We start from the raw sequence: 56,753 nt of genomic DNA on the forward strand, positions 1-56,753 counted from the left end.
CGGTAGGGCCACTCGGACTTGAACCGAGGACCTAAGGATTATGAGTCCCGCGCTCTAACCAGCTGAGCTATGGCCCCATGCAAGGCGCCTGCCCTTGTCACGGCATCTATTTGCATTACAGCAAAATGCGGCTCAAGGAAAAGCACTCCCACAATCCTAAGGGGTCAACCTCTAAACCGCGTGATCCTCGTAGCTCCCGCCACGATAAATGTCTTCAAAGGTGTCCAGGGTCTTCTTCAATCCATGGCGGGCGACCATGGCGTGGCTTGCAGCACCCATTGCCTCGCGGTCCTCAGTGGACAGCCGCATGATGGTCGTGATCTTTTCGGCCAGGTCATCGCTGTCGTTGGGTTCGAACAAGTAGCCATTGACACCGGGATCCACCAGGTGCGGCAGGGCCATGGCATCTGCCAGCACCACGGGGGTGGAGGCGCTCATGGCTTCCAACGTCACAAGGGACTGCAGCTCGGCCGTGCCGGGCATGACGAACAAATCCGCCTTGAGGTAAACCTCGCGCAACTCCTCGTCGCTGATCAATCCGGTGAACGTCACCCGGGAAGACAGCCCCAGCTTCTCAGCCTGGACCTTAAGTGCACCCTTGACCTCGCCGCCGCCAACCACCACGAGGTGCAGATTGAGGTCTGCCGGAGTCTTTGCAATGGCGTCGATCAGGACGTCAATATGCTTCTCCTCGGCAAGGCGGCCCACAAACGCAACGGTCGGGTACGGGTTGTGCGGCGCCGCTTCACCCGAGGCCAGTTCGTAGTTGCCTGACTCAATGCCATTGGAGAGCGGCAAAACCTTGCGCAGGAACGCGTGTTCGTGCATGGCCTTCGCGGCCAGCGGCGTGGGTGTTGTCACAACGTCCGCCCGGCTCATGACCTTGCCCATGTCGCGCCAGGAGACCCGGGCGATGATGTTCTTGAACCATTGCGGGAACGGCAGGAACGGGTTCAGGTTTGCGGGCATGAAATGGTTGGTTGCCACAATCCGGATGCCGCGGCGGGCGGCCTCATAAACGACGTGTTCGCCAATCATGTAGTGGCTTTGCACATGCACCACGTCCGGCTTGATCACGTCGAAGAGAGCCGCAATGTCCTTCTTGATCTCCCACGGCAGGCAAATCCTGAAGTACTCGTGGGTCGGGACTGGCCGTGACCGCAATCGGTGCACAGTGGCTTCGGCGCGATGTTCGGTGAACATGGGGCCGCCGTCTTCCCGGCACGCCATGACGTGCACGTTCTGACCCCTGGCCGTCATTCCTGTTGCCAACCGGAAACAGAACTGTGCCGCCCCATTGATGTGCGGCGGATAGGTGTCGGCAGCAATCAAGATGGTAAGCGGCTTTTGGGCGCTTTCGGTCGGGCTGGATGTCACGGGAAAATCTCCTGGTGGCTGGTTGAACAGCCCGCGGGCCGACTCATTGCTTACGTTGTTCCTTTTTTGCAGCTTTGCGCCGCTTAACCACATCCGGATGGTGCCTGGACAACGCAATAACCCCAACGATAGCAAGTAACGCGGCCCCGGCCATGGCAATCGCCACCACTGGTGGCACGTCGTCGCGAAGCTCACCCAAAATGACTATGCCGATGGCGACACCCACCATCGGATCAATCACTGTCAGCCCGGCAATTACCAGATCGGGGGGCCCGCTGGCGTAGGCGCTTTGCACAAACCAGCTGCCCAGTCCTCCCGCCGCGGCGATGGCAATCACTGAATACCACTGGACGTTGAGCAGAAACAAGCCGTTGGGGTCGAAGATCTGCTTGGAGATGATACGGGTCAAAACGGCAACGAAGCCAAACAAGACACCCGAGCCGAGAATGTAAAAGAAGGCCTTCAGCCGGTGCTTGAACATGACAAGGGCCCCGCCAAAAATGGTGACGACGACGGCCAGCAGCAGCACCACCGTCAGCTCCTGGGTGGAACTGACGTGAGTATTTTCACGCACCACATTCACCGCCATGAGCACAAACAATGCGCTGCCGGCGACGCAGGCGGTGATGGAAACGACGGTTGCACGGTTGAGCCTGATGCCCTGGTCCCGGGAGTTCACAACGGTGGTGATCACCAGTGCTATGGCCCCGATCGGCTGCACCACCGTCAAGGTGCCCAAGGTCAGAGCGACAACATTCAACACCATCCCGGCACCGAGCAGCGTCAGCCCAAGCACCCAGCGCGGGTTGCGCAGCAGGCGCAGGAACCCCGATCCGCCCAGTGCCAGGCCGCCGGTGTTGTTTTGCACTGCACTGCCCTGGCGTTGTGCACCAAAGGCAAGGAAGAAGGCCCCTGCCACGGCGCACGCCACGGCAAGCCACATCATGGGCGGCCCTGCGCTGGATTGCTCGGAAGGTGGAGTTCGCGGTGTTTAGCCAGAACCGCCACAAAGTACTGGCTGAAGGCAATCACGTGCATGATCATGCCGGCACCCAGGAAGATCCAGGCGAGCGTGAACGTAAAGTCCGATTCGAGCGCCTTGGCCAACAGGAGCATCGGTGTGCCGATCATGAGCGCAGCCGTGCGGGTCTTGCCCAACATGGTGACCTTGAGGTCTGCGTCTCCGCGAAAGAAGTACAGCGTGACGCTCAGCAGGACGACGTCGGGAATCACCAGGAGCAGTAGCAGCCACAAGGGCAGGATGTGGGCAATCACCAAGGTGATGCTGACAGCCACCAAAGCCACCCTGTCGGCCAGGGGGTCCATGATCCTGCCCAGCTGGGAGGATTGGTTGAGCTTGCGCGCGGCATAGCCGTCGATCCAGTCGGTGCAGCCCATCATGGCCAGGACGAAGACACCCCACCCGTATTCGTGTCGGGCCAGGACAAGCCAAACAAACAGTGGGGTTCCCAGAAACCTGACAACTGTGATGATGTTGGGGATCGTGACGATGGCGTTGGAATTTTCCATGTTGATGCCGGAACGCCCGGACATGTCAGTCACCTCCCCTGGTGTTTATGCTGCGGCCCGCAACAGGGCTCCCGCAGATCATGGCAACGATGCTTGGTGGAATTATTTCTTCAACAACTTTCGCAACAACAGCACGCATGCGCTGGCCGACACGGCAAACACGGCCAACGGCTTCCAGCGTTCCTTGACAGTGTCAAGTGCCTCTCCCGCTGCACCGGCGGCTGCTTGGTTGGCAGATTCCCTGGCCCTGTGCTTGGCGGTGTCAAGCAGGTGCGTGGTTTGCTTCTTGACGTCGGCTTCGGCCACGAGTTCTTCACGCAGGACCAGCAGATGCTCGCGGCGTGCAGTGGTGCGTTTGATGAGCTCGGTGGTGTTGGCCTTGGGACCCTGTTCGGCTTCCTTGGCTGCGCGCTCCGCGGCGGCCTTCGACTTGGCTTCCTCCGCCTCGGCCTTGGCCTCCTTCTTCTGCTCACGAGTCAATGGCTCGGGATCGAGGGTGGCCGGATCAAAGTCACGGCCCTCCTTGGCAATGCCCAGGTCGTGGCGAAGTCCCCGCCATGCGTGTTCAGGCAGCAGTGGCAGCAAGCTCTTGAATTTCCTGTATCCGACCAGTCCGCTGATGCCAATGAGCAGGAGCAGTGCGGCGCTGACAATCAATGCCGACAGCCACAAAGGCATGATCGTGCCCAGTCCGGCAATGGCGGCCACCACGAGTGCAATGACCAGCAGAACCACGAACACCAGGGCCAGTGCGGCAAAGATTGCCACACCGCTCACACGGGATTTTTTGTGTTCGAGTTCGAGCTTGGCCAACGCAATTTCATCGTTGATCTGGCGCGGGACCAGGCGCGAAACAGTTTTTACCGCTTCCACCAGAACCGATCCATGGGCCTTCGGGTGTTCATCCGCCGCAACATGCACGTCCTTTTGCCCGTCTGTCACTGAGACCGCCTCCAAAATGAGGGCCCGTGCAGTCTCTGAAAGTACCGCGCGAACCCGAAATCTTTGTAGTGCCTCCTTGCGGCGGCACTACCGTAATGTCAAAATTACCATCCATCCTGCCCTCTGCGGGCCCTGCCTTGCCGGGGCATTGTTGCGGAATAGTAAAGCAGGCAGTGGTGTTGTTCCGCTGGGGCAGCGAAACTAAGTTACGGCGTCGTCAATCCCATGCTGAAAAAACACATAGCATGAACCATTGAGCGGTCCTTTTCTGCGGCTGGCTCGTACCTGCGCGCACTACCATTCTTGAGGATTCCTGTCTTGACCACCACCGCTCACCCAGGCGATGCCCTGTCCCGTCGACAAAAGCTGATCTACGTTTTGGTGCTGGGCCTGCTGACGGCCCTGGGGCCGTTCACCATTGACCTGTATCTGCCGGCCTTCCCCATTATTGGGCACGAGCTGGGCGTCAGCGCCACCGCCGTCCAGCTCACCCTTACCGCCACCACCATCGGCTTCGCGGCCGGGCAGCTGGTGATTGGCCCCTTCAGCGACAAGTTCGGGCGCCGGATGCCGCTGATTCTGGCGACCGCCCTGCACGTGGGCGCGTCCGTCGGTGCGGCCATGTCAACGGACATCACCATGCTGGGCGTGTTCCGTGTGCTGCAGGGCGTTGGTGCGGCAGGCGGCGGCGTGGTGGCAATGGCCATGGTCCGCGACCTTTTTGGCGGCTACCAGTTGGTCAAGATGCTCTCGCGCATGGCGCTGGTGAACGGCATGGCCCCGATCCTGGCCCCGGTGATCGGCTCACAGCTGTTGGGCATCATGGACTGGCCCGGCATTTTCTGGTTCCTCGCCGCCTACGGTGCGCTGGTTGTCGTCGCCGCCTTTGTTTTCATCGTCGAGACCCTGCCCCCTGAACGGCGCAAGTTCGACGGCGAGAGCGTCGCCGACAGGTATCGGGCAGTCTTTAGCGACAGGATATTTGTCGGCACCCTGTTGGTGGGCGGACTGAACTTTGCCGCACTGTTCACCTACCTCTCGGCGTCCACATTCCTGTTTCAAACCACTTATGGCTTCACGCCGCAGGAGTACGGCTACTTGTTCGCGGTGAACTCCTTGGGTGTGGTGACGGGTGTCCAGTTGGCGGCGCGCATCATGCGCCGCACAGGGCCGCAGTGGGTCATCGCGTGGGCCACGGTTGTGCAGGTTGCCGCGGCCGCGACGATGATTATTTTCGACCAGCTGGGCTTTGGCTTGTGGGGCGTGATCATCCCGCTGTGGTTCTTCATCTGCGCCACCGGATTCCTGTTCCCCTCAGTGCAGGTCCTGGGCTTGGCCCGCAACGGCCGGCAGGCAGGAACGGCAGCGTCCCTACTTGGCGCGACCACCTTTGGGTTTGCCGGTCTCATTACGCCCGTGGTGGGCATCATCGGCGTGAAAACGGCGACCCCCATGGCACTGATCATGGGTTGCTCAATACTGCTGGCCATGGCGGCACTCTGGCTCATCGTCCGCCCCAAGACAGTCCCCAAGCTCTAAGGCGGCTGTCCTCCTACAGGGTTCCGCCCGGGCCACTCCGGTGCCCCGCCTGGTGGGCCCGCCCGCCAGGAAGGCCCGGGTCGCCCTGGTGGCCGAAAACCCTGCTGCAGCCGTCGCTTCGCATTAAATGCCGCAATCCCCGCCGAAACGGGGATTGCGGCATTTATTTGTCCGGGACCAGTCGGCTAGTAGCCGGTGGACGTGCCGCCCTGCAGGACTGCTTCCGTGCCCGACAGGCCCAGCCGGGTGGCACCGGCATCAACCATGGCCTGGGCCGTGGCCCAGTCACGGATGCCGCCGGAGGCCTTGACGCCTACCCGCGGGCCAACTGTTTTGGCCATGAGTCCGACGGCGTGGACGGTCGCGCCGCCTGCCGGGTGAAATCCAGTGGAGGTCTTGACGAAATCTGCGCCGCAGCTTTCGGCAATCTCACAGCACCGCACGATTTGTTCGTCGGTCAGTGCGGCCGTCTCCAAAATGACTTTCAGGACGGTGGGTGCCGGCACGGCAGCGCGAACGGCTGCAATGTCGGCGTGCACGGCATCATAGTTGCCGGCAATTGCTGCGCCAACATCGATGACCATGTCGATCTCATCAGCACCATCCTGCACAGCAGCGCCCGCTTCGGCGGCCTTGATTCGGCTGTGGTGCTTGCCGCTGGGGAACCCGCACACGGCAGCAACTTTTACTGTGGGTGTGGACAGCGGCAGCATCGACGGCGAGACGCACACCGAATAGGCGCCGAGCCGCGCAGCAGCTGCCGCGGCCGACTCGGCGTCGGCCTGAGTTCCAGTGGACTGCAGGAACGTGTGGTCAACCATCGTGGCCAGCAATTCCGGGGTCAGTTTCGTCATGTTCATCCTTGTGTTCGAGGGTGTTTAAGTTGTGTGTGGAACAGGGGGGCCGGCCTGGCTACTTGCAGGTGGCCTGATCGCCGAGTCCGCGGAGGTAGTCGCAGAATTCCCCAACCGTGGCACCGGTGACAAGCTGCCCGTCCAAGACAGTGGATTCTTCGACGGTTTCCCCGGCGGCCACGGTGTGGCTGATCTTGATGACTTCCTGGCCCAGGGCAAACGGTGACTCTGCGTTCGTTGCATACATTTCACCGTTCCGAACGGCGTCCAGCGCGTCCCCGATGCCGTCGTTTCCGACGATCTTGATCGAATCCAGCAACCCGCTGGACTTTGCCGCCGCCACGGCTCCGAGTGCCATTTCATCGTTGGCGCCGTAGATGCCTGTAATGGCCGGATTTGCCTGGAGCATGTTGGTGGTTACGTCCAGGGACTTGCCCCGGTCAAAGTCTCCGGACTGGACTGTAACGAGCTCGACGCCGGGGCAGGCCTTCATGCCTTCCTGGAAGCCGGCAGAACGGTCGCGGGCGACACTGGTCCCCGAGATGCCCTGTAGTTCAGCTGCCTTGCCGGACCCGCCCATGGCTTCGCACAACGCCTTGGCCCCGTTGCGGCCTGCCTGGATGGCATCGTAGCCAATGAAAGCTGCCAAGGTGCCCTGGTCCGGCACCCGGTCGAAGGCGACCACAGGAACATTGGCCTGGTTGGCCTGGATGGTGATTGAGCCGCCGGCCTCGCTGGAGGTGGGGTCCAGGACCAGCACGCTGGGTTTCTTCACCAGGGCCGTGGTGGCCTGGTTCAACGACTGGGTGTCATCGTTGTTGGCGTTTTGGACGTCCATGGACAGGCCCAGCTTGGCGGCCTCGCTCTTGGCCCCGTCGGCCACCGAAACAAAGAAGGGGTTGTTCAGGGTGGAGATGACAAGGGTTGCCGATTTATCGGAGTCCGCAGCGCCGTCATCGTTGGCACGAACCGCTGTTGTCACTCCGGCGCCAGCCACCAACAAGGCCAATATCGTGACGGCGGCAATTTGTGGTGTGCGCGCCCTCGCGCCCAGTTCCAAGGCGCCGGCAGCCTTGGAACTGCCGGCAGGCTTGCTTCCCGATGGTGGCGGCTGGCGGAAGATCCGCATGAGCACCCCGGAGTTCCTGTCGATGTAGACGGCGAACAAGATGACGGCGCCCTTGACGACGCCCTGCAGGAACGGGGAGACGTTGAGCAGGTTCAGTCCGTTGTCGATCATGGACAGCAGGACGGCGCCGACGACGGTGCCCAGCAGGGCCCCGCGGCCACCGGCAAGGCTTGTGCCGCCGATGATGACTGCTGCAATGGCGGAGAGCTCAAGGCCGCTGCCGGCCGTGGGCTGGGCGGTGCCGAGGCGGGCGGTCAGGATGAAGCCTGCCACGGCCGCCAGTACGCCGGAGATCATGAACGCCATGATCTTCACCTTGGTGGTGTTGATGCCGGCGAGGCGGGCAGCGTCTTCATTGTCGCCTGTGGCGTACAGTTCACGGCCGTAACGCGTACGGGCCAGGATGAAGCCAAAGAGCACTGTGGCTCCGAGCATGATCCAAATCGGGGTGGGAATGCCCAACAGGTTTCCCTGGCCAAGTGCCAGGAATGCCTCGCTGGTGACCTTGATCGGATTGCCCTGGGAAAATTGCAGGGTCAATCCGGCAAAAATGGACATGGTGGCCAAGGTGGCAATAAACGACGGCATCCTGGTCTTGGTGACCAACAGTCCGTTGATGGCACCGGCCAGGGCGCCCACGAGCAGGCCGGCCGCAAGACCGGCCACGGGGCCGTGGTCGCTCATCACCGACGCGGTGATGATGGCGCTGAAGCCCAGCACAGCGCCGACGGAAAGGTCGATTTCAGCCAGGATGATGACGTAGGTCTGTCCTGCGGCGACGAGGGCAACGACTGCCGCCGTCAGCAGGATATTGAGCATGTTGGCGGACTGCAGGAACAGTGGCGTGGCGAAAACCAATGCGATGGCAACCAGCGCCAACATCCACACAGCACGCAGCTGATCGTTGAAAAGGGATATTTTTTTCATCGGGCTAGGGTCTCCATTGCGTGTTCAAGGACGGCCTGTTGGGTCAAGTCGGGGGCTGACAGTTCGGCGTTGATGCTGCCCTCCCGCATGACCAGGACGCGGTCTGACATTTCAACTAGTTCGGGAAGGTCGGAGGAAACAAGGACAACGGCCACCCCATGGGCAGCGACGTCGTTGATGATCGAATAGATTTCTGCCTTGGCACCCACGTCCACCCCGCGGGTGGGCTCCTCCATCAACAAGATGGCGGGGTTGCTCAAGAGGCACCGGGCCAGCAGGACTTTCTGCTGGTTGCCGCCGGAGAGGGTTCCCACCGCGTCATCGATGCTGTTGCACTTGATGCTCAGCCGGGTGGATATTTCCTGGCTTCGTTCCCGTTCCTGTTTGCGGGACACCACCCCGCTTTGCGTGATGCCTGCGAGGGTGGCCAGCGATTCGTTGTGCGAGATGGGCTGGGCAAGTGTCAGCCCTTCCGCCTGCCGGTCCGGGGTGAGGTAGGCGATGCCGGCGGCAATGGCCTGCTTGGGTGAGTTCAGGGTGATTTCCTTGCCGTCAAGCTGCACGGTGCCGCTGGAATCGTGCAGACCGTACAGGGCACGGAGGACGTCCCCCTTTCCGCTTCCCATGACGCCGCCGATGCCCAGCACCTCGCCGGCATGGACCTGAAAGGAGACGCCGTTGACGCCAGGTCCGCGCAGTTCCTGCACATCCAGTCGGACCCGGTCGGTGGTGTGGTGTTCCTTCGGGTAGAAGTTCTCCACTTCGCCTCCCACCATGGCCGCGACGACGCTTTGTTCGGTCAGCTCCGCCGGCTTCCCGCTCAGCGAGACCAGGCCGTCGCGCATGACCACAATCCTGTCGGAGAGCGCAAACACCTCGGGCAGGCGGTGGCTGATGTAGATGATGGACACACCGGCAGCCTGCAGCTTGCGCACCTGTGTGAACAGCAGCTCCGATTCCCGCTCGTCCAGGGCGGCCGTCGGCTCATCCAGGATCAGCAGGCGCACCGAGTGGTTCAGGCAGCGGGCAATCTGGACCAGCTGCTGTTCCCCGAAACTGAGCCGGCCCACCGGAAGGCGGGTGTCGACGTCGATCCCCACCTGGGTGAGCAGCTCGGCAGCGCGCCGGTGCATCTTGTCCTTGTTGACGAAGAAGCGGCCAAATTCGCTGGTGCCGTCGTGGGCGAAGATGTTTGAGGCGACGTCCAGCTGTGGGAAGAGGTTGTTGCGCAGTTCCTGGTAGATGACTTGGATGCCGTCGGCCATGGCGTCCTGGGGGACGTGGTAGTTGCGGACCGCGCCGTCAATCATGATTTGGCCGGCATCCGGCCGGTACGCGCCGGCGATGATGCGTGTCAGGGTTGACTTGCCGGCGCCGTTTTCGCCCACCAGTGAGACAATCTCGCCCGGTTCAATGCTCAGCTCGATGCCGCGCAGGACACGGTTGGGCCCAAAGGACTTGGTGATGCCGCTCAGTGAAATGGCCATGTCAGTACACCACCCCGGCAACGAGAATCACGTTGGCGTAGGAGGTGAATTCTCCGGAGCGGACAGCGGCCTTGGCGTTTCTGGTGCGCGCCTTGAAGTCAGTGTGGGGCACCAGTTCGAGGGGGATGTTGTGCCGGTCGAGGCGGTCGCGCAATGCGGTGTAGAGCTCGGGGCTGTGTGTGGCGATTTCGCTGGCCGCCACGGCCCCTTCCACGTGTGCCTCGGCCAAGACTACGTCAAGGCATTGGAGAAATTCGGGCACATTGGCGGTCAGGGCCAAGTCGATGCGTTCCACTCCGTCGGGGATGGGCAGGCCGGCATCGGTGACCACAAGTTCATCTGTGTGGCCGAGTTCGGAGATCACCCGGGACAGTGCCGGGTTGAGGGTGCCGTTGTTTTTTCGCATTATTGCTCCACTGCTTTGTAGAGGGATGGGTGGTTGGATGCCGGTGGGCTTATTTGTGGGCCAGGAATTGGTCGACGGTGTCGCGGTGCGGAAGGCTGGGACTGGCTCCTGCCACCGTGACGGCCAGGGCGCCCCCCGCCATGGCACGGCGCAGGGCCACGTCCCAGTCGAGCCCCTCGGCCAGGGCGCTGCCCAGGGTGCCGGCAAAGGCATCCCCGGCGGCAGTGGTGTCGACAGCTGTCACCTGGAACGGCTTGCAGAGGGTCATCTGGGTCGTTTTGTCGTTCTTGCCGCCGAGACGTTCGACGACGACTGCGCCCGACCCGGCGAGGGTCACCACGGCGCGGGTGACACCGCGGTCGGTGAACCAGCGCCCGGCCTCGGCCGCCGATTCCTCGTCCGTGACACTGATCCCGGTCATGAGCCGGGCTTCAGTCTCGTTGGGTGTGACGATGTCCACGTGCGCCCAGAATTCCTCGCTGAGGGGAACCTCAGGGGCGGGCGCCGGATCCAGGACAACTGTGATGCCACGGGCTTTGCAGCCCTTGGCCGCTTCGAGCGCGGCGTCGTGCGGGATTTCAAGCTGGATCAAGGCCACGGCCGCGTCCAGTCCCGGCGTTGCCAGTGATTCCCGTACATGTTCGGGGCTGAGCAGGGTGTTGGCGAGCGGGATCATGACAATGTCGTTTTCCGCAGAGGCGTCCACCCTGATGTGGGCAATCCCGGTCGGCCCCTCGCCGCGAAGCACATGGTCGGTATTGATGTGTTCCTCGGCCAGGGTGCCGAGCACCAGTTCGCTGAACGAGTCATTTCCGACGCTGCCAATCAGTGAAACGTCGCTGCCGGCGCGTGCTGCAGCGAGTGCCTGGTTGGCACCCTTGCCGCCAAGCACCATTGTGAAGCTGTTGCCGAGCACGGTTTCACCCGGCTGCGGCAGCCGTTCGCTAAAGCTTGTGAGGTCGCAGGTGATGCTGCCGATTACCAGGACGCTCCCGGTTCTGGGCACAGCGGTTTTGGGCACAATGATCGTCATGGGGGTTCCTTAAGTCTTTGGAATGTGTTCGTAAAGTCTGTGGTTTGGGTCAGGGAACTGCGGGGGCGGAGCAGGATTGGCGGACTGTCAGCTCCACCGGCAGCACCATGTGCCGGAATGCCTCAGGTGCGCTGGTGTCTGTCTCCCCGATGCGCACCAGCAGCAGGTCGGCTGCCGCGTGGCCCTCCGCGATGGCAGGACGCGAGATGACGGTGACGGGCGCAGGCAGGAGCTCCGCGAGATCGAAATCGTCAAAGCAGAGGAAGGACAGCTGTTCCGGAATGGACACCCCGCCCTCGTGGAAGGACAGCAGGGCGCCTTGGGCCATCGTGTTGTTGCCGACAAACAACGCGGTGATCTGGGTGCCCGACTCCATGAGTTCGCAGGCGGCACGTCTGCCAAATTCCCTCGTGAACTCACCGATCTTGATGTCCTCGGCGTTGATTTCAACACCCGCGGCGGCAAGTGCTTCCACAAACGCCGTGTGCCTGACCTGGCCCGGAAGTGTTTCCTGCCGGCCGCTGATGATGCCGATGCGGCGGTGTCCCAGTGAGAGGAGGTATTCCGCCGCCATGCGTGCACCGCCGGCATTGTCCACGTGGACAAGGTCGAATTCCGGATTCTCGCCCACGGTGCGGTCGATGAGCACCACCGGCTTGCCGAGCGCGGCCAGCATTCGGTGGGTGCGCCCGCTCGACTCGGCCGGCACAATGGCGACCGCGTCGACGGCGTCAATGAGCCCGCCCAACACTTCGGTTTCAGCGGCGAACTGCTCGTCGCTGCTGGCGACGATGATCCGGAAGCCCTTGGTCATCACCCTTTCCTCAATGCCGCGAACCAGTGTGGCGAAATAGGGGTTGGCAATGTCCGGGACAACCACGGCGATGGTGTGGTGGCGGCCCAGGCGGAGTCCTCGGGCGCTGGCGTTCGGCCGGTAGCCGAGTTCGGCGATGGCTTGCTCCACGGCGCTGCGGTTGCGGATGTTTTCGCCCGACAACATGCGTGAAACGGTGGCGATCGAGACGCCTGCGAGTTGCGCAACATCGTGGATGTTTGCCATGTCGTGCGCTCTCCTTTGAGTCGGGTGGGGCGTCGTCGCTGCCGGGAACTTTCGTGGGTTCCCGATTTCATTCGTGAGCACCATCACGTGCCACTTGAATTACTGTAAACGTTTTCAGTTGGAATCGCAACCACCAGTTGTGGGTCAGGCGGGGGTTGGCAATGCGGGCGCAATGCAAAGAACCCCACACTCATGGTGAGTGTGGGGTTCTTTTATTGAAAAGCTCCCCCACCTGGACTTGAACCAGGAACCTTTCGATTAACAGTCGAACGCTCTGCCAATTGAGCTATAGGGGAATGAGGCAAACTAAATCCTATCAGGAAATAGTGGCAGGATTTCACGGCAGCCAAGACAACCGATTGTTCCTGCACACCCAACACAATAATTGTCTCCGGCCCACAACTGGACCGGAGACAATTTTGTCTTGGCTCCCCCACCTGGACTTGAACCAGGAACCTTTCGATTAACAGTCGAACGCTCTGCCAATTGAGCTATAGGGGATCGTGCAGGAACAACAATAACAAAGCCTTGCCCGGTTGTGAAATCGGGCCGTTCCTGCCCCGCTAACCGTCTCCGCGAAGCTGCCTGCGGGCCGTTTCCAACTCCATCAGCTCGCGCTGCAAAAGCTGGTAGCTCTCCGGATCCACAGCCGGATCCATGCGCTGCAACGCCCCCAGCCGTTCTTCCTTGAGCCGCGTGATCTGCAGTTCAAAAAGTCGGTTCAGGATGTCACGGCAATAGCGCGTCAAGGTGTCTTCCCGTGTTGCCGGCAGGGGGCTCAGGGCCAGCTCCGCAACCAGCGACTCCAGCTCCTGTGGCACATTGGCCCGCACAGCCTCAAGCCACTGCGACGACGCCACCGCCGACTCCCCCGCCAGTGCAAGGCCCTGCTGGACAGCCCGGTACGCCGGCACGACAAATTCGGTGGCACCAAAGTGCTGCCAGTTGCCTGCCGTCAAAAACCCCGGATGCTGCAAAACCACTTCCAGCGCCTCGCGTTCCATGCGCCCCTTGGGGTCACGCGGGTCGGGCCGGGCAATCGTCGGGCGTACTTCCGGGTGCTGTGCCGCCCCGCCCTGCTCCGGAATCGGTTCAGCCCGCGGAGAAGCGTGGGCCGGGGAGCCCTGCTGGCGCCCGGCAGTATTTCCGGCGTGCAGCCCGGATTGCTGGCCTCCCTGGTGGCCGCCCTGATGCCCGACGCCGGAACGCCCCTGTCCGTGCTGCTGGCCGTTGGCTTCGGGTTGACTGCGCAGGCGCCGCTCGGCGGTTCTCACCGCACGCAGCACCTCGTCCGGATCGGCCATCCCGAGCCAGCCGGCAAGCTCCTGGCTGTACCCCATCCGGGTCGACCCGTCGCGAATGGCGGCCACCACCGGGGCCGAGGCCCGCAGCCCGCTGACCCGCCCCTCCACAGTGCTCAAGTCAAACTTGGCAAGGGTGGAGCGGATGGCAAATTCAAACAGTGGCCGGCGGGAACGGATCAATGCATGGACGGCCTCGTCACCCTTGCGCTGGCGCAGTTCGCAGGGGTCGGCCCCTGACGGCTCCACGGACACAAACGTCTGCGCCGTAAAGCGCTGGTCCTCGTCGAAGGCCTTCAGCGCCGCCTTTTGCCCGGCTGCGTCGCCGTCGAAGGTAAACACGACTTCGCCGCCAGTGCCGTCGTCGGACAGCAGCCGCCTGGCGACCTTGATGTGCTCGGCGCCGAACGCTGTGCCGCAGGTGGCCACTGCCGTGTCAACACCGGCAAGGTGGCAGGCCATGACGTCGGTATAGCCCTCGACCACCACAAGCTGGCGCTTCGAGGCGATGTTTCGCTTGGCCAGGTCGATGCCGTAAAGGACCTGGGATTTCTTGTAGAGAGTGGTTTCCGGGGTGTTGAGGTATTTGGGCCCCTGGTCGTCCTCAAAGAGCTTCCGGGCACCAAAACCCACGGTGTCCCCGGCAATGTCACGGATCGGCCACATAAGCCGGCCGCGAAAGCGGTCGTAGATCCCACGGTTGCCTTCGGAGAACATGCCCGTCAGTTTCAGTTCTTCTTGGGGGAAGCCCTTGCCCGTAAGGTGCTTGAGCAGTGCATCCCAGCCCTGGGGGGCGAAGCCAACACCAAACCGCTCCGCCGCCTCACGGTCAAAGCCGCGCTCGGACAGGAACTGGCGACCGGTGGCACCGGCCGGCGTGAGCAGCTGCTCACGGAAAAACTCGCCGGCAATCTTGTGTGCGTCCAGGAGTCGCTGGCGCCGGCCGATGTCTTCGCGGCGCGGGCCTGTCCCGCCATCTTCGTAACGCAATTCATAGCCGATGCGTCCGGCCAGTTTCTCCACAGCTTCGGAAAATGAAATGTGATCCATTTTCTGGATGAACGAGATCACATCGCCGCTCTCCTGGCAGCCGAAACAATGGAAGTAGCCCATTTGGGGGCGGACGTGGAATGAGGGGCTGCGCTCGTCATGGAAGGGGCAAAGTCCTTTGTAGGAGCCGATTCCGGCTGATTTCAAGGTGACGTAGGCGTCAACAATTTCCTTGAGATCGGTGCGCGTGCGCACCTCGTCAATGTCTTCTCGTTTAATTAGCCCGGCCACACGGCCAGTTTACGTGACATATTTTTCTCCGGAGCCACTCGTGCCCCTATCTGTGGAGAACTCACTGGTGGCAGGAATCACTGTCGCAATCGCTGCCGGCAAGGGCTCCTGAATGCGCTTGAGAGGTAGGCTTCAAGTGCCCCCAATGGCGCGGACACACCTGCACAAACACAGTCGCAAAGACCGTACGGGTGAACCCAATTCATAATTTCGCGCACTGCCGGGAGGCCCCCATGACAACCACCACGCCCAATTCAATCAGCACTGACATCCCGACAGTCCGCCGCCCGTGGATCAGCGACGACACCAAGTTGATCGCCGTCGTTTGTGCCGCCACGGTGGGTATCACCGCCGTATTGACCGGCGCAACCGCCGTTTTCTACAACGTGGCCAGTCCCGAGCAGCTGGAAATGCTCACGACAATGATGCAGGGCTACGGCTCGGGCATGTAGCACCCCGCGGCCGCCCTTCCCTGCGGCAGCCATGGCCTGGTAATGCGCACGGTGGTAGTCTCGGCGGCATGATCGGGCGCCTGCACCACCTCGTGATTGACTGCCCGGACCCGTTGTCCCTGGCAGGGTTTTATTCGTCCCCGCTGGGCGGCGCAGACCGGACCGCAGTGAGGGCGGCGTCCGGCTACAACAGCGTGCGCTCGGTCCCCACCAGGCGTTCGTGCAGCGCAAGTGCCGATACATCGGTGAGCGAGGCAATCTGGTCGATGACCACGCGAAGCCGGGCGTCGTCGTCGTCCGCGTCCCGCCAATCCGCGGCAAACATGGTCTCCAGGTGGGCGTCTCCGGTGGCGCTGAGCACGGCGACCAGCTCACTGAGCACGTCCTGCTGGCGCTGGTAGATGGGCTGGCGGTGGTCGGTGGTCATGACAAAGGTGGTGGCCAGGCCCTTCATGACGGCGATTTCCAGCATGGTTTCGTGCGGCACGACGACGTCGGCGGCGTACCGTGCCAGCCGGCCAGTGCCGGAGACGGCCTGGGTTGCTCCGACTGCACTCTGGCAAAAGCGGCCGATCAGCTGGCTGGTCATGTCCTTCAGGGCCGCCATGGAACGCCGGCTGCCGTCGGCGTGGCGCACCCACACGTCGGCGGCCTCGAGCCGGTGCAGGGCAGCATCGATCTCGGCGGTGTCAACCGTGGGCAAATACCACTGCCGGGTGTAGCCCAGGACGCGCTTGCGCTGGTCCTGGTTGGCCAGCCACTTCAGCTGCACATGGCCGGCAACGATGGCGTCCTCCACGTCATGGACCGAATACGAAATGTCGTCGGCCAGATCCATCACCTGCGCCTCGATGCAGGTCTTGCCGGCAGGGGCGCCTTCACGCAGCCACTCGAACACGGGGAGGTCATCTGTGTAGGCGCCAAACTTGCTGGTCCGCAACCCGTCAATCAAGGGCGCATCCTGGGCCAGCCACGGGTATTTCGACGACGCGTCAAGGGAGGCCCGGGTCAGGTTCAGCCCGGCTGATCCGCCGTCGGCCGTCAGCACCTTGGATTCCAGCCGGGTCAGCAGCCGCAGCGTCTGGGCATTGCCCTCGAACCCGCCGATGGTGTGGGAGAGGTCATTGAGGACGGATTCGCCGTTGTGGCCAAAGGGCGGGTGGCCGAGGTCGTGGGCCAGGCAGGCCGTGTCCACGACGTCGGGGTCGCAGCCCAGCGTCCGCCCCAGTTCGCGGCCAATCTGCGCCACTTCCAGGCTGTGGGTCAGGCGGGTCCGGACGAAGTCGTCGGTGTCGGGGGCAACAACCTGGGTCTTGGCGCCCAGTCGGCGCAGCGCCGACGAATGCAGCACCCTGGCCCTGTCACGTTCAAACACGCTGCGGAAGCTGGTCTTGGGCGCTTCCTGCACCCACCGCTGCTGGTCATGGGGCAAGTACACTGGCTGCATTTCGGTGGACATAACCCCTAGTTTAGGGCCAATTCGGCGAGGGCCGATGCAGGCTGTCCACAACCACGACGCCCCACCCCCGCGAGAGCGCGGGACGGGAGCCGTTAGCCTCCGGAGACGTCCAGTTCCGCGCCGACCAATTCAACTTTTTGCGATCCGCTCAGGGTGCGGTGCTCCAGCCAGCCTGCGGGCAGGGCCGTGCGCTTGGGCGTACCGGCGCGGCCGCGGGGCCCCTCGGCGTCGACTCCGGGATACTCCCCCGACAAGTCGAGCTGGTCAAGGAGTCCGCGCAACACCTCAAGGGTGGGGACGGAGGCGAGCTGGGCGCGCAATTCCCCGCCCACCACGTAACCCTTGAAGTACCAGGCCATGTGCTTGCGAATGTCGCGCAGGGCCTTGTTTTCGTCGTCAAAGGTGTCAACCAGAAGCTCCGCGTGGCGGTACACGGCGGCCGAAACCTCGGCCATGCCGGGCTTGTGGCGCTCATCGCTGCCCTCAAAGGCAGCCATCAGGTCGGCGAAAAGCCACGGCCGGCCCTGGCAGCCACGGCCCACAACCACGCCGTCGACGCCGGTCTGGCGCACCATTGCGATGGCGTCCTCGGCGCTCCAGATGTCGCCGTTACCCAGCACGGGCACGTCCGGCAGAACCTCACGGAGCCGGGCGATGGCGTCCCAGTCGGCCTTGCCCGAGTAAAACTGGCTGGCCGTGCGGCCATGCAGCGCAACCGCAGCCACTCCGGCGTCGCGCGCAATGCGCCCTGCCTCAAGATAGGTGAGGTGGTCCTCGTCAATGCCCTTGCGCATCTTGATGGTCAGTGGCAGCCCGCCCTTGGAGGCCTCACGGACGGCCGTCTGCACAATCGAGGTGAACAGGTCCAGCTTCCAGGGCAGGGCCGCGCCGCCGCCGCGGCGGGTCACCTTGGCCACGGGGCAGCCGAAGTTCAGGTCGATGTGGTCGGCGTGATCTTCCTCCACCAGCATGCGAACGGCCTTGCCCACAGTCTCAGGGTCGACGCCATAGAGCTGGACGGAACGGATCTTCTCATCCTCGTCATGGCTGATCAGGCGCATGGACTCCGGGGTCCGCTCAACGAGGGCACGGGACGTCACCATCTCGGAGACGAAGACACCGCCGCCGTGCTCGCGGCACAGCCTGCGGAATGCCGTGTTTGTAATGCCGGCCATGGGGGCAAGCACCACAGGGGTTTCCACTGTGATGTTGCCAAGCTTCAGGGGCGGGAGGTCCAGTTTGGTGTCGCTGGTGGGGATGTCAATAACAGTCACCAGACAATTCTCTCAAATCCAGCCAAATTAAGCTCCCGCTCCCCCAGACACCTCCCGGCAGCGACCCTCCCCCTCCCGAAAAAAGGGTCCCACCCCAGGGCCCGCCGAGGCTGATCCGAGGCTGATCCAGCCTGTTCCGGGGCTGTTCCGGGCCCCTCCGGGACAGATCCGGACGAAGCCCGCAACTGCCGCAGTGAAAAAAGTCACAGCAAACAACTCCCCGTGAGCATGCAGTGGATGGTCAAAACATTGCTAAACTGACTGGTCAGTACAAAGAATTTGTTGTGGCTGGATCCCGTCCCGGACGAGACATGAACTGTGTCCAGGCCGGCCCGGCCACCAGACCACCACCATCACCACCAGAGAAGGAACCACTGTGCAGATCGATGCCAACAACCTTGCGCTGTCAGCAGGGCGGGGCCCTGTTTACGGACCGCTGACCTTTGAATTGGGCGGCGGGCTGAGCGTGCTGCGGGGCGACGCCGGCAGCGGCCGAACCTCCCTGCTGCTCACCCTGGCCGGCCGCATGAGGCACGACGCCGGCACCCTCACCGTCGGCGGGAACGAACTCCCCCGCGGCCTCCGCGCCGTGCAAAAGCTCAGCGCCGTCGCCGGTTTCGCCGGCATCGACGACCTCGAAGAGTCAGTCACCGTTGGCGCCGCGCTGCGCGAACGCCGCGCCTGGCTCTCACCGTGGTGGTCCATTGTGCGCAAGCTCAGCGATACCGATGTGGCCGACGTTTGCGCCCCCGTCTTTGGCGCCGAGCCGATCCCGAAGGCAACCACCGTCATCTGGGACCTGAGCGACACACAAATGTTCCTGCTCCGCATTGCACTGGCCATGATGGCCAACCCGCAAACGCTGTTTGTCGACGACGTGGAACAGGTCCGCAGCACCGATTCCCGCGCCGTCATTTGGGACCGCCTGGCCTGGCTTGCCGCCGGGGAAACAAGCGTGGTGGTTTCGGCGTCGTCGCTGGACACCGGCTTGTGGGAGGGCCTGGGCATCGAGCCCCGCACGATCGAACTCGGCACCCATGCGGGCACCGGCGCCCCGGATCGGACCGAAGGTTCGGACGGCCCCGAAGCACCGGCCGGGACGGAACCAGAGGCGGCACAGACAGCAACAGCACAGCACGAATTGATCGAGGAGACCGTTTAATGTTTGCCTTTTTATCCTCCGGCACCGAACTGAGCCGCTTCAAGCGCGGCAAGCTGCCCAAGATCGCCGTCGCGGTGATGTTGTTCATCCCGCTGATTTACGGCGCCCTGTACCTCTGGGCGTTCCAGGCCCCGGACAAGCACATGAACGAGCTGCCGGTCGCCCTCGTCAACGAGGATGCGGGCGCTGTCAACGGCGGCGAACAGGTGCATGCCGGCGATGAACTGGCCTCCAAGCTGATGGCCGGCATGGACATGAAGTGGGAGCAGACCGGCGCCGCAGCCGCGGCAGAAGGCGTGGCCGACGGGACCTACTATTTCGCCATGACCATCCCGGACAATTTCTCGAAAAACGCCGTCTCGGTCGGCACCGACGCCCCGGCGCAAACCATGCTTGACGTCCAGTTCAACGATTCAAACAACTTCCTCTCCAGCGTGTTGGGCAAGCAGGCCATGGCCCAGGTCCGCGACGCTGTCTCCAGCCAGCTCGGTGAACAGGCCTCCTCGGCCCTTCTCGTTGGCTTGCACGACGCCGGAGACGGACTCCGCGCCGCAGCGGACGGTTCCGCCAAGGTCACCTCGGGCATCGACAGCGCCAAGGACGGCGCCGGCCAACTTGTCGTTGGCATGCAGGACCTTGCCTCCGGCTCCGTGACCCTCAAGGACGGCGCGTTCCAGCTGGCCGACGGCGCAACAAGCCTGTCCACGGGTGTCACCACCCTGGCCGGCGGGGCGGCAAGCCTCAACGACGGCGCCTCAACTCTGTCCACCGGCGCCGGCTCCCTGGCCGGGGGCGTGGCTGAACTCAACACCGGCGCAGCATCCCTCGCCGCCGGCACCAGCACCCTTGCCGACGGCAGCTCCGAGTTGGCAACCTCCCTCGCCAATTCGATCCCCGACGCTCAAAAGCTTGACGAGGGCGCCGCCGCATTGTCCACCAGCGCAGGCACCCTCGCGGAGAGCGCATCAACGATTTCAGGCTCCGCAGCCACACTGGCCGGCAGTGCCGGGGACGTGGCCGCCGGCGCCAGCCAAACAGAGGCCCAGCTGGCCAAGCTCATTGCCGGCGCCGAAAGCCTGCCGGCAGGAACACCTGCCAGCGCCCTCGTTGACAGCTTGAAGCAGCTCCAGCAGGAGGCAGTGACCCCTCTGGCAACAGGAGCAGGCCAGCTTGCCGCCGGCGCTCAGCAGCTCTCCGCCGACGGCACCACCCCGCTTGCCGCCGGTGCGGCACAGCTCTCAACTGGCGCCGCCAACGTTTCCACCGGTGTCAGCACGCTCGCCACAGGCGTCGGCGATGCAGCCGCCGGGGCAGGAAAGCTCTCCGCGGGAGCGGACGCCCTGAACACCGGCGCAGCAGCCCTGGCCCAGGGCGCCCAAAGCGCAACTGTGGGTGCTGACGGCGTCGCCGCAGGGGCGGCACAGCTCTCCGGCGGGGCGGCACAGCTGTCCGCCGGTGCCGACACCGCCAAGGACGGCGCCGCGGCCCTGGCCACCGGCGCCACCACCCTCAGCGGCGGCAGCTCTGACCTCGCGGACGGCACGGGCAAGCTGCTCGCGGGCGGCACCGAACTCTCCACGGGGGCCGACAAGCTCTCCACCGGCAGCCATGAGCTCACCGACAAGCTGAACGACGGCGGCCAGGCGGTCCCCAACGACTCCTCAGCCCTGCTTGACCAAAAGTCGCAGGTGCTGGCAGCCCCCGTGGCCGTCAACCAGCAATGGTCCAATGAGTCAAAGAGCTTCGGTGAGGGCTTCGCCCCGTTCTTCATCGCCCTGGCAACATTTGTTGGCGCCTTGATCTCCTGGCTGCTGCTGCGCGCACTGCCCACCCGTGCACTTGCTGCCGGTGCCGGCGGCCTGCGCTCCGTCATGACAGGGCTGCTCCCGGCCCTGGCCATTGGTCTGGGCCAGGTGGTCATCATGGTGGCCGTCCTCCTGTGGGGCCTTGACCTGCAGCCCGTGTACCCGGTGGCCATGGCCGCGTTCATCTATCTGACAACCGTGGCGTTCCTGGCGTTGCAGCAAATGTTCATCATTGTGTTTGGCACGGCGGCGGGGCGTGTTGTCAGCCTTGTCCTGCTGATGCTGCAGCTGAGCTCCTCCGGCGGCACCTACCCGGTGGAAACCACGCCGGCCTTCTTCCAGGCGCTGCACCCGTACATGCCCGCCACTTACGTTGTGAATGGACTTAGGGAGTTGATGACTGGTGGAATAGACTCCCGGATGTGGGTCTCGGTGGCATTCCTGGCACTGCTGGCCGTGGGCTCCGTGGCCGTCAGCGCCTTCTGCGCCGGCCGCCAGCGGGTCTTCTCCATCAAGAGGCTGCATCCCGAGCTGGAGATGTAGCCCGCAGCGCAAGGCCCCCGTCCCGCCGTCGTCCCCGTCTTTGCCCGGATCCACCGTCACAAGAGAAACCTGAGGAACACCGTGCCCCGCATCTCAGCCACCAAACAAGCCATTCTGGCCGCCGCGCTGGAGCTCGGTGCGCTGCACGGGATTTCGGGCACGACCATGGACGAGGTGGCGGAGCGGGCCGGCGTGGCCAAGGGCAGCGTGTACTACAACTTCACCTCCAAGGACAAGTTGTTCGGCGAACTGCTGACGACGGGCGTCAGTTCGCTCGCCGAGACGCTGCGCACGGCCCGGCAGTCGGCCGCGGGCTTTGGCGCCATCGAGGCCATGGTCACCGAGATGCTGACGTTGATTGCCGGCAACCAGCCGCTGGCGAAAATGATGGCGGCTGAGATTTTCCGCACCGACAGGGCCTGGCAGGATGCGGTGTCGGTGCTGCGCCGGGAGGCCGTGACGGAAATTGGCGCCGCGCTGCTTCCACTGGTCCCGTCAGGCACCTCCGAGGGCAGCCGGCTGCTGATGGCCGGCGGCATTTTCGGGGCGACGCTCGTCGGCGGGCTGGAATGGCTGCTTTTCAGCCCCGAGACCCCTGTCACCGAGGTGTCGGCCGCCATCTTGTTCACGTTCTCGGGCAAGCTCGCCGCCGGCGCCTAGCCCCGGCCCTGCCCCCGGTTCCCCACTCCCCCGATTTCCGGGGCGGACTAGACGACGGCGGGACGGCACCTTCATTGCGAATGTGCCGTCCCGCCGTCGAACTTTTAACTTTGGGTCAGAGGCCCAGAATGCTGGTGGCGATCAGGAAGTAGATGATCAGCCCGGCAGCATCGACAAACGTTGAGATGAACGGGTTGGAAAACACTGCCGGATCCGCCCTGACGGCCTTGCCCAGCAGCGGCATGAGCCCGCCGATGCTGGCCGCCATGGTGCAGACCCCCAACAGGGTCAGGCCAATGACCAGGCCGATGGGCACGCTGAAGGCCAGGGATGCGATGACGAACCCGAGGGTGCCGAGCAGCAGGCCCAGGAAAGCGCCCACCCGGATTTCGCGGGCAAAGACCTTGAACACGTCGCGCGGGCGGACGTCGCCAAGGGCCAGGGCGCGGGTGATCGTGGTGGCTGCCTGGTTGCCGGTGTTTCCGCCCGTGCCGATCAGCAGCGGGATGAACAATGAGAGCACCACCTGCTGTTCCAGCGTGGCCTCAAAGGCGCCAATCACCTGGACCGTCAGGGTGGCCCCCAGCGCCAGCACCAGCAGCCACACCACCCTGGCCCGGACGATGCTGCCAACGGGGGTGGCCAGGTAGGGGCGGCGCAGGGGCTCGGTGCCGCCGGAGCGTGCCGCATCCTCGGTTTCGGCATCCTCCAGGATCTGCAGGGCATCGTCAACTGTCAAGATGCCGACGAGCCGGTCCTCGGCGTCGACGATGGGCAGCACCAAAATCTTCGCATCGGCACAGTACCGGGCAGCCTCCTCCGCATCCTGCGTCGCGGAGAAACTCAACGGCTTCTTCATGATGTCCACAACCAGCGCGGAATCGTCCGCCCGCAGGACATCGCGCAGGGACACCACTCCCACCAGGTGCCGGCCGGTGTCGGTGACGGGAATCGTGTACACGCTTTCAGCATCATCCAAATGCAGCTGCACCCTGGCGAATGTCTCCCGCACGCTCAGCTGGGGATGGGTGGTGACAAATTCGGGGCTCATGTAGCGTCCCACAGCACCTTGCGGGTAGCCCAGCACGGTGCTTGTGAGCGCCCGTTCCTTCTCGTCAAGGCCCAAAATCAAGCGGTTCGCGACGGAAGCCGGCAGCTCATCGAGCAGGGCGACACGGTCATCCGGGCTCAACTCCGCGAAGACCTCGGCAACGTCGGCCTCCTGCAGGCCCGACACCAGGTCTGCCTGCAGTGCGGCGTCCAGGCCTTCAAAGACCTCAATGGCACGGCCCTTGGGCAGGGTGCGGTATGCCACGGCCCGTTCAATGGTGCTCAGTCGTTCCAATTGTTCAAGCGTCTCGGAGACGTTCAGCGGCAGCAGGGCACGTGAAACGCCTGCAAGGTCGTGGGTGCCGAGTGCTCGGCCGAGAAGTTCGGCGCTGTCCTCAAACGTCTGGACGGGGTATTTGATCATGGTCCGGTTCCCTCCGGTGAAAGCACACGGGCGCGCCGCGGCGGGAACCGTGGTGCATGCAGTCAAGGTGTGCGGAAAATGGGTGTGTGGTGTGGTGCTGCAAAAACCGCAACCGCACGACCCTGATGCCGGATGGGAACTGCCCCCCGAACCCTGAACAGACATTCAGGCTTCTCATCCAAGGCGCGGAGACCACGAGGGACGCATAAGCGTTCCGTGGGTCACCACGAGTGTTGGGAACTAAAGGAGGGGTGTTTCCCGCTGCCACAGGCGAGGCTCGCGCGGTGCGGTAGATCGACTATGTCCGTCATCCATGTGCGGCCCACCTCCATCCAGCTACGGCCCAAACGGGCGTATTTACAACCCTTGGGAAGGATTCACAAGGAATCCGGGCGTCCCTTTCATCCTAGGCCACAGGGCGGGCCAACCACGAATCAACCGATGCTCCACTGCCGGCGACCCATTGTGTTCTTTGCCCGCTGGCCCTAAGAATGGACTATGACGGTCACACTGAGGTCCTTGGAAACCGCTGTTCCGCCCACGATCCTTGTTCAGGAACAGGCCCGGGACGTCTTTGCCGGCCAGCCCGGGCTGACCCGGCTGGGGCAGCGGCTGGTGCGCACCTGCTTCGATTCGGCCGCCATCGACACCCGGCACACGGCTGTCGCCGAAATGAGCCTCGACTTCCACGGCCCCAACCCGATGTTTTACGACGGCGGGACGGGACTGCTGCTGAACCCCGGCACCAAGGCGCGCAACGACCTCTTTGCCGTCCAGGCCACCACCTTGTTCATCGAGGCCGCGGCCAAGGCCCTTGCCGCCTGCGACGGGCTGGCAGCCGCCGACATCACGCATGTCGTGACAGTCTCCTGCACGGGATTTTTCAACCCCGGCCCCGACTACAAGATCGTCCGCGCCTTGGGGCTCAACCCTTCGGTGCAGCGCTACCATTTGGGCTTCATGGGCTGCTACGCGGCATTCCCGGCCCTTCGGGCGGCCAAGGCGTTTTGCGAAGCGGACCCGGAGGCTGTGGTGCTGGTGGTCTCGGTGGAGTTGTGTTCGCTGCATGTGCGCACCTCAAACGACCCGGACACCATCATGGGATCCTCCCTTTTCGCCGACGGCGCCGCGGCAGCACTGGTGACGGCCCGCGAGCTGCCCGGGTCCGGACCCGTCATCGAACTCGACCACTTCGAGACGGTCCTGACCCCTGTTGGCGAAGATTCCATGGCCTGGAACATTGGCGACCACGGCTTTGAAATGGTCCTTGACAGCTATGTTCCCAAGATCATCGATGAGCACATTGTGGGTGCGCTGGCGCCGCTGCTCGCCCGCTCACCAGCACTGCGCGGCCTGCCCTACGGAGCGCTCCGGCATTGGGCGATCCACCCCGGCGGCAGGAGCATTTTGGACAAGGTCCAGGCGAAACTGGAACTCAGCGCCGAGCAGCTCGTCCCCTCCCGGGAAACGCTGCGCAACTTTGGGAACATGAGCAGCGCCACGGTGTTGTTTGTCCTCAAGCACATCCTGGAGCAGCCCGCCACGGACGTGCGCGAGGGCATCTGCGGGATGGCTTTCGGCCCCGGTTTGACGGTGGAGACAGGGCTGTTCACGAAATTCAGTCCGGCCCTTGCCGGGGTGGCCGCGGCGGGCGGCCGGGATGCGGCCACCGGGGTGGCGGATGCCGGGGTGGCCGCGGCCGACGATGCTGCGGGCGTGCCGGGCGCCGTTGCCGCGGGCCATGCCTGAGACATCCCCCGGCCCGCGCCGGCGTTTCTTGGCCGACAGGGACGAACATGCCGTGGAGCAAATGGACAGGGCCGATTGCGACCCGGCCGTCCTGGCCCGCACCTACGCCCAGTTTCCACTCGTCAACAGGGTGGTTTCGCGCTGGCACGGTGTCTACAAACAGCTCATCAAGCCGCTGCTCTCCCCCACACGCAACACCACGCTGCTGGACATTGGCTGCGGCGGCGGCGACATTGCGGCGGGCCTGGCCCGGTGGGCCGCCCGCGACGGACTGCGGCTGGCCATCACCGCCATCGACCCCGATGCCCGCGCCATCGGCTTCGCCCAGGCGACTGTCGCCCAGACCACCATGAATCAGTCCGGCCCAGGCAGACAACCGGTGGAATTCCGCCGCGCCCGCAGCAGCGAGCTGCTCGCGGAAGGTGCCGGCTTCGACGTCGTCATTTCCAACCACATGCTGCACCATCTGAGCCCCGACGACCTGCAGGGGTTGTTCGCTGATTCCGCGGCCCTCGCCGGAGAGACGGTGATTCACAGCGACATCGCCCGCAGCCGCGTCGGCTATGCCTTGTTTTCGGCAGGGACGCTGCCGTTCTTTCCGGGATCCTTCATCCGGAGCGACGGCCTGACCTCCATCAGGCGCAGCTACACGGCCGCCGAAATGCGTGCCGTGCTGCCGCCGGGCTGGCACGTCAGAACTGCGCACCCCTACCGCAATTTGGTGATTTTCACCCCGGAGGCAGGGCATGCTTGACGTCGCCATTGTCGGCGCCGGACCAGTGGGTCTGTACCTTGGCGCGCTGCTGTTGCAGGAGGGACTGTCCGTGCGCATCCTGGAACAGCGCACCACGCCCAACCCGCAGTCGCGCGCCATCGGCATTCATCCGCCAGCCCTGACCGCCCTGGGACTGGCTGGCGTCGCGGCCGGCATGGCGGACGAGGGTGTGCAGATCAGTCGCGGAATCGCCCGCAGCGCCGGCCGGGAGGTGGCCCGGTTGTCCTTCACGGACCTTTCGGCGCAACACCCGTTCGTGCTCACACTCCCCCAGGTCCGCACGGAAGCCCTGTTGGAGGCCCGTGTGCGGGAGCTTGACCCTGCCGCCGTCGTGCGCGGCTTCTGCCTGCAATCCATGCACGACGCCGGACAGTTCGTGACACTCTCGGGCCGCCTTGCCGCTGCGGAACGACAGGAGGTCTGCCAGGCCAGGCTGGTGGTCGGCGCCGACGGGGCGCACTCGGTCCTGCGACGGCTGTTGGGCATTCCCACAAGCGGGCGCGATTACCCCGACAGCTACCTGATGGGCGATTTTCCGGACACTGGAACCGATGGCCCGGCGGCGGTGCTTTATCTGGAGCCCGGCGGCATCGTGGAGTCGTTTCCGCTGTCCGGCGGGCTGCGCCGGTGGGTGGTTCACACCGACTCGCTGCTCGACCAGGCCACGGCCGGGGACCTGGCAGGCATCGTCGGGGGCCGCACCGGCGTCGTTTTGGATGCTGGCGCAAACAGCATGCTCAGCGCTTTTGGGGTCCGTGTCAGGATGGCCAGGAGCATGGTGCAGGGCCGGGCGGCGCTGGTGGGTGATGCTGCCCATGAAATCAGCCCCATTGGCGGGCAGGGCATGAATCTGGGCTGGCTGGACGCAGCAGCCCTTGCCCCCGTCATCGCCGCGGCGCTGCAGGGAAAACCCACAGGGCTGCGGCTGAAGGGTTTCGAGCGCACCCGGATGGCTGCCGCCCGCGCGGCTTCGAGGCAGGCGTGGCTGAACATGGCGCTGGGACGGGCGGTGCCGCCGTCGTTCTTGGCAGTGCGGCACGCCGTGCTCAGGCCGGTGTTCCGGTTGGGCGCCGTCCAGAAAGTTGCCGCCCGCCGCTTCACCATGCAGTAAGGGCCGTCAGGCGGGCGCTGCCGAGGTCGCCAGGGCGCCGGTCCTGTCCGTGGCCCGCCCTCCCGCCATGCCGGCCAGCACGAAGATGGCGAAGGCGACGAGCCCGGCCGCGGCAAGCCAGCTGGTGGTGCGTGAGCGGGATATCAGGGCCAGGACCAGCAATATGACGGAAGGTGCGGGGATGACTTGCATGCCCAAGACGGCGTGGAGGGCGACAAGGAGCGCCATCAACCAGGCAGCGTCAACGGGCAGTTTCGGTCCCAGCGGTGGCGCCGGCAGTGCCCTCTGAACGGGGCACTGACGCGGCACCTGCGGCCGCCGGCAATTCGGACTCCACACCGGTTTTCTTCCCTGCCCTGGCTGGATGGCCGCCCGTGGCCTTCACCACTGCCACGGCAACCGCCGTCGTGACGGGGATGGCCAGGACCAGGCCGATGGAACCGACGAGAATCCGCACTATCTCCTCGGCCAATTCCACGCCCGTGAGCGCACCGAGCAGGGGCTGGTCGAACAGCGAGACCATGAGCAGCACCGGCAGGGCGCCTCCGGCATAGGCGAAGGCGATGGTGTAGACGGTGGAAGCGATGTGGTCCCGGCCGACACGCATGGCCGAGGTGAACAATTCCTTCGTGCTGGTGTGCGGGGCAAGTTCATACATTTCCCACACCGCCGAGGACTGCGTGATGGTCACGTCGTTGAGTACGCCGAGACCGGAAATGACCAGTCCGCACAGGATCATGCCGGACAGCGACATGCCCTGGGTCATGTTCAGCAGCTGGTAGGCATTGTGGCCCGAGGTTCCCGTCAAGGCGGCGGAATCCACAGCCCAGGCAGCGAGCCCGGCCGTCACCCCCAGCCCAAACAACGTCCCCAGCAGCGCCGTGGAGGTTCGCGCCGAGAAGCCGTGGGCAAAATACAACACCCCAAACATGATGGCGGAGGAACCAACCAACGCCACCCAAAGCGGCGACTGGCCTTGGGCCAGGGCCGGCAAAATAAACCACGCCAGCACACCAAACGCCCCGACGAGTCCCACCATGGCGCGCAGCCCGCGCCACCTGGCGACAGCAACGACCACCAGGGCGTACAGCGCGGCCAGCAGACCCATGGGCATGGTGCGCACAAAATCCATGAACACATAGGTGGGCCCGGCATGGTCCGCGCCCGTGATGGCGGCAAGTCCCGACAGGTTCAGGTAGCTGATCGTGTCCCCGGCTTCGACGCCGCCGGCTTGGACAATGTCGGGGCTGATGAGGACAGGTACCTCGGGAAGGCCCTTGACTTCCGTAAAGGCGATGAAACAGCTCATGCCCGCGCCGCCGCTGTCGGTCAGGGCGCAGTCTTCGGTCGACGTGCGCTGCACTGTTCCGGTGTCAATGCTCGCCCCTGGCGCAGCGGAGTAGGGATTGCCGGCGGGCTCCGGTGCCGTGTCGGCCCCGGGCCACATGACCACCATGGCAACAACTGTGAGCACCGCAAGGGGCGCCAGGATCCAGCTCAGCAGCACCACGGCCCGGCGGCGTGCCTCCTTGCGGCGGCGCAGCTCCGGACGGCTCAGGGTGGATTCATCAACGCGGGAATGTGAATGGCCCATGGGCGAAAGTGGGTCCTTTGCTTGTGTTCAATGGCGGCGGCCGGCTGATCCGGACAGCCACCACGGGATTTGGCGAGGCGGCGGACTCAGACCCCGGAGCGAGGATGGATTTCTGAGGTCGCCCAGCGACCGAAGAAATCTTACTGCTCGCGAGGGGCCTGAGTCCGCCGCCGGTGGAGCTACTCGCCGAGGACGAGTGTTTCGGCGCCGCGCACCTTGGCTGCGCCCACGGCGATCATGGGGTTGACCACGGCCGAAAGTGCTTCCATGGAGTCGTCCAGTTCGATGAGCACCGGGTACTGGTGGGTGATCAGGGCGAGCAGGTCGTACACGGCCTGCACCGCCTCGTCGCGTCCCAGCGCCGGCTCGACACCGAGGAACACCTCGGAGGCAGCGGCAACAACCTCTTCCGAGGTGTCGATGCTGCCCTGCGAGTAGCTCAGTGCAAAGGCCTGGATCCTGCCCTTCTTGCTCGGCTGCACTGCTGCCCCAAAGGCGCTGGCCGGCTCGGCCCGCAGCACCAGGGCGCCGTGGGCGCCGGTAAGGTCGTCCAGGAACATGCGCTGCACGACACCGGGGCTCAGCGTTCCGGTGGGGTCCCACTGGTTGACCGACTCATAGTAGCGGCCCACCACGTCTGTCAGTTCCACCGAACCGGTGGCCAGGTCCATCACGCGGGCCTCGGCCTCCGCCTCGGTGCCCTCGCCGAACATGGGCAGTTTCAGTGCGCCGGGGCCCACCTCAACAACCCTGTTCCGCTGCAGCACAGCCAAGCCCATCGCCTCGGCGAAGGCAGCGCCAGAGGTGCCGGGGGCAACTTTGGTGCGCAACGCCGTCGTGCTTACCAAACCGGCGGCAAGCGCGCCGTCGGCTTCACGGCGGAGCATGGTCAAAACGGTGGCGCCGACGCCTGCGCGCCGGTGGTCAACGGCAACCTCGACAAAGACCCACAGCCGGGCCGGGTGCATCTTCGTGGAGTACACGACGCCGGCCGCGACCGGGATGCCCTGGTCCTCGGCGACAATGGTCCGGCGCCACGGGCCGCTGTCCGATTCCGGTGCCAGCGCGGCACGGAACTGTCCGGCCGGGGCGGACTCGGCGTCGCCCCAGATCTCCAGGAGGGTCAGGTCGTCGCCGTCCTGCCACGGCCGGTATGAAAGTTCAGCCATGCCTAGGCGCCCAGGAGGCGGGTTGCCAGGTAGGACTGCACCTGGTCCAGGGGCACGCGCTCCTGGCTCATGGTGTCGCGCTCGCGGATGGTCACCGCGTTGTCCTCGAGCGTGTCGAAGTCAACCGTGATGCAGAACGGCGTGCCGATCTCATCCTGGCGGCGGTAGCGGCGGCCAATGGCGCCGGCGTCGTCGAACTCGATGTTCCAGTGCTTGCGCAGCGTGTTGGCGAGCTCCTTGGCCTTCGGGGAAAGGTCCTCGTTGCGGCTCAGCGGCAGAACGGCAGCCTTGACGGGGGCCAGTCGCGGATCCAGCTTCAGCACGGTGCGCTTGTCCACGCCGCCCTTGGCGTTGGGTGCTTCATCCTCGGTGAACGCATCCACCAGGAACGCCATCATGGAACGGGTCAGGCCGAAGGACGGCTCGATCACGTACGGAGTGAAGCGCTCGCCCGTGGCCTGGTTGAAGTAGCTCAGGTCGGTGCCGGAGCCCTTCGTGTGCGAACCCAGGTCGTAGTCGGTGCGGTTGGCGACGCCCATGAGCTCGCCCCACTTGGAGCCCTGAAAGCCGAAGTTGTATTCAAAGTCGATCGTGCCGGCGGAGTAATGGGCGCGCTCGTCCTCGGGGACGTCGAAGCGGCGCATGTTCTCCGGGTTGATGCCCAAATCAAGGAACCAGTCCCAGCACAGTTCAACCCATTCCTTGAACCACTTCTCGGCGTCCTCGCCGGGCACAAAGAACTCGATTTCCATCTGCTCGAACTCGCGGGTGCGGAAAATGAAGTTTCCGGGTGTGATCTCGTTGCGGAAGGCCTTGCCGATCTGGCCAATGCCGAACGGGGGCTTCTTGCGGGACGTGGTGAGCACGTTGTTGAAGTTCACAAAGATGCCCTGCGCGGTTTCGGGGCGCATGTAGGCCAGACCGGCCTCGCTGTCGACCGGGCCAAGGAACGTCTTCATCAGACCCGAGAACAGCTGCGGTTCGGTGAACTGGCCCTTGGTGCCGCAGTCGGGGCAGACAATCTCGGACATGCCATCTTCGGGCTGGCGCTTCTTCTTCGCCACGAACGCCTCGACGAGGTGGTCCTGGCGGTGGCGCTTGTGGCACTGGATGCACTCGACGAGCGGGTCCGTGAACGTCGCGACGTGGCCGGAGGCTTCCCAGACGGCCTTGGGCAGAATGATGGAGGAGTCCAGGCCCACCATGTCCTCGCGCCCTCGCACGAATGACTGCCACCACTCGCGCTTGATGTTTTCCTTCAGCTCAACGCCGAGAGGCCCATAGTCCCAGGCCGACCGCGAACCGCCGTAAATCTCACCGGCCTGAAAAACAAAGCCGCGACGTTTCGCGAGGGAAATGACCTGGTCAAGCTTGGATTGGGGCGCCACTGTTTACTCCTATTATTTACGAGGCCGCTGGGTGCGGTCCGTCCGGGGACAAGCCTACCGTTGGGCGCTGCTTTGGGTGGAATTCCCCGGCTGCTTTGGGCACACTTGTGAGATGCCCAACCCCGCGCGCGGTTAATTGCGAATGTTGCTCCACCTCGGAAGCGGCACAACATTCACTCCTAACGGCATGCAGGCGTCAACGGGTTTGGTGCGGGGATCCATGGGCAAATCCCCAGCTGCATATGCTTATTATTGGCTGACTCATCGCCATCGACGCCACGAGGGAAGCAGCAATGACACCACCCATGCACCAACAGGAGACTCTTGGATGAGCGAGCTAAACGAATGGTTCGACAGCGTTGATCCAGTGGTCATTCAACGAATGGCTGAAGGGAAAGAGCTCCGTGACGGACTGGCCCGCTTCATGCTCAACTATCAGTTCGCGATAGAGGAGATCATGACGAAGATCAACATCCTTAAAACTGAGTTCGAGCATCTCCACGACTACAGTCCCATCGAACACGTCAGTTCGCGCCTCAAGTCTCCCGACAGCCTTCTTGACAAGGCCAGGCGCCGGGGAATACCGCTAACCTTTGAGTCGCTGAGCCAAAATGTGCAAGATGTTGCTGGTGTTCGGATTGTCTGCAGCTTTAAAGCGGACGCCTATTGGATTGCCGAGATGATCAGCTCGCAGCAGGACATCACTGTGGTGGCGACCAAGGATTACATCGCCAACCCCAAACCCAACGGATACAAGAGCCTTCACCTCATTGTCCAGGTGCCAATCTTCCTCTCGGAATCAATTCAGAACATGCACGTTGAATTGCAGATCCGCACCGTGGCGATGGACTTCTGGGCCAGTCTCGAACACAAGATTTACTACAAATATGATCATGCCATCCCGTCATCCATACTCGCGGAGCTTCACGACGCAGCGGCAACAGCCAGCCGGCTCGACGCAAAAATGGAACGAATCCACGATGAAGTCCAGGGCAAGGTTGTCCGCAGCACCGCGGAGGACCACGGAAACAAGAATTAGGCGATCAAAACGCACGCGGGACTGCCGAATTCAATCTGTTGGACGGGTTCGGTGCCGGGCAGGCCGTTTCCGTCCAGCTCAAAGACGGAGACGTTGTTGGAGAGCTGGTTGGCCACATAGATCTTGTTGTTTCCGTCGTTTGGCTCGGACAGGGCGAAGTGGCGGGGCCAGTTTCCGCCGCTGGACACCTCGTGCAGGAAACGCGGTGCAGTGGCTGCCGCAGGCGGCCGGGCCGTGCCGCCGCCCTCGTTGAGCCCGCCCACGTCCAGGACGACTATGGTATTGGGCCCCCTGACGGCCGCATACAGTTTGCTGCCGTCCGCGCTGAGCTCGATGTGCGAGGGGAAAAATTCCTTGGCGCCGGCCACTGCTTCAGGGCCCTGGGCGAGCGGGGATTTGAACAGCCAACGCCAAAAATAGTCGGCGCCACGCACCGAAGTCCCTGAATCACGCGCTTTCGCATCACGGGGCGTCCGCTGCAGCACGTGCAGGTACCCGTCGAGCTCTCCGGCCACCAGCAGAAAATCCCCCTTGAGGGCGACATGGCGGGGACCGCTGCCGGGCGGCAGTTGGGCCGATTCCAGCAAGGCGAAGCCGCCGTCGGCCAAGGCGTACTCGTCGACGCGGTCCGCCCCCAGATCGGCCACCAGGGCTGTCCCCCACGGCGTCGCGGTCACTTGGTGGGCGTGTGATTCGCCTTGCCTGTCGGCAACGGGACCGTTGCCGGGGTGTGCGAGAAGTTGCGGAAGCGGTGCAGTCCCGGGGCCGTCCCCACGCAGGAGCCCTGCGAGGGCAACGACGGAAACATTGCCGGAGGAGTAGTTGGCACCCCACACGTGATCGTCGATGAGCACCACGTGGCAGGAGTCGGCCCCGCCGGTGGGCACCTTGCCCAGCAGATCAAGTGTTTGCGGGTCAATGGCGACGATATTGCCCTGCGGCAGCTCTTCGACAGCCAGCAGAGTCCCGCCGCCCCACGCCATGAACGAAGGATTTATCACTCCCGCGCTTTGCCGGCTGCGCTCCCCCACCGCGCCGTCAGGGGGCAGCTCAAAGCGGACAATGCCCGGCCCGGAGCCGGAGCCCTCCTCGGTGTACCCGCTGACCAGAAGTGCGGGCGCATTGGTGGCGGGGCTGGACGTCATGTTTGATCTCCTTGAAAGCGCAAACGGCTGGGTGGTACTTCCACGCTAGCCCTCGCGCCGTCGAATTACAGTTTCCCGTCCCAGGTATCACCTTGTCGCCGCCCGGCGCTGTTCGTTCACGGTGTGTCAGGTCCGCAGTGGCTGGCTGCAGTGCGCCGCTTGCCGTTGACAACCAGCGCGTGCATTCATTGTCTCGTGATTGCCCTTGCTACCGCAGCGGTCGCAGAAAATCCCTCAGGTCAGTGGCTAGCAGCCCGGGTTCTTCGTGCGGTGCGAAATGTCCGCCCCGCGGCATTTTCGTGTACCTCGCCACGTTGTAGCTCCTTTCAGCCCAGCTGCTGGGTGGATGCGTGAGGTCGTGGGGGAAAACTGCGACTGCCGTGGGGACCTCAACCCTGCCAACTCGCGCCGTAAACCCGGCCGCGAACTCCCAGTAGGGTCTGAACGACGTCGAGATTGAGTTTGTGAACCAGTACAGCGAGGCCTGCGTGAGCAGGAAGTCGTCACTGAATCGCGTTGAGAGGTCTCCACCGGAGTCGCTCCATGCCCGGTACTTCTCGATGATCCACGCGAGGAGGCCGGCTGGGGAGTCGGAGAGTGCCGGTGCGAGGCTGAGCGGGCGGGTCTGCTGTTCGTGCTGGTACCCGCCTTCCGCGGCAACCCAGGATTGCAACTCGTCGAGATAGCCCTGCTCTTCACTGGTGGGCGGCGTTGCCTCAAGGTTGGCGGGGACGGCAACCGCCATAAGATGGATTCCAACCACCGATTCCGGGTGGGCTTCCGCCAGGCGCGAGGTAATGCCGGCGCCCAGGTCGCCGCCGTGTGCGGCGTAGCGCTCGAAGCCGAGCTCATCCACCATCAGCTGGTGCCAGATATCGTGGGTCTGCTCGGCGTGGGCCGGGCGTTGTGGGGAAAACGGAAACCCGGGCAGGGCCGGGACGATGACCGTGAACGCGTCCGCCGCGTCTCCACCATAGGTGGTGGGGGTGGCGAGTCTTCGGGCGAGCTCGACAAGTTCCAGAGGAGTGCTCGGCCATCCGTTTGTCAGGACGATCGGGAGCGCCCCGGCGGACTCAGCCTCGAATCGCAGATAGGACACGGCAGTATCTGCGACCGTCGCGCTGTGCCACGGCAACGCATTGATCTGGCGCTGCTGGGCCTGCCAATCGAAACCGTCAGCCCAGTAGGAAACCAGGCGGCGCAACTCCACTTGGTCCGTGCCAGCCGTCCAGCCGGTCACCGGCCAAGCGGGCGACCACCGTGTTCTCCGGAGCCGGTCGCGCAGATCATCGACGTCTTCTTGCGGCACCTCAAGCACAAATTCACCATGCATCATGTGATTCTCCTCGGTATAAGGAGTATATCCAGTCCCCGAAGCGGGAAGTTGTGATGGGGGCCGGCCGGCCCCCATCGTCCATGAGTCATTCGGGACTTCCCTGGGCATTGTCAGGTACTATGCAATGCATGGTACCGAATGAGACCGTCAGCACCAACCTCCGCAAGGGGGTCCTGGAGTACTGCGTCCTCGCCACGATAGGTGGCGGGGAAATGTACGGACTGGACATAGCCAACGGTCTCCAGCACCGGGGGCTGCTCACCAGTGAGGGAACGCTGTACCCGTTGCTGGCACGGCTGCGCCGCAATGGACTGGTGGAAACGAGCTGGCGTGAATCCAGCCAGGGCGCCCCGCGCCGGTATTACACACTGACGGAAACCGGGCGGGAATCACTGGCCGCCTTTGCCAGCGTCTGGGAATCCTTCAGCGCGTCCGTCTCCGACATACTCAAGCCACCAACCGGGGGAACTCCATGACGCACGACATCGAAGATGCCCAAGTTCGCAGCTATCTGGCCGCCCTCGGGGCCAGGCTGGCGCACCTGCCCGCCGATCAGTCCGAGGAAATCCTGTTTGGCGTGCGTGAGCACATTGAGGATGCTCTCGAGCGCGGGGGCCAGTCGACCACGGAGATACTGGCCGGCCTGGGCAGTCCGGACGACATCGCTGGCGGATTGGCTGCGGCGGACGCACCGGTTCGCGGCCCGGTGCAGCAGCAGGCCCCGGCACAGCGCTACCAGACCTCAACACTCTGGGTGGTTGCGAGCTGCATCCTGCTTCCGCTTGGCGGCTACCTCGCCGGAATTGGCTGGCTCTTCGGAGTGGCAGGGCTGTGGATGGGCACGCGTTGGAAACTATGGGAAAAAATCATGGGCACGGTGCTGCTGCCCGGCGGTGTTTTGGGCGCCCAAATCCTTGCCTTCTTGCCAATATGGGGACCATTAATAGTCACCAGCACCCAAGATTCCAGCGGCAATGACCTCCAAGGCCCCATGATCCCGGGCTTGTCACTCGAGGGATCCATCGCATTGACGTGCATCCCCGCAGCCGTCGCCGTCTACTTGCTGATCGTCGGACTGCGCCGCCCGTCAACCACACCACCGCCCATGCGGCACAATTGAGACATGAGTTCACACGAGATCATTGACATCCCCATCCGCGACGACATGATCCGCCTCGGCCAGTTGCTGAAACTTGCCAGCCTGGTCGACGACGGTGTGGAAGCCACCGAGCTCATCAAGAATGGCCTGGTCCAGGTCAACGGTGAGATCGATGAGCGCCGCGGCCGCCAGCTCCACCCCGGCGACACCGTCACTGTTAACGGCGAAACCGTCCGCATCGCCACCGGCGGCTAGCGTCCCAAAACTGCACCACAGCTTAACCGGACGACGGCGCACCCAAGCCGGGTGCGCCGTCGAACTTTAACATGCGGCTACTTCGTGTTCACCGCATTCAGGACCTTGTACTGCAGGAACTCCCCCACGTGCCCGATTTCCTGGGCGTTGATGCCGTGGAGAATGCCCGTGTACAGCACCTTCGTCAGCTTCACATGCGCGTGCATCCAGGTGTTTGTCGCCTCGATGGCGAACTCGGGGATGACGGGATCGGCCTGGTCCCGGCCCCAGAAAACGTCGGGCTTGCGTGCGGCCACGGCGGCGTCGTCGAAGAACGGATCGTCCTCGGCGTCAACCACGAAGCCCGACAGGCCCACCACGGCGGCATAGTCGGCGGGGCGGTGGCGCAGCAGCGAGGTGGCCATGCACATGCCCTGCGAGAACCCGAGCAGGCTCACGGACGTGTGATCGGTGCGCACGCTTTCCAGCCAGAGTTCGACGTCGGACGCGGCCTCCGTCACGGACGTCACCGCATAGCTCAGGTCGCTGCGCAGCGGGAACCAGGCGTAGCCCGGGCCAGCCTGCAGCGGCGCGCGGACGGAGGCCACCGTGAAGTCTGCAGGGAGCTGGGATGCCAGCGAGAACAGGTCCGCCTCATCGGCGCCGTAGCCGTGGAAAATCACCAGAAGAGGTGTTCCGGGCCGCTCATTTTCGGGACGTGACCAAAGGACTGTGGGGGTTTCACTCATACCCCCATCTTTCCATGAATCGTGCCGGGCCCAAAAAACAGGGGTGGCGGAAATGGGTGGTTACCGGGCAGTATGGGTAGGTGAACGATTCTTTGCTACAGCATCCCTGGACCCGCTACGTCGCCATGGGCGACTCCTTTACTGAGGGCATTGGCGACCCGGAACCGAGCAGCCCCGGCGGCAACCGCGGCTGGGCTGACCGTGTGGCGGAGGAGCTCAACCGCGGCTCCGAAGACTTCAAGTACGCCAACCTTGCCATCCGCGGCCGCCTCCTGGGCCAGATTCTTGGCGAGCAACTGCAGCCCGCGCTGGCGCTCAAACCCGATTTGATCAGCATTTCGGCCGGCGGCAACGACTTGATCCGCCCCGGCTCGGATCCCGACGCCCTGGCCGAACAACTCGATATTGCCGTGGGACAAATGACGGCGGCCGGTGCCACCGTCCTGTTGCTCAACGGCCCCGATATTCGAGACACCCCGGTATTGGGCATGGTCCGCGGGCGGGTGGCAATCTACAACGAAAATCTGCGCACCATCGCCACGCGCCACGACGCCGTCGTCGGCGACATGTGGTCGCTGCGACAGCTGGCCGACACACAGATGTGGGCCGGTGACAGGCTGCACTTCTCCCCGCTGGGCCACCACACGATTGCGATCATGGTGCTGCAGGCGCTGAACATCAGGCACTCACTGGTGCCCCTGGAACCCAAGCCGCTGCCGCCGCAAAAATGGCAGGTGGCACGTGCCGAGGACCTTGTCTGGGCCAGGGAATTCTTGTTCCCCTGGGTGCTCCGCAGGCTGCGGCACCAGTCCTCCGGTGACGGAATCACCGCCAAGCGCCCCACCCCGGGACCGATTTTCGGCCCCCAGCCCTAGCGCGCTGCCCGGGCAACCGATTATCGCCTGCTTTCACGACTAGGATGGAAGCAGGTGCAGCGGGTTTCGCGCCCTACGAAGAAGAGGTGTGTTGTGCCAGTCATGCTCGGGTCACTTGCAGAGGGCAGTGTCGCTGCGTCTTCTTCCGCGTCGTTCAGCATCCAACCGTATTTTGCGCTGGTGGTCGTCGCCATCATCCTCATCAGTTCCTTCGCCAAGGCAGCAGCCCGCAAGAAGCGTGCAAACGAGGCCAACCCGTACGCGGCAACCAAACAGGCCGGCCGGGTTGGTGTTGCCCACCAGCCAACAGCGAATGTCCCGTATGCGGGGACGCTGCTCAATGGTGTTCCGCTGGGCAACTACGACAATTCCCATGGACACCAGACCACCGGATTCGCCAACGAGCGGATGCGGGCCGAGGCGGAGCTCAAGCGCCAGCTTGACGCCTTGGACACCGCCCGCCGCAACGGCCAAGTCACGGCGGAACAGTACGCCGTCCACCGCGAGGCAATCTTCAAGAACTTCTAACCCCCAAGCCAACTGCCCCGCAGTTGTGGTTGCCGAATCAACCTATTTAAGTTGATTCAGCAACCACAACTGCGGGGCAGTTATTTAAGCGGGTTGATGTTTAAGGGGTGAAGAAGGATTCCTGCAGCAATTCGCCCACGGCAGCCACCTCGGTGAGGAAGCCGTCGTGGCCAATGCCCGAATCAATCCGCGCAACCCGCACGTCGCCCGGCAGTGCCGCGGCCAGGGCATCCGACTGTGCCGGGAAGTACAGCCGGTCGCTGCTGACCGCCGCCACGAGAAATTCAACGCCGCCCGTCACGGCCAGGGCTTGCTCGAGTGTGCCGCGGTCCCGGGTGACGTCGTGGCTCATGAGCGCCTCGGTGATGGCGATGTAGCTGTTGGCGTCGAACCTGCCAGCCAGCTTTTGTGCCTGATGGTCCAGGTAGCTTTCGATCTGGTACCTGCCCACAGCGGCAGTCCCGAGCCGCCCGTGGTTGATGGTGCCGCCGTCGTCCTGGGCCTTGCGGCCAAAGCGCGTCTCCATCTCCGTTTCTGAGCGGTACGTGATGTGGGCAATCCGTCGGGCGAGCCCCAGGCCTGAGGTGGGGGCTGCGCCGTCGTAATAATCCCCGCCGGCAAAGTTCGGGTCCTGGCGGATCGCCAGCACCTGGGCCTGGGCGAACGCAATTTGCTCGGCCGTACTGGCCGCGCACGACGCCACCACGGCGCAGCGCTGCACACGGCCGGGGTACGTGGCCGCCCACTCCAGCGCCCGCGCGCCCCCCATGGACCCGCCGATGACAGCGTGCCAGGAGCTGACACCAAGGATGTCGGCCAGGCGCGCCTCGGCGTGGACAGAGTCGCGGATGGTCACGAACGGGAAGCGGGAGCCGTACGGCCTGCCATCCCCGGCAATGCTGGACGGGCCGGTGGTGCCGTAGCACCCGCCCACGATGTTCGCGCACACAACAAAGAATTTGTCGGTGTCGATCACCGCGCCGGGCCCCACCAGGCCTTCCCACCATCCGTCTTCCTCGGAATCGCCGCGGCTGACGTGGGTGCTTCCGGTGAGGGCGTGTTGGATGAGCACGGCGTTGTCGCCGGCGGCGTTCAGTGTCCCCCAGCATTCAAAGGCCATTGTCACCGAGGGCAGCACGCCTCCGGCCTCCAGCGGCAGTGCGCCGATGTGGACCGAACGCAGCACCCCGCCGCCCTGGCCGACGGCGGCTGACCACGAACTGCCGGCCGGCTCGGGTGTGCCGGTTTCAATGTCGGGGGTCACCACCTTGGGCTCCGCTGCCGTCTTGATTACGTGGCCCATTCAGCTCACGGACGATTTTGCGGTGCGGAACCCGGCTTCAAGGTCGGCGATGATGTCGGCAACATTTTCCAGGCCCACGGAGAGTCGCACCAGTCCCGGGCGCACGCCGGCGGCAAGCTGCTGTTCGGGGGAAAGCTGCGCGTGCGTGGTGGACGCCGGGTGGATGACCAGGGATCGCACGTCGCCCAGGTTGGCAACGTGGGAGTGCAGTTCCAGGCCGTCAACAAAGCGCTTGCCGGCTTCCGCCCCGCCCTTGATGTCAAAGGAGACGATGGCGCCGATGCCCTTGGGCCCGTATTTGCGTCCGCGCTCAAACCAGGGGCTGGAGGGGATTCCCGCGTAGGCCACGGCCTCCACGTTTTCGTTCTTTTCAAGCCATTCGGCCACCGTCACGGCGTTGCTGACGTGGCGTTCAACGCGCAGGCTCAGCGTCTCGATGCCCTGGGCGATGAGGAAGGCGTTGAACGGTGAGATGGCGGAGCCGAGGTCGCGCAGCAGCTGCACGCGCGCCTTGAGGATGTAGGCCAGGTTGGCGCCGAGAGCGCTGCCAACGCCGAGGTCGCGGGCGAACACCAGGCCGTTGTAGGTTTCGTCAGGGGTGTTGAAGCCGGGGAACTTCTCCGGGTCGGCAGCGAAGTCGAACTTGCCGCCGTCGACAATCACGCCGCCAATGGCGGTGCCGTGCCCGCCCAGGTACTTGGTGGCCGAGTGGATGACGATGTCGGCACCCCATTCCAGCGGACGGAGCAGGTACGGGGTGGCAAGGGTGTTGTCAACGATCAGCGGCACGCCGGCCTCGTGGGCAATGGTGCTGATGTTTTCCAGGTCGAGGACGTCCTGGCGGGGGTTGGACACCGTCTCGCCGAAGAATGCCTTGGTGTTTGGGCGGACCGAGGAGCGCCATTCGTCCAGGTTGTCGGGGTCGGAGACAAACGTGACCTCGATGCCGAGCCGCTTCAGCGTGTGTGCGAGCAGGTTGAACGTGCCGCCGTAGACGCTCGGGCTGGAGACGATGTGGTCCCCGGCCTCGGCCACGTTGAGGATGGCGAAGGTTGTTGCGGCCTGGCCCGAGGCGAGCAGCAGGGCACCGACACCGCCTTCAAGGTTGGCAACCCGCTGCTCCACGGCATCCGTGGTGGGGTTGCCGATGCGGGTGTAGATGGGCTCCAGCTCGGCGAGGGCGAACCGTGCGGCTGCGCTTTCGGCCGACGGGAACACAAACGACGTCGTCTGGTAGATGGGCAGGGCCCGCGCACCGGTGGCGGCGTCCGGCTGCTGGCCTACGTGGATCTGACGGGTTTCAAATGACCAACCGTTACTCATGGATGGATTCCTTCACACTAGAGGCCTGCAACAAAACCCTCCGGCACTGACTGCCCGGAGGGCCCTGAAATCTATGGCCCGCGCTTGCACCGGAACCGGTCGGTTCGATGCCAGGTCCTCACCCGGGGCACCCCACCGCGGAAGGAGGGTTGCCGGTCAGCAAGCCGGGGCTGTGCGCTGACACTCATGACCTGCATCCAGTGTGGAAGAAACCCCGCAATGCCGCAAGATTGTGACAACTTTATGACTTAAGCGAAGAACTGCTTGATTTTTGGCCCAAAAGGTGGCTTGCGCTGAACAAGCGGCTGGCCCCGTGGTGTTTCGAAGCAGTTCAGGCCTGCATGAGCGCGCATCTGCGGAGCGGGGAGCGGAAGCGGCAGGATGCAGGCACGGACGACGCCGGACACGCACCTGCCAGCGCCCGCCCCCTGCCGCCGGGCTGCTTCGGAACGCTGATGGGCCCGGACCCGGACCTACTTGCCAAGTCCCGCCCGGCGCAGCGCCTCGGCCATGGCGGTGTCGGCCGACGGCGCAGCGGTGTTGGGGCGGCCCTGCGCACCGGCACCCCGGGGACCCTGACCCGGCCCCTGCTTGGTGCCCTGCTGACTACCCGGCCCTCGTCCGCGGCCATCGGTCCCGCCGCCCTTCGGCGAGGGACGCCCGGAAGTCCGGGGGCCGGCGTCGGGCTTCCCTGGCTGGGAAGATCCTGCCTTGGCACCGGCCCCCACCTCGTCATCCAGGCGCAGGGTCAGGGAGATGCGCTTGCGTTCGGGCTCCACCTCAAGGACCTTCACACGCACGACCTGGCCGGACTTGACCACCGCGTGTGGATCGGAAACGAAGGAATTGCTCATGGCTGAGACGTGGACAAGTCCGTCCTGGTGCACGCCAATGTCAACAAAGGCGCCAAACGCCGCCACATTGGAGACCGTTCCTTCCAGGATCATGCCCGGGCGCAGGTCGGTGATTTTCTCGATGCCGTCGGTGAAGGTGGCCGTTTCAAAGCGGGGGCGGGGGTCGCGGCCGGGCTTTTGCAGCTCGGCAACGATGTCCTGCACCGTGGGCAGGCCAAAGCTGCCGTCGACAAATTCGGCCGGGTTCACGGAAGCAGCGGCACCCACTCCCCCGGAGATTTCCGCCGTCGACGCACCCACCGCGGCGAGGATCTTGCGCGCCACGCCATAAGCCTCGGGGTGCACGCTGGACGCGTCGAGCGGCTCCGCTCCCCCGCTGATCCGCAGGAACCCGGCGCACTGTTCAAAGGCCTTCGGGCCAAGCCGGGCAACCTTGAGCAGTTCGCGGCGCTTGGTGAAGGGTCCATGTTCGTTCCTGTGGGCCACAATGTTTTCGCTCAACAGCGGTCCGACGCCGGCCACCCTCGCCAGCAGCGCGGGAGACGCGGTGTTGAGGTCCACGCCGACGGCGTTCACACAGTCCTCCACCACGGCGCCCAGTGAGCGTTCAAGTTTCGCCGGGGTGAGGTCGTGCTGGTACTGGCCCACACCAATCGATTTGGGGTCGATCTTCACCAATTCGGCCAGCGGATCCTGCAGGCGCCGCGCAATGGACACGGCCCCGCGCAGGGACACGTCCATGCCTGGCAGCTCGGCGCTGGCCAGCGCGGAGGCGGAATACACCGAGGCGCCGGCCTCGGACACCACCAGCTTCGTGACCAGGCGGTCCGGCGCCAGCCGCTTGAGCTCGGCGACCAGTTCGGCCGCCAGCTTGTCTGTTTCCCGGCTGGCGGTGCCGTTGCCGATGGCGACCAGCTCAACGCCATGGCGTTGCGACAGGGACACCAGCGTGGCCAAGGCTTCGTTCCAGCGCTTGGCCGGCGCGTGGGGATAGATGGTGTCGGTGGCCGCGACCTTGCCGGTGCCGTCCACGATGGCGACTTTGGTGCCCGTGCGCAGCCCCGGGTCGAGACCCAGCGTGGCGCGGTTTCCTGCCGGCGCGGCCAAAAGCACGTCGCGCAGATTGGCGGCGAAAACCCGCACCGATTCCTCTTCCGCGCTTTGGAACAGCCGCACACGCAGGTCCACTGAGAGGCGGGTCAGGATGCGGGTGCGCCATGCGAGCCGGGCGCTGGTCATGAGCCAGGAGTCGGCCGCCCTGCCGGATTCGGTGATGCCCAGGGAATGGGCGACGGCGCTTTCATAGCGGGAACGCGCCTGGGCCTGGGCGTCTGCATCACGGGGGTCGGCCTCGGCTAAGTCCAGCGACAGCACGCCTTCCTTTTCGCCGCGCAGCAACGCCAACACGCGGTGGCCGGGCAGGGTGTGCGGAGGCTGGGCAAAGTCAAAGTAATCCTTGAACTTTTCACCGTCCACGGACTTTCCGGCCTTCGCCGAGGAGCGCAGCCGGCCCGTCTTCCAGAGTTTCTCGCGCAGCCCGCCCACGAGCACGGCGTCCTGGCCGGCGCGTTCAATCAAGATGGCGCGGGCGCCGGCCAGTGCGTCGTCGGCGTTCGCCACACCGCGGGCGTTGTCGACAAAGGCATCCGCTTCGACAGCAGGGAATCTGGACGGATCGGCCAGCAACGCATCCAGCAGGGGTTCCAGTCCCGCCTCACGGGCAGCATCAGCCTTGGTCTTGCGGGTTGATTTGTACGGCAGGTACAGATCTTCAAGGTCGGATTTGGTGGCGGCCGCATCGATGGAACGGCGCAACTCCGCTGTCAACTTGGCCAGGCCGTGGATGGTCTCGAGCACCGTCACTCGGCGGGCCTCGAGCTCGCGCAGGTACCGCAGCCGCTCCTCCAGGTCGCGGAGCTGGGCATCGTCCAGGGTCCCCGTGGCCTCTTTTCTGTACCGGGCAATGAAGGGGACGCTGGCGCCGTCGTCCATCAAGGCAATCGCGGCGCGAACCTGGGCCTGCCGGACACCCAGCTCCGCGGCAATGGCGGCACTGATGCGGTCCTCCCGGGCGGCAGGGGTGGGCAGGGACAACGGGGTGTTTCCAGAATCAGTCACCCCTCAATTCTGCCCCACGGGCGGCGCCGCCGGATCCGCACGAGATCTGACGTCCCATGTGGCTTAGGGCACGCTAAGTCGAGAGCCTGATCACAAAGTGCCAAGATGAAGCTATGCGAATGGACCATGTTTCTTACGCCAGTGAATCAGATGGATTGGCCGCCACCACGGAGCGAATCGCGACGGCCCTCGGGGTCAAGGCTGTGAAGGGTGGAATCCACCCGCGCTTCGGCACACGCAATATGATCATCCCCCTCACGGACCACCACTATCTGGAAATTGTCGAGTGCCTCAACCACCCGGCATCGGACAAGGCACCCTTCGGCCAGGCCGTGCAGGCACGCTCCGCAGCCGGTGGCGGCTGGATGGGCTGGTGCGTCGCCGTGGACGATCTCGTCCCCTTTGAGGAGCGCCTCGGCCGCAGCGCCGTCCCCGGCAACCGCAAGTTCCCGGACGGCCAGGAATTGATCTGGCAGCAGATCGGCATCAAGGGCCTCATCGCCGACCCACAGGTCCCCTACATGCTCAAGTGGGAGGGTGATCCGGCCCTGCACCCGTCGCAGGCGCGCCCCTCCACCGTCAGGCTTTCCTCGCTCACCATCGCCGGCAGCGCCGAACGCGTCACCGAGTGGCTGGGCGAACCTGTCGAGGCGCCGCTGGAGGACGTTGACGTGGAGTGGATCGCCCCACGCGGCACCCCGGGTATCATGTCAGTCACCTTTGAGACGGCCGGCGGCCCCGTCACGATCTAGCTTTTGCCTTTCACGGGCCCACGATCGCAGGGTTCCCCGGCCGAGGCTGGGGTTCGGTTGGGGAACGACGTCGGCACCCTCCCCTTGTGGGCGGGTGCCGTTTTCGTTGGCCTGGGCAAGTACGAGCACGGCACCGATGGCCGCCGAGCTCCGGCCAAGGACGGCGGAACGGGGTCGATCCGGACAGCTTTCACGGTCCCGGGGGCCATCGTGGTCATTCGCCCATGGCCGGCCGGGATCGAATGACCACAGCAGCCCCCGGGGCCCTCAGGACGGCGGCGCGGAGGCTGTTTCAGCCGCCAAATCCCAGTGCCGGGCCCAGCGTGAACGCGGCGATGTCAACCAGGGCGTGCGCCACCACCAGCGGAGCCACCCGTCCGTACTTCTTGTACACCCAGCCAAACAGCAGCCCCATCGCGAAGTTGCCAATGAACGGACCGAAGCCCTGGTAGAGGTGGTAGCTGGCGCGCAGCAGGGCGCTGAGCAGGATTGCCGCCCACACACCCAGCCCAATCTTCTCCAGGCGCCCCAGCAGGTAGCCGTTCAGGATGACTTCCTCCAGGACGCCCGCACGGATGGCCGACATCACCAGCACGGGCACAGTCCACCAATACTGGTCCAGGGCGCTGGGAATGATCTCGGTGGTGACGCCCATCGCCCGCCCGGCGGCGTACAGGCCCAGCGACGGCACGCCAATGACCACCAGCAGCCCCAGCGCCCCCAGGCCGTCGCGGAGGGGGTGCCGCCAGTCCAGGCCGATGCGTCGAAAGACGGATTTTCCGGGTTCGGCCAGCAGGTAAAACACCAGCATGACAGGGACCAGCGCGAAGAAGATGTCCAAAATTTGGTACGTGAAGTCAAAAATTTCCCGGTTGTTGCGCACCGCGTTGAGCGTTGAAGTGCCCTCCGCAATCGGCGCCCGGCTCATCTTGTCCAGCAGCGACACCACCGAGTACACGGCCGACTGCCCCAGCGAGACCCCCAGCACCAGGAGCACCTCGATGATGAGCCGCCGTTGGGATTTGGCGCCCCAGCCCTGATGGTCGACGCCGGACCCGGCACCCGGGCCGGGCCGGGCCGGGACCTGGCTGCCGACGTCGTGCTTGGAAGCGGAAGGCACTGATTCAGTCATATGGCAATCATGCCCGCCCCGGACCAAAAGCGCACAGGGGGCACACGCCCGCGCGGGCCCGGGCCCGGCTTCCGGGCTGGGGGAACGGTTGGCGATAGGCTCGGTAACATGAGCGCCCCACGCCAGATCATCATGGTCCGCCACGGACAGTCGGCGGCCAACGTTGACCAGACCATTTACAACCGGATTCCCGACTACCGGATCCCGCTGACCGAGCTGGGCATCGCCCAGGCCAGGGAGGCCGGGGAGAAGGTCCGACGGCAGCTGGACGGGCAGAAGGTGCGTGTGTACGTGTCGCCTTATTTGCGGGCGTACCAGACCCTTGAAGCCATGGACCTGGGCGATCTCGTGGCGACCACAGTGGAGGAGCCGCGCCTGCGCGAGCAGGACTGGGCGAACTTCCAAAACCCTGCTGAGATCGCCGACCAAAAGGAACTGCGCAACGCCTACGGACATTTTTTCTACAGGTTTCGCGAGGGTGAATCCGGTTCGGATGTGTATGACAGGGTGTCGTCCTTCATGGAAACCTTGTTCAGGCATTGGTCCGGGAACGATTCCGTGCCGAACATCCTGCTCGTCACCCACGGGCTGACAATGCGCTTGTTTTGCATGCGCTGGTTCCACTGGTCGGTGGAGTACTTTGAATCGCTGAACAATCCCGGGAATGCCGAAACCCGCACGCTGCTGCGGGACGGCGAAAAGTATTTCCTTGACACCGAGTTTGCGCAGTGGACCGAGGCTGAACCGACCAAGACCGTATTGGATGCCCCCGAGCATATTTGGTGAGCCGGACCGCTCCCGGCCGGGCCTGCAGCACCAGCCCCGCACCACGTCGCCCGTCGCATTAGGCCACACCGGGCTGGCCTAATTATTATTTTCGGGCCGGCAAAGGGTAACCTGTCCTAAGTACAGGGGCACACCCCAGTTGAAACGTCGACGGAACACCGGAGTATTTGGGTGCTTGCAACATTGGTCATCGGCCTGCGGGAAGGCCTTGAGGCTGCCCTCATCGTGGGCATGATTGCGGCGTTCCTGCGCCGCAACGGCATCCCGCTCAAGCCCATGTGGCTCGGTGTTGGTGCGGCTGTCTTCCTGAGCGCGCTCGTCGGCATCATCCTTGAAATCGTGTCGGCGGCGCTCCCCCAGCAACAGCAGGAAGCCATGGAGACCGTCATCGGGGCCGTGGCCGTCGTCATCGTGACGTTCATGATCCTGTGGATGAGCAAGAATTCCCGCGCCATGAAGTCGGCCCTGGAGGCCCACGCCGGATCGGCGCTCAAAGGCGGCTCGGTGCTTGCCCTGGCCGGAATGGCGTTCCTCGCCGTGTTGCGCGAGGGCATTGAAACAGCTGTTTTCATGGTCGCCGCCTTCCAGTCCTCCTTGAACCCGGTGTCCGCCGGAGCCGGCGCCGTGCTCGGCCTGGCCATCGCCTCCGGCGTTGGCGTCCTGCTCTTCCGCGGCGCCATCAAGCTCAATCTCGCCAAATTCTTCAAGGCCACAGGCGTGTTCCTGGTGTTCGTCGCCGCGGGGCTGGTGCTGAAGTCGCTGCGCACAGCCCACGAGGCCGGCTGGCTCAACGTCGGCCAAGGCGCCACCGTCAACCTCGGCTGGCTGGCCCCCAACGGCAGCGCCCGCGCGGCCATTCTCACCGGCGTCTTCGGCATCCCCAACGACCCCCGCGTCGTCGAACTCCTCGGCTGGGCGCTCTACCTGGTCCCCATGCTCGCCTTCATCCTGTGGCCTCGCACCTGGCAGCCCTCGGCCGCTGCCATTCCGCGTGTGCAGTTCGCCGCCGCCGGAACCCTCGGCGCAGCCGCCCTTGCCCTTGTCCTGGCCGCACCGCTGGCCATCCCGGCAGCCCCGCTGGGGGAAAGTTCGACGCCGACCATCACCTCCTCGGGTGCGGCGGGGGTTTCGCTGCGGGTCACGTCGGGCGGCGCGGCGGCTGGGGACAGTGGCGTCGGCCACGCCGCCGCTCCGGGCGCGGCCAATGCGGCCGGTGCTGACAACGCGGCCGCCGCAGTCAGCTCCGGTGCCGGCACACCAAAAACACTCGTGGCGACAACCGGCGACGGCACGGTGCGCAACTATCCGCTCACCGCCCAGGGCACCGAGTCCCACGCGGGCCGCACGGCCTCCGTGTACTCCGCCGCGGCAACACCGGATGCCCGCCAGGAACCGGCCACCATCAACGTCGCGGCCCTGACGGAGCTCAACGGCGGTCGGATGCCTGTGGGCATCAGCACCTCCAGCAACCCCGGCCCGTTCGCTGCGGCATGGAACCACAAGGGCGAGGTCACGGTGTGGCTCGTCGACGGCTCAATCATCGACGCCGTCAGCACGCAGTCAGACACCCTGACCCTGAGCGGCGGCGGTCTGGCCAGCTCACGCACCATTGCCGTGGCCGGCGACGACGGCTGGCGTGTCCCCGAGGAACACGTCACCGCGGCCGTCACCGAGCTGAGCAGCTTTGCCTCGGCCACCACCGAAAATGTGCTGTGGTCCCGCTACCTGCCGGGAGTTTTCATCATCGCTGCGCTGGTGCTGTTTGTCGCCGGCCGCCGCAACCGGCGCCAGCTCCTCGTTACCGCCCCCTCCCCCTGAATCCCCGCACCCGGCCGCCTGCGTTTCGCAGAGGCTGCTTAGTGCCCCCATTTTCACGTGCGCACGCCATCATGCATTCAGAGTTTCCACCCCAGCCAAGGACACCCATGACCTCCTTTTCGCCCCGCACTTTCCGCTCCACAGCCCCTGTCCTGCTGGCCGGCGCGGCCGTGCTGTCCCTTTCGCTGGCCGGTTGCGGCGGTGCCGCAACGCAGGAGAACGCCGCCGGAGCCCCGAAGGGCCACGCCGCCCCCGTCAGCAACGGCGCCGCCCAGATCGCCGTCAGCGTTGAAAAGGTCGACGACGAGGACCAGTGCGTGCCTGACTTCGCATCGGCGCCTGCCGGCCCCGTCACGTTCACCGTCGCCAACAAGGATGCCTCGGGTGTCAGCGAGGTTGAGCTGCTCAGCGACAAGCGCATCCTGGGCGAGCGTGAAAACGTCATTCCCGGATTGAAGTCGGTCAGTTTCACAGTCACCCTGGCCGGCGGCGAATACCAGCTGTACTGCCCCGGCGCCGCGGCCGAGAACGTCCCATTCTCCGTGACGGGTGCCGCCGCCTCAGCAGCCGCCAACGGTGTGGGCGACTTGTTGAAGGAGGGCACAGACGGTTACGCCAAGTACGTTTCCGGCCAGGTTGACAGCCTTGTCCTGGCGGCGGCCGCCCTGCAGTCGGCCGTTGATGCCGGCGATGTGGCTGCCAGCCAGAAGGCCTATGCCGAGGCCCGTCCCTTCTTTGAGCGCATCGAACCGGTGGCGGAAAGCTTCCCCGACCTCGACCCCGCGCTTGACCTTCGCGTGGCCGACGTCGAACCCGGAACCGAGTGGACAGGTTTCCACCCGTTGGAGAAGGACCTGTTTGAGGCCAAGGCCATCACCGATTCCTCCAAGGCCCTGGCCGCCGGCATCGTCGGGAATGTGGGCACCTTGAAGACGCTGACCGCCGGGCTGGAGACCAACGCCTCCTACAAGCCCGAAGAATTGGCCAATGGCGCCAGCAGCCTGCTGGAAGAAGTCCAGTCTTCGAAGATCACCGGCGAGGAAGAGGCCTACTCCAAGCTGGACCTGGTGGACTTTGCCGCCAACATCGAAGGCTCCCAGCAGGCCTTTGAATACCTCAAGCCGGCACTGGATCAGATCGATGCGGCCCTGACCGGGCAGATTTCCGCCCAGTTTGAAACAGTCAACACCGCCCTGGAGGACTACAAGGATCCCGCGTCGCTCGGTGGCTGGAAGTCCTACACGGAGGAATTGAAGAAGTCCGACGCCGCCAAGCTCACCGCCTTGATCCAGTCGCTGCAGGCCCCGCTGGCCAAGATTTCCGAGAAAGTGGCCACGGTTTAAATGACTGAAGCAACCCCCGCCGCGGACGGCGTTTCCCGCCGCACGTTCTTCAACGGTTCGGCCGCCCTGGCCGGTGCCGGCGGCTTGGCCCTTGGCGCCGGTGGTGGCATGGCGCTCACTGCCGCCACCCCGCCCGGGGCCGTCTCCGACGTCGAACTTGTCACGGCCCGGGAAGCCCTGACATACCCGTTTTATGGGGAACACCAGGGCGGAATCGACACACCCCCGCAGGACCACCTGGTGTTTACGGCGTTCGATGTGACGGCCGTGACCGCCGTGGAGCTGCAGCTGGTGCTGGCCAAATGGTCAGCGGCGATGGCCGAGATGACGGCGGGGTCCCCGGTGGGCAAGGTGGAGCCCGCGCGTGAGCAGGCCGTGCCCGGTGACACCGGCGAAGCCGCCGGCATGGGTCCGCAGGGGCTGACGCTGACATTGGGCTTTGGGCCGTCGTTGTTTGACGACAGGTTTGGGCTGGCGAAGTTCAAGCCGGCAGATTTTGCCGAGCTGCCGGCCATGGCGGGCGAGTCGCTGGATCCTGCCATGACCGGCGGGGACCTGTGCATCCAGGCCTGCGCCAACGACCCCCAGGTCGCCTACCACGCGGTGCGGAACCTGGCCCGCATGGCACGCACAGCCGTGAAAACGAGGTGGACGGTGCTGGGTTTTGGGCGGGCCTCCGCAGGAGCCAATCAGTCGACCCCGCGGAACCTGATGGGTTTCAAGGACGGCACCCGCAACGTCAGCGGCTCCGGTGATTTCACCGACCATGTCTGGGTGGGCGGGGAAGCCAGGCAGCCGTGGATGGTTGGCGGCAGCTACCTGGTGGCCCGCAAGATCCACATGCTCATCGAGACCTGGGATGAAGACCCCATTGGCGACCAGCAAAGCATTTTTGGGCGGAGCAAGAAAGAAGGCGCCCCCTTGTCAGGAACAAAGGAGCACGACGTCCCCGACTTCCACGCTGCGATTCCCGGGAACCCGTCCGGGACGCCTGCCATCGCAGCCGATTCCCACATTGCCCTGGCCGCCCATGAAAACAACAACGGCACGAAGATCCTGCGCCGGGGCTACAATTTCACCGACGGGCTGGACGCCGTGGGCCGGCTGGATGCGGGGTTGATGTTCCTGAGCTTCCAGAAGAACCCGGAACAGTTTGTGGCACTGCAGCGAAAACTGGGCAGCTCGGACCGGCTCAACGAGTACATCCGCCATGTCGGCTCGGCAGTTTTTGCCATCCCCGGCGGACTGCCCGCGGCGGGCAGCTACTACGGCAAGGAATTCTTCGCTTAAAGCTGCGGAGCCACAATCACCGCGGTGCCGGCTTCCTTGAACGCCTTCAGCTGCTCCGGGGTGATGCGTGAGTCGGTGATCAAGTTCTTGAAATCGTGTTCCTCCATGGTGGCGAAGGCGCGTTTGCCGATCTTGGAGGCGTCGGCCAGGATGTAGGCCTCCGAGGCCCGGCGTGCCATCTTGGAGTTCACTGATGCCTCGCCCTCGTCATTGGTGGTGGGCCCGGCCCCCGGTTCAATCCCGTTGACGCCGATGAAGGCAAAGTCGAGGGCCACGCGCTGCAAAATGGAGTCCGCGTAGGGGCCAACCAGCTCGTAGGAGCGCGGGTTCACTATGCCGCCGGTGACCATGATCTTGAAGTTGGGCCGGATGGCCAGCTGGGCGGCAATGTTGATCGCGTTGGTGACAACTGTCAGCGTCGGCCGGTTGGACTGGACCATCAGGTCCTCGCGGGTGGAGAGCACCTGGGCCAGTGCCGTGCTCGTGGTGCCGCCGCACAGGCCAATGACGGCGCCCTTGGGGATCAACGCGCTGGCGGCGTGGGCGATCTGCAGCTTTTCCTCGGCATGGTCGTCCCGGTTATAGCGTCCGGGCAGGTCATAGGAAACAGAACCGCTGGTGGCACCGCCGCGGGTGCGCGTCAGCAGCCGCTCATTGGCCAGGGAGTCGAGGTCGCGGCGCGCAGTTGCCGGGGAAACCCCCAGCTTGGCCACGACCTCGTCGACTTCGACCTGGCCGTCGGCGGCCAGAATGTCCAAAATCGCTGTGAGTCGTTCAGTTCTGTTCATGTCCAACTCCTGGGCGGCCAACCGGCCGCCGCGTTTAGTCTTCTGCGTGGGCGGCGCCGGCAAACAACGCCAGCAACCGTGAAACTTCGGGAACCAGGGCCGCACGGCCGGCGCCCAGGTACTTGCGTGAATCCACAACGGCAGGGTTGGCATCCAGATATTGACGCACCGCCCGGGTAAAGAAACCGTTCAGGTGGGTGGAGACGTTGATCTTGGTCATGCCTGCTGCAATCGCTGCCACAATGTTCTCATCTGACACCCCCGATGAGCCGTGCAACACCAGGGGAACGTCCAAAGCAGCCTTGAGCTCGGCGATCCGGGCCAGGTTCAACGCGGCGCGGCGCTCGGTCATTGCGTGCGAGGAACCCACCGCAACTGCCAGTGCGTCGACACCCGTGGCAGCCACAAACGCGGCAGCTTCCCCCGGATCCGTCAGCACGCCGGGTGCGTGCGCCCCGTCCTTGCCGCCAACCTTGCCCAGTTCGGCCTCCACGTAGACACCGCGTTCGTGGGCGTAGGCGGCGACCCGGGCCGTGACCTCAACATTTTGGGCGTACTCAAGGTGGGCGCCGTCGTACATGATTGAGCCAAAGCCCAGGTCGACAGCTTCCCGGGCCAGCGCCTCGTCCTCCGCATGGTCAAGGTGCACTGCCACCGGCACCGACGCCTTGCGGGCTGCGGCCAGCGTCGCCAGGGCCACGGGTTCCAGCCCGCCGTGGAACTTCGCGCAGTTTTCGGAGATTTGCAGGATGACAGGGCGGCCGGCTGCCTCGGCGCCGCCGATCAGCCCCTCGATGGTCTCCAGGTGGATCACGTTGAACGCGCCCTGGCCGGTGCCGGCCGAGGCAGCCAGGTCCATGATGGTGCGGGTGTTTGTCAATGCCATGAAAGATGCGTCCTCAGTGGTCTGTGATGATCAGTTGCTTGGCCAGGTCGGCATATTGCGGGGAAATTTCCCCGGCGCCCGGCATCAGCACGGCGGCGGCGCTCCAGGAGGTGGCCTGGCGCAGAATCTCGCGCAGCCCGGTCTCGCCGTTGGCAAGCGCGACGGCGGCGGCACTCACCGCCGCGTCCCCCGCCCCTGTGGGGTTGCCGCTGAGCGGAGCCGGCAGTTTCGCCTGCAGGTATGTCCCGGGGGCATCGGCGCTGAAAGCCAGCATGCCCTCCTCCCCCACACTCACGAGCACGCGTCGGGCGCCCAGGGCCATCAGCTTGCGTGCGGCGCTGACAAGGTCGCTCTCACCGACGGCTGCCATCAGTTCATGGTTGTTGGGCTTGAGCAGGTCGGCCCCCGCCCGGGCCGCCGCCAAAATGCCGCTGCCCGAGGTGTCAATGATGGCAGGCACCCCGGCCGCGTGGGCCAGGGCGACCAGTGCGGGATAAAAATCGGCGGGCGCCTGGTCCGGGAGGGAGCCCGAGCCCACCAGCACACCCGGCCTGCGCACGCCGTCGAACGTCTGCACCCCGCCAAGATTGTCGACGACGGCGGCCGCCAGCGCCTGCCACTCGGCAGCCCCGAGCGCGGGGCCGGCCTCGTTAAAAATGCTTGTCGCGTTGTCGGCCGCGGTATCCACGAGGGCGATCGTGCGCCTCGTCGCCGCGGCAACTGGCACCAGGTGGTGCAAAATTCCGGAGGACTCCAAATCCTCGCGAAGCTGCTCGCCGGAGGCTCCGCCCGCTGTTGCAATGGCGAGCGTCGGGTGGCCCAGCTGGTGCGCCACCCGCGACACGTTCAGTCCCTTGCCGCCTGCCCGGTACAGCGGGGTCGGCACGCGGTGCGAGGAGCCCAGGCTGATGCCGGCGACGGTGTAGGTGACATCGACCGCCGGGTTCGGGGTGACTGTCAAAACCACGTTGCCCGCGCTCATGCCGGGTCCCCCTGGCCGGCGGCGGCGGCGGCGCGGCCGACGAGGCTGCGGGCCTTGAGCGCAGAACCGATGAGACCGGCGTTTTCACCGAGGGCGGCATGGACGTAGTCGGGGCGGCGGTGGAAGGTGAGCAGCTCGTCGACCCGTGCGGCCAGTGGTTCAAGGAGTGCCGGTCCGGCCATGGACAGGCCGCCGCCCAGAACGACCGTTTCGGTGCCGAGGATGGAAACGCACTGGGCAATGCTGAACGCCAGGGCGTTGACGGCGTCGCCCCAAACGGTGATTGCTGCCCTGTCGCCTGCCGCGACCAGGGCCACCACCTCGCGGGCGCCACCAACGGCCGTGCCCGTCGCTTCGGCGTACCGGCGGGCTACCGCCCCTGCCGAGCCCAGCGATTCCATGATCTGCAGCCCGCCGTCGGGACCCGGGACCAGGGCATGGCCGATCTCGCCCGCGTATCCCCCGCCCGCGACCCTGCGTCCGTCGCACAAAACGGCCCCGGCAATGCCTGTGCCAATCACCAGGATCAGCACATCTTTCTTGCCCACGGCGGCACCCAGACGGAATTCAGCCTCACCCGCCATGCCGACGTCGTGCCCAAAACCAACAGGCAGGCCCAGGGCTTCGCCCAGCGTGGCTGTAAACGGGAAGTCCCGCCATCCAAGGTTGGCCGAGTAGATGCCGACGCCGGCGTCTTCATCGACAATGCCCGGCACTGTGACACCCACGGCGCAGATGGCCAGCTCCGGGTGGGCTGCCCGGTAGAGCCCCGTCAGTTCCACGATCCGGGCGCAGACGGATTCGCCTGAACGCGCGCCATCCAGCGGTGTGGGGTGGCGCTGGACGTCCAGCACCTCGACCCCGCCCTTGCCGGGATCACCCAGGATAATCCCCGACTTCATGTCGGTGCCGCCAACGTCGAAGGCAAGCACTGCGTCCGTGGCAGTGAACATGCCGGCGTTTTCCGTGGTGCCGTGGCTGCCGGGAGAGTTTCCCGGGGGGCGGGCACCGGGCCCGTCAGCGTGGTGTGTCGTTGAGTTCATGAAGGCCAATTTCTTTCCGGGTCCAATAACCCGTGGGAATCTCTGGAACGGCAGTCCCGGGTGCGAGTAGGCGGGACGGTGGCGCGGCAGGCACCCCACCTCGAGGAAGTGGGGTGGCTAACATTTTAGCGGCAGCTCCGCCCCGCCCGGCTTCCCAATCGCCGGGGCCCGCAGCCTTTCACGGGTCCCGGGTTTTTAGGAGTCCTGGTCCGCCAGGATGACCGAACGCGTCAGGTTGCGCGGCAGGTCCGGGTTCATGCCGCGGGCGCGGGCGCGTTCCAGGGTGACGCGGTGGATGCGGGCAAGTTCCGCCAGCGGGTGGGTGGTGGTGTTGATGTAGAGCGCGCCGGTCTTCGCCACGTCGCGGTCCAGGCCCTCGGGCTGCTCGCCAAACATCCACGTGACGCGGTTGGGGGCGGCAATGGAGATGGGTCCGTGGCGGTATTCCTTGGCCGGGTAGGACTCGGTCCAGCCCTGCACGGCTTCGCGCATCTTCAGGCCGGCCTCGTGGGCCAGGCCGACAGTCCAGCCGGTGCCCAGGAAGGTGAACTGCTCGGCGTCGATCAGTTCCTTCTCGACAGGTGCACTCACGGCTGTCCTGGCATCCGCAACGGCCGCGCTGAGATCCATGCCAATGCTTGTCAACAGGTAGCTCAGCGCCGTCGTGGCGAAGCGGGTTTGCACCACTGACTGCTCGTCGGCGTAGGGAAGCTCGACGACGGCATCGGCCAAGGCCATGATCGGTGAGCTGGTGTCGCCCACCAGGGCAACGGTGTGCACGGTGCCCTTGATTTGGGCCAGGATTTCCAGGACCTCCGTGGTGGTGCCTGAGCGGGTGATGGCGATGACAGCGTCGTAGCCGCGGTCGGCGCCAAGGAAGGCTTCGGAGGCGGCAAATGCGTCAGTGACGCCCTTGCCTGCAGCTTCACGCGCGGTGGCGTAGCTCTGGGCCATGAACCACGAGGTGCCGCACCCAATCACGGCCACGCGCTGGCCGTCGGCGGGGAGCAGCTTCTCGTTCTTGGCCTGGGCAATTGCCTGCGCCCACACGTCCGGCTGGCTCGTGAGTTCGGCATCCATGAAGGGGCCAAGGTGGGTGTTTTCGCTCATGCTGCGCATTCTCCTTGTTTGGGGATCTTTCTTCCGCGTCACGACAGCCATTTTCCGGCCAGTTGAAGCGATTTCTTTAGCCCCATCATAACACGTTGTTGATCATAAGTTCACTGAAAACGTCAACTTCAATCATTCGCGCAACGACCCCCGGCCACCAAGATGCCCTGCGATTTCACTTTTATAACATGACGCGGGGGTCGTCACATGGCCTGGGCCCTGCTACGGTGTTATGCATAACAGGTGACTTGCATCACGGGCAGGGGGTGTGCCCGTGATGCAAGCACCGCCAGCCCCTCAAGTGCGCAATACGGCGCTTGCCCTGCAACAAAGTTGTTCAAGGAGTATTTGATGTCACTCACTCGACACCACCGCAAGTGGCTGGGGATGGGGATCGCCGGGGCCGTCATGGCCGGCACCATCATCCCCGTCGCTGCGGCCATGCCGGCCCTGGCCGCAGAGGGAACGGAGGTGATCACCTCCGCAGAGTTGTCCGTGGAGGTGTCCACCGCATTCCCCCAGGCGTTGAAATACACGCTTGGCGAAAAAACCATGACGGGCGCCACCGCCGTCGCCACCACAATGCGCATCAACGGCGGGGACCAGGCAGTCACCGTAGCCTCCAAGGTCAACGCCGACGGTGCCTCAATCGACTACGACATCACGGTTCCCGGCATGGACGGGGTGGCCATGAAGGCCAAGCTCTCCGTGGAAAAGAACATCCTCAGCTTCAACATCA

General features: G+C 64.6%; 50 protein-coding genes, 3 tRNA genes and 1 riboswitch (1 of these 54 cut by a window edge). Of the genes, 20 read left to right on the forward strand and 33 right to left on the reverse strand.

The annotated features are described in order from the left end of the window. Positions 1-3: 3 nt before the first annotated feature. From AC1L6K_RS16295 to AC1L6K_RS16315, 5 genes are all read right to left on the reverse strand, one after another. Positions 4-77, reverse strand: a tRNA-Ile gene (locus AC1L6K_RS16295). 94 nt (positions 78-171) lie between these two features. After that, on the reverse strand, positions 172-1,377 hold the full coding sequence (locus AC1L6K_RS16300) for a glycosyltransferase (protein WP_480949882.1): 1,206 nt from the start codon (positions 1,375-1,377) through the stop codon (positions 172-174). A 43-nt stretch (positions 1,378-1,420) separates the two neighbouring features. After that, complete coding sequence (locus tag AC1L6K_RS16305; RefSeq protein WP_480949883.1) at positions 1,421-2,323, reverse strand: DMT family transporter; 903 nt, start codon at positions 2,321-2,323, stop codon at positions 1,421-1,423. Further along, positions 2,320-2,931 carry a CDP-alcohol phosphatidyltransferase family protein gene (locus AC1L6K_RS16310; protein ID WP_480949884.1) on the reverse strand — a complete coding sequence of 204 codons (612 nt, stop codon included), beginning with the start codon at positions 2,929-2,931 and terminating at the stop codon, positions 2,320-2,322. The genes AC1L6K_RS16305 and AC1L6K_RS16310 overlap by 4 nt, the downstream gene beginning before the upstream one ends. Positions 2,932-3,009: 78 nt before the next feature. Next, positions 3,010-3,849, reverse strand: coding sequence for a phage holin family protein (locus AC1L6K_RS16315; protein ID WP_480949885.1), 840 nt, complete (start codon positions 3,847-3,849; stop codon positions 3,010-3,012). 318 nt (positions 3,850-4,167) lie between these two features. Here AC1L6K_RS16315 and AC1L6K_RS16320 point away from each other — a divergent pair, with 318 nt between their 5' ends. After that, on the forward strand, positions 4,168-5,388 hold the full coding sequence (locus tag AC1L6K_RS16320) for a multidrug effflux MFS transporter (protein ID WP_480949886.1): 1,221 nt from the start codon (positions 4,168-4,170) through the stop codon (positions 5,386-5,388). 185 nt (positions 5,389-5,573) lie between these two features. Here the strand turns inward: AC1L6K_RS16320 and deoC are convergent, their stop codons facing one another. The 9 genes from deoC to dnaG form a co-directional block, all read right to left on the reverse strand. Continuing rightward, on the reverse strand, positions 5,574-6,248 hold the full coding sequence (deoC, locus tag AC1L6K_RS16325) for a deoxyribose-phosphate aldolase (protein WP_480949887.1): 675 nt from the start codon (positions 6,246-6,248) through the stop codon (positions 5,574-5,576). A gap of 52 nt (positions 6,249-6,300) precedes the next feature. Then, the gene (locus AC1L6K_RS16330) at positions 6,301-8,298 is read right to left on the reverse strand and encodes an ABC transporter permease/substrate-binding protein (protein ID WP_480949888.1); all 1,998 of its coding nucleotides are present in this window, start codon (positions 8,296-8,298) and stop codon (positions 6,301-6,303) included. Further along, entirely contained in the window at positions 8,295-9,785 is a 1,491-nt protein-coding gene (locus tag AC1L6K_RS16335) for a sugar ABC transporter ATP-binding protein (RefSeq protein WP_480949889.1), read from the reverse strand. Before AC1L6K_RS16335 ends, AC1L6K_RS16330 begins: the two co-directional genes overlap by 4 nt. 1 nt (position 9,786) lies before the next feature. Then, positions 9,787-10,191 (reverse strand): D-ribose pyranase, encoded by a 405-nt coding sequence (gene rbsD / locus AC1L6K_RS16340; protein WP_480949890.1) that lies wholly within the window; start codon positions 10,189-10,191, stop codon positions 9,787-9,789. 49 nt (positions 10,192-10,240) lie between these two features. Beyond that, the gene (locus tag AC1L6K_RS16345; protein WP_480949891.1) at positions 10,241-11,224 is read right to left on the reverse strand and encodes a ribokinase; all 984 of its coding nucleotides are present in this window, start codon (positions 11,222-11,224) and stop codon (positions 10,241-10,243) included. 49 nt (positions 11,225-11,273) lie between these two features. Further along, entirely contained in the window at positions 11,274-12,284 is a 1,011-nt protein-coding gene (locus tag AC1L6K_RS16350; RefSeq protein ID WP_480949892.1) for a LacI family DNA-binding transcriptional regulator, read from the reverse strand. 223 nt (positions 12,285-12,507) lie between these two features. After that, positions 12,508-12,580: transfer RNA gene (locus AC1L6K_RS16355), tRNA-Asn, on the reverse strand. Between the two features lie 129 nt (positions 12,581-12,709). Continuing rightward, a tRNA-Asn gene (locus tag AC1L6K_RS16360) sits at positions 12,710-12,785 on the reverse strand. Positions 12,786-12,847: 62 nt separating this feature from the next. After that, positions 12,848-14,866 carry a DNA primase gene (gene dnaG, locus AC1L6K_RS16365; protein ID WP_480949893.1) on the reverse strand — a complete coding sequence of 673 codons (2,019 nt, stop codon included), beginning with the start codon at positions 14,864-14,866 and terminating at the stop codon, positions 12,848-12,850. 233 nt (positions 14,867-15,099) lie between these two features. On the opposite strand from dnaG, the gene AC1L6K_RS16370 reads away from it, so the two are divergent. Further along, on the forward strand, positions 15,100-15,318 hold the full coding sequence (locus tag AC1L6K_RS16370; RefSeq protein ID WP_480949894.1) for a hypothetical protein: 219 nt from the start codon (positions 15,100-15,102) through the stop codon (positions 15,316-15,318). A 184-nt stretch (positions 15,319-15,502) separates the two neighbouring features. On the opposite strand, the gene AC1L6K_RS16375 is transcribed toward AC1L6K_RS16370, so the two are convergent. Continuing rightward, positions 15,503-16,777, reverse strand: coding sequence for a deoxyguanosinetriphosphate triphosphohydrolase (locus AC1L6K_RS16375; RefSeq protein WP_480949895.1), 1,275 nt, complete (start codon positions 16,775-16,777; stop codon positions 15,503-15,505). A 92-nt stretch (positions 16,778-16,869) separates the two neighbouring features. Then, positions 16,870-18,051: a tRNA dihydrouridine synthase DusB gene (gene dusB / locus AC1L6K_RS16380; protein WP_480949896.1), complete on the reverse strand. Its 1,182-nt coding sequence runs from the start codon at positions 18,049-18,051 to the stop codon at positions 16,870-16,872. A gap of 376 nt (positions 18,052-18,427) precedes the next feature. Here dusB and AC1L6K_RS16385 point away from each other — a divergent pair, with 376 nt between their 5' ends. The 3 genes from AC1L6K_RS16385 (at position 18,428) to AC1L6K_RS16395 (ending at position 22,221) form a co-directional block, all read left to right on the forward strand. Then, the gene (locus AC1L6K_RS16385) at positions 18,428-19,213 is read left to right on the forward strand and encodes an ATP-binding cassette domain-containing protein (RefSeq protein WP_480949897.1); all 786 of its coding nucleotides are present in this window, start codon (positions 18,428-18,430) and stop codon (positions 19,211-19,213) included. Then, complete coding sequence (locus AC1L6K_RS16390) at positions 19,213-21,561, forward strand: YhgE/Pip family protein (RefSeq protein ID WP_480949898.1); 2,349 nt, start codon at positions 19,213-19,215, stop codon at positions 21,559-21,561. The genes AC1L6K_RS16385 and AC1L6K_RS16390 overlap by 1 nt, the downstream gene beginning before the upstream one ends. An 81-nt stretch (positions 21,562-21,642) precedes the next feature. Further along, complete coding sequence (locus AC1L6K_RS16395; RefSeq protein WP_480949899.1) at positions 21,643-22,221, forward strand: TetR/AcrR family transcriptional regulator; 579 nt, start codon at positions 21,643-21,645, stop codon at positions 22,219-22,221. A gap of 115 nt (positions 22,222-22,336) precedes the next feature. Here the strand turns inward: AC1L6K_RS16395 and mgtE are convergent, their stop codons facing one another. Further along, the gene (gene mgtE / locus AC1L6K_RS16400; protein WP_480949900.1) at positions 22,337-23,695 is read right to left on the reverse strand and encodes a magnesium transporter; all 1,359 of its coding nucleotides are present in this window, start codon (positions 23,693-23,695) and stop codon (positions 22,337-22,339) included. Between the two features lie 498 nt (positions 23,696-24,193). On the opposite strand from mgtE, the gene AC1L6K_RS16405 reads away from it, so the two are divergent. The 3 genes from AC1L6K_RS16405 to AC1L6K_RS16415 are packed head-to-tail and all read left to right on the forward strand — an operon-like array spanning position 24,194 to position 27,330. Continuing rightward, entirely contained in the window at positions 24,194-25,444 is a 1,251-nt protein-coding gene (locus tag AC1L6K_RS16405) for a type III polyketide synthase (RefSeq protein ID WP_480949901.1), read from the forward strand. Continuing rightward, positions 25,437-26,198 (forward strand): class I SAM-dependent methyltransferase, encoded by a 762-nt coding sequence (locus AC1L6K_RS16410; protein ID WP_480949902.1) that lies wholly within the window; start codon positions 25,437-25,439, stop codon positions 26,196-26,198. The genes AC1L6K_RS16405 and AC1L6K_RS16410 overlap by 8 nt, the downstream gene beginning before the upstream one ends. Continuing rightward, positions 26,191-27,330, forward strand: coding sequence for an FAD-dependent oxidoreductase (locus tag AC1L6K_RS16415; RefSeq protein ID WP_480949903.1), 1,140 nt, complete (start codon positions 26,191-26,193; stop codon positions 27,328-27,330). Before AC1L6K_RS16410 ends, AC1L6K_RS16415 begins: the two co-directional genes overlap by 8 nt. A gap of 6 nt (positions 27,331-27,336) precedes the next feature. Here AC1L6K_RS16415 and AC1L6K_RS16420 read toward each other — a convergent pair whose 3' ends face one another. From AC1L6K_RS16420 to AC1L6K_RS16435, 4 genes are all read right to left on the reverse strand, one after another. Beyond that, positions 27,337-27,558: a hypothetical protein gene (locus tag AC1L6K_RS16420; protein ID WP_480949904.1), complete on the reverse strand. Its 222-nt coding sequence runs from the start codon at positions 27,556-27,558 to the stop codon at positions 27,337-27,339. 13 nt (positions 27,559-27,571) lie between these two features. After that, on the reverse strand, positions 27,572-28,924 hold the full coding sequence (locus AC1L6K_RS16425; RefSeq protein ID WP_480949905.1) for a YibE/F family protein: 1,353 nt from the start codon (positions 28,922-28,924) through the stop codon (positions 27,572-27,574). 179 nt (positions 28,925-29,103) lie between these two features. Continuing rightward, entirely contained in the window at positions 29,104-30,093 is a 990-nt protein-coding gene (locus AC1L6K_RS16430) for a GNAT family N-acetyltransferase (protein WP_480949906.1), read from the reverse strand. A gap of 2 nt (positions 30,094-30,095) precedes the next feature. Further along, positions 30,096-31,481, reverse strand: a complete 1,386-nt coding sequence (locus AC1L6K_RS16435) for a glycine--tRNA ligase (protein ID WP_480949907.1) — start codon at positions 31,479-31,481, stop codon at positions 30,096-30,098. A gap of 328 nt (positions 31,482-31,809) precedes the next feature. Between AC1L6K_RS16435 and AC1L6K_RS16440 the strand changes: the two genes are divergently transcribed. After that, positions 31,810-32,520 carry a GTP pyrophosphokinase gene (locus AC1L6K_RS16440; RefSeq protein WP_480949908.1) on the forward strand — a complete coding sequence of 237 codons (711 nt, stop codon included), beginning with the start codon at positions 31,810-31,812 and terminating at the stop codon, positions 32,518-32,520. On the opposite strand, the gene AC1L6K_RS16445 is transcribed toward AC1L6K_RS16440, so the two are convergent. Continuing rightward, positions 32,517-33,665: a lactonase family protein gene (locus AC1L6K_RS16445; RefSeq protein WP_480949909.1), complete on the reverse strand. Its 1,149-nt coding sequence runs from the start codon at positions 33,663-33,665 to the stop codon at positions 32,517-32,519. The two genes, AC1L6K_RS16440 and AC1L6K_RS16445, sit on opposite strands and share 4 nt — an antisense overlap. A gap of 208 nt (positions 33,666-33,873) precedes the next feature. Then, the gene (locus tag AC1L6K_RS16450) at positions 33,874-35,001 is read right to left on the reverse strand and encodes an epoxide hydrolase family protein (RefSeq protein ID WP_480949910.1); all 1,128 of its coding nucleotides are present in this window, start codon (positions 34,999-35,001) and stop codon (positions 33,874-33,876) included. Positions 35,002-35,129: 128 nt separating this feature from the next. On the opposite strand from AC1L6K_RS16450, the gene AC1L6K_RS16455 reads away from it, so the two are divergent. Genes AC1L6K_RS16455 through AC1L6K_RS16465 form a run of 3 tightly spaced genes read left to right on the forward strand, consistent with a single transcriptional unit; the run spans position 35,130 to position 36,355 of the window. Continuing rightward, positions 35,130-35,477: a PadR family transcriptional regulator gene (locus AC1L6K_RS16455; RefSeq protein ID WP_480949911.1), complete on the forward strand. Its 348-nt coding sequence runs from the start codon at positions 35,130-35,132 to the stop codon at positions 35,475-35,477. Then, positions 35,474-36,121 (forward strand): DUF1700 domain-containing protein, encoded by a 648-nt coding sequence (locus tag AC1L6K_RS16460; protein WP_480949912.1) that lies wholly within the window; start codon positions 35,474-35,476, stop codon positions 36,119-36,121. Before AC1L6K_RS16455 ends, AC1L6K_RS16460 begins: the two co-directional genes overlap by 4 nt. A 3-nt stretch (positions 36,122-36,124) precedes the next feature. Further along, on the forward strand, positions 36,125-36,355 hold the full coding sequence (locus tag AC1L6K_RS16465) for an RNA-binding S4 domain-containing protein (protein WP_480949913.1): 231 nt from the start codon (positions 36,125-36,127) through the stop codon (positions 36,353-36,355). 77 nt (positions 36,356-36,432) lie between these two features. Here the strand turns inward: AC1L6K_RS16465 and AC1L6K_RS16470 are convergent, their stop codons facing one another. Continuing rightward, positions 36,433-37,083, reverse strand: coding sequence for an alpha/beta hydrolase (locus tag AC1L6K_RS16470; RefSeq protein WP_480949914.1), 651 nt, complete (start codon positions 37,081-37,083; stop codon positions 36,433-36,435). Between the two features lie 125 nt (positions 37,084-37,208). Between AC1L6K_RS16470 and AC1L6K_RS16475 the strand changes: the two genes are divergently transcribed. Beyond that, positions 37,209-37,958 (forward strand): SGNH/GDSL hydrolase family protein, encoded by a 750-nt coding sequence (locus tag AC1L6K_RS16475; protein ID WP_480952803.1) that lies wholly within the window; start codon positions 37,209-37,211, stop codon positions 37,956-37,958. Positions 37,959-38,060: 102 nt separating this feature from the next. Then, on the forward strand, positions 38,061-38,486 hold the full coding sequence (locus tag AC1L6K_RS16480; RefSeq protein WP_480949915.1) for a hypothetical protein: 426 nt from the start codon (positions 38,061-38,063) through the stop codon (positions 38,484-38,486). 100 nt (positions 38,487-38,586) lie between these two features. Here the strand turns inward: AC1L6K_RS16480 and metX are convergent, their stop codons facing one another. The 3 genes from metX to AC1L6K_RS16495 form a co-directional block, all read right to left on the reverse strand. Continuing rightward, positions 38,587-39,789 (reverse strand): homoserine O-acetyltransferase MetX, encoded by a 1,203-nt coding sequence (gene metX, locus AC1L6K_RS16485; RefSeq protein WP_480949916.1) that lies wholly within the window; start codon positions 39,787-39,789, stop codon positions 38,587-38,589. After that, a complete protein-coding gene (locus AC1L6K_RS16490; protein WP_480949917.1) occupies positions 39,790-41,112 on the reverse strand; it encodes a bifunctional o-acetylhomoserine/o-acetylserine sulfhydrylase in 1,323 nt (440 codons plus the stop codon). 75 nt (positions 41,113-41,187) lie between these two features. Continuing rightward, a riboswitch (SAM riboswitch) is annotated at positions 41,188-41,304 on the reverse strand. Between the two features lie 281 nt (positions 41,305-41,585). Next, entirely contained in the window at positions 41,586-44,084 is a 2,499-nt protein-coding gene (locus AC1L6K_RS16495; protein WP_480949918.1) for a Tex family protein, read from the reverse strand. Positions 44,085-44,197: 113 nt separating this feature from the next. Between AC1L6K_RS16495 and AC1L6K_RS16500 the strand changes: the two genes are divergently transcribed. Next, positions 44,198-44,836 (forward strand): VOC family protein, encoded by a 639-nt coding sequence (locus AC1L6K_RS16500; protein WP_480949919.1) that lies wholly within the window; start codon positions 44,198-44,200, stop codon positions 44,834-44,836. Positions 44,837-45,128: 292 nt separating this feature from the next. Here AC1L6K_RS16500 and AC1L6K_RS16505 read toward each other — a convergent pair whose 3' ends face one another. Then, positions 45,129-45,968: a CPBP family intramembrane glutamic endopeptidase gene (locus AC1L6K_RS16505; protein WP_480949920.1), complete on the reverse strand. Its 840-nt coding sequence runs from the start codon at positions 45,966-45,968 to the stop codon at positions 45,129-45,131. Between the two features lie 108 nt (positions 45,969-46,076). Here AC1L6K_RS16505 and AC1L6K_RS16510 point away from each other — a divergent pair, with 108 nt between their 5' ends. From AC1L6K_RS16510 to efeB, 4 genes are all read left to right on the forward strand, one after another. Beyond that, on the forward strand, positions 46,077-46,754 hold the full coding sequence (locus AC1L6K_RS16510; RefSeq protein ID WP_480949921.1) for a histidine phosphatase family protein: 678 nt from the start codon (positions 46,077-46,079) through the stop codon (positions 46,752-46,754). Between the two features lie 171 nt (positions 46,755-46,925). After that, positions 46,926-48,572: an iron uptake transporter permease EfeU gene (gene efeU, locus AC1L6K_RS16515; protein ID WP_480949922.1), complete on the forward strand. Its 1,647-nt coding sequence runs from the start codon at positions 46,926-46,928 to the stop codon at positions 48,570-48,572. Between the two features lie 107 nt (positions 48,573-48,679). Next, positions 48,680-49,915: an iron uptake system protein EfeO gene (efeO, locus tag AC1L6K_RS16520; protein ID WP_480949923.1), complete on the forward strand. Its 1,236-nt coding sequence runs from the start codon at positions 48,680-48,682 to the stop codon at positions 49,913-49,915. Continuing rightward, entirely contained in the window at positions 49,916-51,205 is a 1,290-nt protein-coding gene (gene efeB / locus AC1L6K_RS16525; protein WP_480949924.1) for an iron uptake transporter deferrochelatase/peroxidase subunit, read from the forward strand. It begins immediately after the preceding gene. Here the strand turns inward: efeB and AC1L6K_RS16530 are convergent. The 5 genes from AC1L6K_RS16530 to AC1L6K_RS16550 all read right to left on the reverse strand — a co-directional run bounded on the left by AC1L6K_RS16530 (position 51,202) and on the right by AC1L6K_RS16550 (position 56,014). Further along, positions 51,202-51,993 (reverse strand): DeoR/GlpR family DNA-binding transcription regulator, encoded by a 792-nt coding sequence (locus tag AC1L6K_RS16530; protein WP_480949925.1) that lies wholly within the window; start codon positions 51,991-51,993, stop codon positions 51,202-51,204. The genes efeB and AC1L6K_RS16530 overlap by 4 nt on opposite strands. A gap of 34 nt (positions 51,994-52,027) precedes the next feature. After that, entirely contained in the window at positions 52,028-52,879 is an 852-nt protein-coding gene (locus AC1L6K_RS16535) for a class II fructose-bisphosphate aldolase (protein WP_480949926.1), read from the reverse strand. A gap of 13 nt (positions 52,880-52,892) precedes the next feature. Continuing rightward, complete coding sequence (locus AC1L6K_RS16540; RefSeq protein ID WP_480949927.1) at positions 52,893-53,861, reverse strand: 1-phosphofructokinase family hexose kinase; 969 nt, start codon at positions 53,859-53,861, stop codon at positions 52,893-52,895. Continuing rightward, on the reverse strand, positions 53,858-54,904 hold the full coding sequence (locus AC1L6K_RS16545) for an ROK family protein (protein WP_480949928.1): 1,047 nt from the start codon (positions 54,902-54,904) through the stop codon (positions 53,858-53,860). The genes AC1L6K_RS16540 and AC1L6K_RS16545 overlap by 4 nt, the downstream gene beginning before the upstream one ends. Positions 54,905-55,099: 195 nt before the next feature. Further along, entirely contained in the window at positions 55,100-56,014 is a 915-nt protein-coding gene (locus tag AC1L6K_RS16550) for an SIS domain-containing protein (RefSeq protein WP_480949929.1), read from the reverse strand. 351 nt (positions 56,015-56,365) lie between these two features. Between AC1L6K_RS16550 and AC1L6K_RS16555 the strand changes: the two genes are divergently transcribed. Beyond that, a protein-coding gene (locus tag AC1L6K_RS16555; RefSeq protein ID WP_480949930.1) for an endo-alpha-N-acetylgalactosaminidase family protein crosses the window boundary here: on the forward strand, positions 56,366-56,753 show its start. Its footprint extends 4,223 nt past the window's final position; 388 of the gene's 4,611 nt are visible here — the first part of the coding sequence; the start codon lies at positions 56,366-56,368; its stop codon lies beyond the right edge, outside the window.

Source organism: Specibacter sp. BI4 (assembly GCF_056680095.1).

Coding starts and splice junctions, on each gene's coding strand:
- AC1L6K_RS16500 (WP_480949919.1), top strand. CDS start 44,198: ATGCGAATGGACCATGTTTCTTACGCCAGTGAATCAGATGGATTGGCC.
- metX (WP_480949916.1), bottom strand. CDS start 39,789: ATGGGCCACGTAATCAAGACGGCAGCGGAGCCCAAGGTGGTGACCCCC.
- AC1L6K_RS16350 (WP_480949892.1), bottom strand. CDS start 12,284: ATGGCAAACATCCACGATGTTGCGCAACTCGCAGGCGTCTCGATCGCC.
- AC1L6K_RS16330 (WP_480949888.1), bottom strand. CDS start 8,298: ATGAAAAAAATATCCCTTTTCAACGATCAGCTGCGTGCTGTGTGGATG.
- AC1L6K_RS16510 (WP_480949921.1), top strand. CDS start 46,077: ATGAGCGCCCCACGCCAGATCATCATGGTCCGCCACGGACAGTCGGCG.
- AC1L6K_RS16450 (WP_480949910.1), bottom strand. CDS start 35,001: ATGATGCATGGTGAATTTGTGCTTGAGGTGCCGCAAGAAGACGTCGAT.
- AC1L6K_RS16465 (WP_480949913.1), top strand. CDS start 36,125: ATGAGTTCACACGAGATCATTGACATCCCCATCCGCGACGACATGATC.
- AC1L6K_RS16455 (WP_480949911.1), top strand. CDS start 35,130: ATGGTACCGAATGAGACCGTCAGCACCAACCTCCGCAAGGGGGTCCTG.
- deoC (WP_480949887.1), bottom strand. CDS start 6,248: ATGAACATGACGAAACTGACCCCGGAATTGCTGGCCACGATGGTTGAC.
- AC1L6K_RS16440 (WP_480949908.1), top strand. CDS start 31,810: ATGAGCGAGCTAAACGAATGGTTCGACAGCGTTGATCCAGTGGTCATT.
- AC1L6K_RS16535 (WP_480949926.1), bottom strand. CDS start 52,879: ATGGCATTGACAAACACCCGCACCATCATGGACCTGGCTGCCTCGGCC.
- AC1L6K_RS16480 (WP_480949915.1), top strand. CDS start 38,061: ATGCTCGGGTCACTTGCAGAGGGCAGTGTCGCTGCGTCTTCTTCCGCG.
- mgtE (WP_480949900.1), bottom strand. CDS start 23,695: ATGATCAAATACCCCGTCCAGACGTTTGAGGACAGCGCCGAACTTCTC.
- AC1L6K_RS16460 (WP_480949912.1), top strand. CDS start 35,474: ATGACGCACGACATCGAAGATGCCCAAGTTCGCAGCTATCTGGCCGCC.
- AC1L6K_RS16530 (WP_480949925.1), bottom strand. CDS start 51,993: ATGAACAGAACTGAACGACTCACAGCGATTTTGGACATTCTGGCCGCC.
- AC1L6K_RS16550 (WP_480949929.1), bottom strand. CDS start 56,014: ATGAGCGAAAACACCCACCTTGGCCCCTTCATGGATGCCGAACTCACG.
- AC1L6K_RS16475 (WP_480952803.1), top strand. CDS start 37,209: ATGGGCGACTCCTTTACTGAGGGCATTGGCGACCCGGAACCGAGCAGC.
- AC1L6K_RS16310 (WP_480949884.1), bottom strand. CDS start 2,931: ATGTCCGGGCGTTCCGGCATCAACATGGAAAATTCCAACGCCATCGTC.
- AC1L6K_RS16390 (WP_480949898.1), top strand. CDS start 19,213: ATGTTTGCCTTTTTATCCTCCGGCACCGAACTGAGCCGCTTCAAGCGC.
- AC1L6K_RS16370 (WP_480949894.1), top strand. CDS start 15,100: ATGACAACCACCACGCCCAATTCAATCAGCACTGACATCCCGACAGTC.
- efeB (WP_480949924.1), top strand. CDS start 49,916: ATGACTGAAGCAACCCCCGCCGCGGACGGCGTTTCCCGCCGCACGTTC.
- AC1L6K_RS16415 (WP_480949903.1), top strand. CDS start 26,191: ATGCTTGACGTCGCCATTGTCGGCGCCGGACCAGTGGGTCTGTACCTT.
- AC1L6K_RS16430 (WP_480949906.1), bottom strand. CDS start 30,093: ATGGCTGAACTTTCATACCGGCCGTGGCAGGACGGCGACGACCTGACC.
- AC1L6K_RS16505 (WP_480949920.1), bottom strand. CDS start 45,968: ATGACTGAATCAGTGCCTTCCGCTTCCAAGCACGACGTCGGCAGCCAG.
- AC1L6K_RS16545 (WP_480949928.1), bottom strand. CDS start 54,904: ATGAACTCAACGACACACCACGCTGACGGGCCCGGTGCCCGCCCCCCG.
- AC1L6K_RS16490 (WP_480949917.1), bottom strand. CDS start 41,112: ATGAGTAACGGTTGGTCATTTGAAACCCGTCAGATCCACGTAGGCCAG.
- AC1L6K_RS16445 (WP_480949909.1), bottom strand. CDS start 33,665: ATGACGTCCAGCCCCGCCACCAATGCGCCCGCACTTCTGGTCAGCGGG.
- rbsD (WP_480949890.1), bottom strand. CDS start 10,191: ATGCGAAAAAACAACGGCACCCTCAACCCGGCACTGTCCCGGGTGATC.
- efeO (WP_480949923.1), top strand. CDS start 48,680: ATGACCTCCTTTTCGCCCCGCACTTTCCGCTCCACAGCCCCTGTCCTG.
- AC1L6K_RS16375 (WP_480949895.1), bottom strand. CDS start 16,777: ATGTCCACCGAAATGCAGCCAGTGTACTTGCCCCATGACCAGCAGCGG.
- AC1L6K_RS16410 (WP_480949902.1), top strand. CDS start 25,437: ATGCCTGAGACATCCCCCGGCCCGCGCCGGCGTTTCTTGGCCGACAGG.
- AC1L6K_RS16540 (WP_480949927.1), bottom strand. CDS start 53,861: ATGAGCGCGGGCAACGTGGTTTTGACAGTCACCCCGAACCCGGCGGTC.
- AC1L6K_RS16420 (WP_480949904.1), bottom strand. CDS start 27,558: ATGGCGCTCCTTGTCGCCCTCCACGCCGTCTTGGGCATGCAAGTCATC.
- AC1L6K_RS16425 (WP_480949905.1), bottom strand. CDS start 28,924: ATGGGCCATTCACATTCCCGCGTTGATGAATCCACCCTGAGCCGTCCG.
- AC1L6K_RS16335 (WP_480949889.1), bottom strand. CDS start 9,785: ATGGCCATTTCACTGAGCGGCATCACCAAGTCCTTTGGGCCCAACCGT.
- AC1L6K_RS16345 (WP_480949891.1), bottom strand. CDS start 11,224: ATGACGATCATTGTGCCCAAAACCGCTGTGCCCAGAACCGGGAGCGTC.
- AC1L6K_RS16305 (WP_480949883.1), bottom strand. CDS start 2,323: ATGATGTGGCTTGCCGTGGCGTGCGCCGTGGCAGGGGCCTTCTTCCTT.
- AC1L6K_RS16405 (WP_480949901.1), top strand. CDS start 24,194: ATGACGGTCACACTGAGGTCCTTGGAAACCGCTGTTCCGCCCACGATC.
- AC1L6K_RS16470 (WP_480949914.1), bottom strand. CDS start 37,083: ATGAGTGAAACCCCCACAGTCCTTTGGTCACGTCCCGAAAATGAGCGG.